Genomic DNA, 43414 nt, shown 5'->3' with positions numbered 1-43414 from the left:
GCCCGCCGGTCCGGCAAGTCTCGGTTTGTGGTCCGGTACCTCCGGGCCAGGGCGCTCGTAGCTCAGCTGGATAGAGCATCGGATTTCGATTCCGAGGGTCGGGAGTTCGAATCTCTCCGAGCGCGCCATTCATCATTCTGAAACTTAAGCACTTCTTACGACCTCGCTATTTTCATTCTGAACGGGGTCCACCCCGTCATTCTGAACGCTTGTCGCTATTTCGTTCGCCAGCCGATGCGCATAGCGCTTCCTGGTAGCCGACAGCATCCGCTTTGCGGTGCGCTTAGCATATCCCTCGTAGCTTTGCTGAGTGCGATGCGTAGACAGCGCGCGGCCTTGCCCGTCTGTCAATTCCGCCTCTTCCAGCTCCGTCAATCCGCCGTGCCGGCAGGCGTCCAGGGTGAAGTAAGGCGGAACTCCCCCGATCTTCTTACGCAGCCGCGTCACGACATGGTTAAGCGAGCTGTAACGCCATGGCTTGGCCGTACCGTCCTTCTGCTTGTGCAGGATCATGGGCAGCCCGAGCCTCGGGAGCTTCGCAAGGATCTCCTCCGCGTCCGCGTAAAAGCGCGTCGCGACGCCTTGACCGTCGATCTCCTCCAGTGGGTGAGGGGCGATGGTACCTGTCTTGTGGTGGGCTACCCGGATGATCGACGGCGCCGACGGCGCGCGGTAGTCAGCCCATGTGATGTATCCGGCAACCACGTTCTCGGGGCGCTGTAGCCATTCAAAGCAGATGACGGCAGTAGCAGCGGCCTCGGGATAGCCGGCCTCCAAGGCGCCTTGCGCGAAGGCGTAGACCTCCTCCCGCGTAACGGCGGCTTTCTTATCCTTAGCCCGCTTCTTAAGCGTCACGCCGTCCCATGGATTCGGCACGTCGGCCGGAAACTCCTCGGGATAGAGGCGATGGACAACCCGCCACGCCTTCCGGCAGAGCCCGATCAGCTTTTCGCCCGTGCGCAGCCGTTGCTTGCCAGCCGCTAGCTTCTTTCCCTTCGCGGTGATGAATTTATCATAGAGCTTGTCCGCAGCTCGCGGGCTGATCGTCTTGACGAGGCGTCCGCCGACACGATCGCCCGATTTGGTGACGACGTTGCAAATCTCGTCCATCGCCCATTCGTAATCTGAGCGCGACCGCTCCGCGACCTTCTCCAGGTAAGCTTTGCTGATCTTGTATTCGCGAAACAGCCAATCGACCGTTCCATATTTCGGCGCCGATATGCCGCTTACCGGCAGGCCCTTTCGCGCTTGGTCCCATTCGTCAAATTGCTCATTGAGCACCTTGGCGCGGCCCTGCATCAGGGCGTAGTCGGTGCCCAGCGGCTCGTTCGATATCGGGCATTTGAGCGCGCGATATTTCGTCGGCACATTGTAGTAATACGCAGTCGCCCCGCTGGCGAGGCGCTTGGGAATAACGTGCCGCGGCAGCTCCACGTTCACAGATCCTCTGCGAGATCGCCTTGCGCGACGCTCGGGGCTATTGCCCTGTCCAGATCGTCCCTCAACCATAGCCGTCTACGCCCTTCCGCCACTCGCGGCTGAGGATACTCTTTGCCAACCCGCTTTAGGAAGTCCTCCGCGGTCCGCTCGCCGCAGTAGCCGGCCGCGAGCTCGGCAGCCATTCGCCTCGGCCAAGCCCCCGCCGGGATTGCTGACGGCTTGCTCATGCCGGCGCCCTATTGCGCGGTTGACGGGGCGGCGCCGTCGCCGTGCAGCGCCGACAACGCCATGGCCTGTTCAAGATTCTCGCAGGGTATCGCCGTTACCTTGTAAGGGGTCGGATCCCCGGTGAAGGATCGCCGCACAAGATCGGTCCCCTTGACGATCCGGAGACCGACTCCGTTCTGGCTCCTGCGGTCCTGCCAGATGCAGACTGCAACATCATGGCTCCGCATCAGTTGCAGAACCGGCGCCAAACTGCCGTCCATCAGGGCTCTGTTGGCGTTCGCAAGCGCGACGAGCTGTTCCAACTTGCCGACCTCGACGGAAATGTTTTCCTTCATTGCTCGCCCCTGTAGTGCGCGTAATATGCCTTTTTCAGATCTTCGATCATGTTGCACGCGTGGAAGACCGCGAAGACCAGTTCGTCCGGATATTGTCCGTTGTCGGACTCGGACATCATCGTCGCGGCGATCTTCGCCATATTGGCGCAGTCGCAAACCTTGTCCTCGATCGCTTGGAATGCCGAGGCAAAGGCTTGGGTGTGCGAGCGCACTATTGCGGCGCCGGTCTCGGTGTTCGGCAGTTGAAGCATTTCAGATCCTCTCACGCCCCGCAGGCGATGGCCGACCAAACAAAGATGGTGAACAGAAAGCAGGAGAGGGCGGCGAACGCCGCCAGCTCCTCAAACAGAGCGCGCAACACGGCGGGCCTCCGCGGCCTGTTCGGCCTGTGCAGCGAGATAGCCCGCGACCTCGCCAGCAAAGATCCTCATGAATAGAGCCTCGGCCGGCTCGAGTTCTTCGCCGCTGCGGAAACCGTAGAGCGCTTGCGCGACGGCGGCCTTGGCCGCGAGCTCGCCCGCACTCAGCGGCGCCGCGCCCGTGACCATGTGGGGGCTCAGGCCGACAAGCTTCGGTAGGATGCGGGTTGCTCTCGGAAGATGATTGCCCCGATTGGCGTGGATTTGCTCGTCGGTCGGGTCGACCTCGAAGCCCACGTCCATTGCAGCAAGTAGCTGGCAATACTTGACGCACAAGGCGATCGTCTTTGCTTCCCGATCGTTTGGGACCGGCTTCGGCATTGCCGGCGGCGGGTTCATGCGGCGCGCGGCAAGTTGAATAACGGGAGGGTTGCTCATGCTGCGACCCTCAGCCAGTCCAGCGTCCAGCCGTAGAGCGTCCCCCAAAGGGGTTCGACCGTCTCGGTGAACCGCGTCAGAAGATCTGACTCCATGTTGCCGATCTCGCCTGCCTCGGCCTTCGTCAGGTGGGAATGGTCGTAGCTGAGCACGCCGCCGACGACGCCGAGCTCGACGGCAAGAATGCCAATCTGCCGCTGTTGCGCGGGGGTGAGGCGATCCCAAGCCTCGACCGGGTTGAAGGACTTGACCTCCTGGAACGTCGGCAGGCGATCGTCAGGGGCCGCGTGGGCGCTGGCGTTCATCATCGCGCGGGCGCTCCCGTCTTGTCGAAAATGGTCGCGTGCGGATCGTGGAATATTGTCGACCGCGAGAGGCCCTTGTAAATTTCGCCGCTCTCAACCACGGAAACGAAATCGGCGGCGGTCTTCTTGTTGTCGTGCTTGATCGCGCTGGCAGCGACAGCAACGCCGCCGAGCAGGCCCTGGAGTATGCCGCCGATCTCCATAAGGAAGCCGAGCGCGATGTCATCAACTCCTCGCCAGTCGGGGGTCTTGCTCTCCGCTCGACGGCCAGCCAGCGCCATATGGGAAACGATCATTCCCAGGTCGGAAGCTCCGGCGTTGAACATCAGGAGCGGCAGGAAGGCTCGCGCATACTCTGCGCCGGTCTTGAGGTCGGCTGAGTAATGGCCGGTCGGCTGCACGTTCCAGTAAGTCTGTGGCGAGCTCCGGGTTCTCTTGGCGAAGAACGGGAGCGCGTCCCTGATCTGGACGGCTTCGGAAACTGGTTTCTTTGCGTTGCGCGTGCGCTTGCTCGGGCGGGCGCGCTTGCGCTTGGCGGCGGGCGCCGTCGTCAGGACGGCAAAATTTGTCGGAGGCGAAATGCTGGCAGAGGCTCGCATGGAAAGGTCTCCCCGTTGGTGACAGGGAGCAACTTAGCGCATTCGCTAAGTGACTGCAATAAGAATTTAGCGAAGCCGCTAAGTCTTCTCGATCGTTTTTAGCAGCGCCTCGGGTAGTTGCGGCCGATACAGAGCCCTATCGATGACGTGGAGGGACTTCAAGGTCGCGTCCGTGATGGGCGGGCGGCCAAGGCGGTTCAACGAGACCTTTCGGGGCCCGGAACCTCGGCTCAGATAGCCGATAAAGTTGTGCTCGGGATCCTCCTGGGATTGCAGGAGACATAGGCGGCCATAGCAGTGGTCCAGCTCGTTCTCGTCCTCGTCGTCGATCGTCACCATGCGGACCAGGTCGCCCGGCGAGAAGGCCGGATAAAGGGTGTCATCCCGGATGAGCAGCCAAGACGCGGTTACGACGTTGGCAAAGCCAAGCTTGGCGTCGACAGAGACGGCGGATTCCGCAAACTTCACAAGTCCGTGATTTTCCAGCCAACCCTCGACGAATACCGGCGTAGCCGGCTCGACGACGACGAGCGAGTGGGAATCGACCTTAAGCGCGGTCGCGATCCGGTCGAGCCATTCGTGGGTGAGGTGGGCCTTGCCTCGCTCAAGGTTGGAAATTGTCACGCTATGGGCGCCGATGAGGTCGGCAAGCTCCTGCTGCGACAAGTTCCGGCTCTTGCGAACCTGAGCGATGCGGTTGCTGGGGAATGACATTTTAGTGAGCTTACTAAATTTTCTGCTGTTTGGAACAGCGAACTGGGCGACCGCCCCTTGAATTTTCTTAGCGTGGTCGCTAAGTTCAAGGCTATGAAACTCCGGACCACTCCGCGCAATTGGCGACTTGAGGGAAAGCTTACTCTGGCGGCAGCCGCGGGGCTGGCCGGCGTCGGAGGCAAGAACCCTGCTCGCACATGGCAGCGGTGGGAGACCGGCGAGCTCGAGCCTCCCGTTCAAGCAATGACTGCGATCGAACGGGAGAGCAAGGGGGCTGTGTCGCTCGCGTCATGGCAGGCCGTTCGGTCGGCCTACCTGCGTCGGCAGTCTAGTGAACCGAATATCCCTTCACCCGGTAGTAGAGCGGACCATGATGCTTCGTCATCACTGCGTCCCACTCCCGAAAAAGTTGAATCGCGCGCGTGCGTTGCTCATTCGGTCGGAGGGCGCGGATAGTGAGTTTCGGGGCCTGCATCACCGGTCTCTCTTTTCTTATCGCAAGGCCGGCCAACGGAACGGGGACTCCGCTGGCCGGCCTGCCTGCCGCCGCGCTGGGGTGGCGCCGGCCGCATTCCTGTTCATCGAATATCTGCCGCAGCTTCCCGCTCCGTCGCCAAACATTGCGGGGAGGCTGCCTCGACGCGTCATCAGTGACGCCTCTTGCTCCAGCACAGAGGAGCACAAGCGATGTCGGAAAAATTCGAAAAGCAGTCGGAAGTCATGACCAGTGAAGTAGCGTTGCGAGAAGCGTCTAACCTGTTGCGGGAGCTGGCCGGGAAAGGTCAGCCGGGCGAAAGCGTCAAAACTGTTCTGCACCGTCTCAGCCGGAAGCTGAGCGGTTGGAATCCGTCAAGGATCAAGGACGTTTGGTACGCCGACAATCGGGTTTGTATTCGGGGGGTGGAGTTGCAGCAGTTGCGGGCCCTTGCACGGCCTGTCGTCGAAACCGTGAGGGACAATGATCTGGACGAACTCCGAAACCGAATTGCCAGACTCGAGCGCATCCTGGAGACAACGGACCCGGCGTTTCATCGCGAAACGATTGCTGCGTATCGGGATCTCGGGCGCGAAATGGGCTGAAGCTCTGGCGCTCTGGATCGATCCGACCCTGGCGCCGTCCTCGGAAACGAAAAATGGAAAATGATCCCCGTCTAGCAGAGCTGGCGGGGACGAATGATCGTATGTCTCAAATTGACAGGCGGTTCTTCGAGCGTTTTCCGCATCGGCGGCACCGTATCCGCATCGGACATCCCGCAGAAGTCGAGGCGGGAAGGATAGCCTACTCTGCCGAACGACAACAAATTCCGCAAGGGTTTTGTCATTACGTAGTCGTGAAGTCTTTCGCGCCCGATATTCGCTTGCGCGCGTCGACGCTCGGCCCTCTCGGAATCGATACAGACGCCGATGAAGTAACGGCGCGATCGATCTTCCAGCGGCTTCTTGAGGAAAACCCCAAGCTGGCAAAGATCGATGCCGGCTTCCGGGAAATGATGCAGCAGCAGAACACCAAGGGGGCGGGCAAGTGACTGCACTCAATCCAAGGGCTATTGCCAAGATGATGGGCGGCGACGTGATCGGCCGCAACAGCGTCAACGTTCCCGGTCCCGGCCATAGCAAGACTGATCGTTCTTTGACAATCACGATCAGCCCGCGGGCACCTGGCGGCTTCGTCGTTTACAGTCACGCCAGCGACGACCCGATGGAATGCCGCGACTACGTCCGGCACGCGCTCGGGCTCGGATCGTGGAAGCAGGAAGGCAAGTATACTGCGCCTTTTGTGGTGGCTGTCGGCGGCAGCGACGACGACCAGGAGCGGCGCAAGGCGTTTGCCCTGAAGATCTGGAGCCAGTCCGTCAATCCCATCGGGACGATCGTTGAACGATACCTGAGAGATGAGCGGGGCCTTAGCCTGCCGATCGAGATTGCCGGCAGCGTTGTTCGTTTTCATGGGCGGCTGCGATACGGCGACCAATCGCTTAACGGCATGGTCTGCCTGATGCGCAACATCATCACGGACGAGCCGGTCGGCATTCATCGTACCTTCCTCGACGGCGAGGGGAAGAAGGTTGACAGGAGAATGCTCGGCATCGCCAAGGGCGCCGCAATCAAGGTCGACGGCAACGACGCTGTCACGGGCCCGCTGACGATCGGTGAAGGCTTCGAGACTGTGCTGGCGGCGCGTCACGCGGGCATGGGCCCGGTTTGGGCCCTGGGATCGGCCGGCGCGATGCAGGCTTTCCCGCTGATTGAACGCGTGACCGAATTGACGTTGCTCCAGGAGCGCGACCCGACCAGCCGGCGCGCGGTCCGGCATTGCACCAAGCGATATTTGGGCGGGCGGAAGCCGGTCAACGTCGTCACGCCGCATCGCGGCCTGAATGACTTCAACGACGTTTGGCTGGAGGCCCAGCGGTGAGCAAGGTCAATCAGCATTTCGAGTTTAAGCAGTTCGTCCCTCCAGAGGGGACCGGGCTGCGCAATGAGGGGGTGACGGAAGATTCCGCCGCCGTCGAATTTGTCTCGCTTCACGGCGAGAACGTCCGCTATTGCCACGATAGCGGCGCGTGGTTCATCTGGGGCGGCAACACCTGGGAGCGGGACCGGACCGGACTTGTATATCAGTGGGCTAGGGAGCTCGCGCGCCAACTCTCTGAGGACATGGCGCTTACTGAAAAATACAAGATCGCCAAGACGACCTTTGCCAACGGTGTCGAGCGGTTCGCCAAGGTGGATCCTGCCGTCGCGGTCAATATCGACTGTTGGGACCATGACCCCATGCTCCTCGGGACTCCGGGCGGGACTGTCGATCTCAAGACGGGGGTTTTGCGTGCGAGCAACCGTAAGGACGGAATTACGAGGTCGACGGCGGTAACGCCTAGCGATCGGGATTGTCCTCAGTGGCTGCAATTCCTCGACGACGCCACGGGCGGCGACCAGGAGCTGATCCGGTTTCTTCAGCAGTGGTGTGGCTACGGCCTGACCGGGCTGACGCGCGAACATGCCCTTGTGTTCGTCTATGGCCCAGGCGGCAACGGCAAGTCCGTATTTATCAATACCGTTATGGCGATCCTGAAGCATTACGCCGCGGTCGCGCCCATGGATACGTTCACGGCCTCGAAGGGCGACAAGCATCCTACGGATATGGCGATGTTGCGCGGCGCTCGTCTTGTCACGGCGTCGGAAACTGAGGAGGGGCGCTCGTGGGCGGAAAGCCGCATCAAGCAGATGACGGGCGGCGATCCCGTATCGGCCCGGTTCATGCGGCAAGACTTCTTCACCTACGTCCCGCAATTCAAACTGACGATTGTCGGCAATCATAAGCCGATCCTGCGCAACATCGACGAGGCGGCTCGGCGCCGGTTTCTGATTGTCCCTTTCGAGAAGAAGCCGACCAAGCCCGATCGTCAGCTAGAGCAAAAGCTGATGTGTGAGGCTTCGGCCATCCTGCAATGGATGGTGCGTGGCTGTCTCGATTGGCAAGAGCACGGCTTGGTTAAGCCGGCGAGCGTCCTTGCGGCAACGCAAGAGTATTTCAGTGACCAAGACCTGTTCGCCCATTGGCTCCAGGAAGATTGCGAGTGCGATCCGGGCAATAACGATCTGTCGGACACTAGCAGCAGCCTGTTCAAATCGTGGAAGGACTTCGCGGTCAGCGCCGGCAACACGCCCGGCACTCAACAATCCTTCAAGGATCAGATGGTTCGGCACGGCTTCAGATTTTATCGAAGCATGAAAGCTCGGGAGTTTTTCGGCGTTCGTTTGAAACCTGCACCCATGGGATTCCAGGGGCGAGATTGAGACTATGACAGGCATGACGACCATGACGGGGTTTTCTATAAAAGGGTGTATCGCGCGCGCACATGAGACGCCTATGGGTGAAAGTGCGTCATGCTCGTCATGCTTGTCATGGCGCCTCACGGGGGCCAGCCAATGAGACAGGCCCGCCCGACCCCAGCCGAAAGCAAAAAAGGATTCTACTGGCGCGGCTACGGAATGGCCGTGCTCCAGATCGACGAGGAGGGTTTGCCCTGGGAACTGCGTGAGTTGCTTATCCAGTTGATGACGAAACGGCACGGCAAATATCGCAACATCAAGGGACCGCATGACCACGAATCCGACGACGGAAAACAGCAACGAAATCAAGCCGGAAGCAGCGCAGAAACAGTCGCCTGAAAAGCGCGGCGGCTTCCCTGTGCTGGTCAACCCTGCCCAAGGGCATTCCGACGATAATTTCCAATGGACAGTCAACAACGAGGACGTGCTTTTGCCTGAGCAGCGAACGACGGCAATTTACCTGAACCGGTGGGGACAGGCGGTGATCCGGCAGGAGCGGGGCTGGGACGAGGAGTCCGATCCGTTCATGACGATTGACCATGCCCACTTGCCGGTGGTGATCCAGCGCCTGCAAGAAATCGCCGCGGCGCCGTTGAACCGGGAGGAGCCTGAACCTGGCGAGGCAACAGGAGGGCTGCGCTAATGGAGGGCGGCGACTATCCGGACAATCCCGGCTTCAAGGCGTCAGGCACGTCCCAGGAGGCTGCCCAGGCGATTGCCGGCCATGCCAAGAAACTACGAGCTCGTGTCCTCGGTGAGATCGCGTCGACGCCTGCTGGCTTGTCTGCTGACGAGGTGGCCGGCCGGCTAAAGGCGTCCATCCTGAGCGTTCGGCCGCGGGTGTCGGAGCTGCATCGGGCCGGCGAGATCCGTAGAAGCGAGGAGCGGGTAAAGAACGCCTCGGGCATGGCTGCGGCCGTGTGGGTGGTGGCGCCGCCGTTGCAGCCTGCTGACGGCGAGGTGACGCCATGACCCATCGCCAGATCGAGGCCATCCCCATTAACGGCTTTGAGCCGGGTGGAGCGGCGGACGGCAAGCCGATATTCGAGTGGATGAATCCGGCTGACCTCCTGGTGGACAGTGACTATCAGCGGGACCTGAGCGAGCGCAGCCTAAAGCTGATCCGGCGCATCGTGTCCAATTGGGATTGGAAGCGGTTCAAGCCTCCCGTTGCGGTCTGGACCGATGTCGGCTTTGAGGTGATTGACGGGCAATGCACGGCAATTGCGGCGGCGACCCATCCCGACATTGTCGAGATACCCGTGATGATGGTCGAGGCCGCGGAGAAGCAGGAGCGCGCGGCTGCATTCATCGGCCACAACCGGGACCGGATCGCGGTGACGCCTGCCCAGCTTCACGTTGCGGCCGTGACTGCGGGCATTGAGGAAGCAAAGGCGGTCGATCGAGTGGCGAGGGCTGCCGGCGTGACGCTGCTGCGCCATCAGGCGGCGGCGGGGCATTACAAGCCCGGTCAGACTATGGCTATCGGCGCGGTTGACTGGATGGTGAAGCAGCGCGGCGAAGAGGGCGCGGCCAAGGTGCTGCACGTCCTGGCCTGCTCCGGCTTGGCGCCGATTACGTCGGTGCAGATGAAGGCGGCGGACTTGCTGCTGAACGATCCCGAATATGCAGGCCAGATGACCAATGAGACGCTGTTGAACGTGATCCGTGCCATGGGGCCGAAGGGACAAGCGGAGGCGGCGATTTTCCGCGCTGCTCATCCGACCGTTCCGCTGTGGAAGGCGCTCGGCATCACCTGGTTTCAGAACCGGCGCAAGGTGCGCAAGCTCGAGGCCGTGCAGACCGTCGACGCTCAAAGGAAACCTTCCGAAGCGGAAGAACACCCGGCCTCGGCCGTGCCTGCTGCTGAACCGGCATTCGTGCCTGATCGGATCCTGATCAAGGCAGCGGACAAGGCGGCAATGGTTGCGGGTGGTGGCGAATGAGCGACCCTCAAGCGAAGCTAATGCACGCCTTGCTTAAGGCGGCGGTGAAGCGCTCGATTATCGTCATGGATGCGATGGGCGATGGCGAAATGCGGTTTCAGAACGTGAGCCAAGTCTGGAATCGTGCCGTCGACGACGCGGCGCTGGCCTATGGCTGGTCGGATACGCGCGTCCGGTTCGTCCCGACAGCGCGGGAGATTGCCCAGGCTGACCAGGTGGCGGAATGGCTGGCGTGGCTCGGCGCCAATCACGGGCGCGACCACGTCAAGCGTCTAACGTCGTGGGCGCATGACGATCCTATCTGGCGGATTGCAGAACGGGAGCGCTGCTCGGAGCGGACTATCCACAATCGGATTGACCGGTCTATCGCGCTGATCCTGGAGCAGTTTGGCGGCCTGGCGGTCGATCTGCCGTCGACGGATGAAAGCAAAGTGCCGGCACATCCCTCAAGCTTTTGTCCGCCGATCGCGCCGCAGTTGGATGAAGGGCGACCGATCGAGCAACACGCCAAGGTGTGGTTGCACGGCAAGGGCTACATGAAAGCCGGCAAGCGGCTGAACAACGGACAGGATAGATTTTTGCATGGCAATTGATCTCGATGCATACACTCCGAAGATGAAGGCGGCCCTGAAGAAGGGCGGTTATGCGTGTGTGTTCATTGCCTCCGTCGACGGCGGCCAGCCCTGCCGGGTTGGATACGCTACCGACCTCGGCGGTGCTGTGCAGCGGCTGCGGCGGACGTCGCCTGTGGCGCTCAGTGTCGAGGATGTGATGTGGGTGCCGGATCGCGGCATTGCGACCATGATTGCCCAGGCGGTCGCTGCGGCCGTGTATCCGCACAAGACAACTGGAGGCTGGGTCGATCTGCCGGCCGATAAAGTCGCGGGGGAAGTCCACCTGACGACGTTCCGGCTTTACCCGAATGCGTCGACGTTGCCGCATAATCAGCTAATCGCGAAGTGGTCCAGGAGCTGAGTTGAAGATGGCACAGGCCCATTTTGTCGACTGCCAAGACTGCGGGCGGCCGTTCGATATCGGTGGCGGCTATATCCTGATGCACGTTTGCCCGGATTGTTTAGCCAAGCCTGCGCGTCCGCCGGCATACGTCGAAAGAAACGGTTTGCTGGTGCCAAATCCAGACGCTGTCGATGGGTGATTTGCCGCGACGCAAGGCCAAACTGCCGTGGTTCCCCGGATAATCTTTTTTGGAGGATACGTCCGGGGAAATTGGGGAAGGCCTTACGTAGATTCGGCACCCGGTGGTATTGTCTGATTTGTCGCTTGGTTCGGCGCCTGTGTCTTGGTCTCATAACTTCGGGGGTGTCCCTCGATCCCTTGAATCCGGGGCCCTTCCGCGCCACCTTGCGCGACCTTGGCGGCTTTGATGAAATCAAATCAGAGTCGTCTCGGCTTAACGGTGCCCAACGTCCGCGGCTTGCGAAACAGCAAGGGGAGGCGCGGACAATTTGAAGGGCGCATTGCGTCTTAAGAGCAGTCGCTAGAGCTGCCTTGGGACTTCACCAAGGAGCAGACTGGGAATGAAACACGTTGCCTCCCCGTTGATTGCGATGCCCGTTTCCTCGATCGAGGCATTGAACAAGGCGTTAGCTGATTTGCCGGCCGTCGTGCCGTTGCAGCGCGCCAAAAGCATTTCCCGACTTCTGGAATCCGCGAACGAGGCGGTATGCTTGGCGCTGCCGTCGACCGAGTGTGGCCCGGCACATTCGGTCGACGAGGTCCGGGCGGCTCGAATTGGTCGCGCTCATCGTGGGCTGGTGTGCGCTTGCCGGCATCGATGGCCGCGAGCCACGACGGCGGCGGCCTGACCAAGCCGGCAAATCAGGGTGCGACAATCTATCCACAATATACCCCTGGGGGGTAGTTGACATGCAGCCGCGTTGCCGCTATTGAGGGTCAATCCATGTTGAATGACGAATTGCGCCTTGGGCCTTCCGCCTGAGGCGTTTTTCGTTTCCGGCCCCAAAATCGGAGCGGCAGCCATGCTCTATCCTGATCCGAGGATGGGGTATGCGAGCCGCAAGCCCCAATCGACAGCGAAGCCGGCGCCGGCCGTCCGCAAGTTCGGGCGTGGCATTGCGTATAGCGATGCGGCTTATTCGGACTACATCGCGAAGGTTCGGGCTGACGACACGGCCAAGAGTCTGGCGGAAGCTGAAAAGCTTTGTTGGCCTGGCCTGCCCAGCTTTCATTCGGTGCTGAGGCGCCGCGGCGAGGATCTGCGGGCTGCTCTCAAAGAGCGCGGGATTACTGGCGGCGTGAGGCTTAGCCGGCGGGTCTACACGGACGAGACGTATGCTCGGGCGGTTGATCTGATCTCGAAGATGAGCTTTGCGCAATATGCGAAGGTTCGGGAGTGCGAGGATCTTCCGAGCCAGCAAGCGATCCACAAGCGAGCTGAACGGGACGCCGCATTTGCAACCAAGCTCTACGCTTCCCGGCCAAAGGTCGAGAGGCCAACCTATCGCTACAGTGAGGAGGCTTACGAGGCGGCAATCGCCAAGATAGGCGAATCCGGATGGGACGCTTATGTCGAGCAGTGCGAGCCCGGCAAGTCTCCGAGCCTTAACGCGATCTACAAGCGAGCTCGCAAGCAGCCGGAGTTCAAGGCGCGGCTGCGCGGCAAGACGCGGGACCGCTTCCGGTTGAAGCGGGAGCTGCGGGCGCTAACCCGAGCTCGTGGGAAGGCTGATCCAGTCGAGCGTCCGGACGGTCAGCTAGGGTTTCTGCTGCTCCAGCATGACGCCTATCGGGTCGCGGACGGGTTTGTCCCTCGCCACTTCGATCGGGCGGACCGTGACGACATCAAGTCGGATATTGTTGCGGCTGTGCTTTCTGGTGAGTTTTCGGTTGATGAAATCGGGGAGAACGCCGGGTGGTTCATATCCGAGCATTCCCGCAACGGCATTTTCACGTCGGGAAAGATTGGTTCGCTTGACGAACCATTCTTTGAGGACGGCAGCGGCGCGCTTATCGATCGCCTGTCGATAGATACGGCCTCTCACTATTGAGGGATGAATGCTTAGGACGGGCGACATAGTCCGCCGCTATGCGGACGGGCCCCTGATGAAGATCGGGGAGATAACGGGCGATGAGGCTTTCTGCGTGTGGTTCGACGCGCGCGGCGTCATTCATTCCCGCGACTTTTTCCTGAGTGGGTTGAGCCCGCTCAACCTGGCGGCGGCAACTCGGAGCTGTTGGCCGGAGACGACGGACATTCCGGAGGAGCTGGCGGCGCAACTCGACGCTGACGCGGCAAGAAAGCGCCGGGAGAAGTCCAGGAAGCCGAAACAGAGCAACAAGATCCGCAGGCGATCGGGCTGCTCGAGCAATCAAAGGGCGAGTTGATGGACCAGTTTACGATCACGGAAACTTATAGCCCTGGTGACGTTTTCTATGCGTGCCCGTTGAACAACGAATACCTGAAGGCAAAGAAACAGGCGGGCGCTGACGTGCAATACGTGGGCTCGACCTCGGACGGCATCAACGACGACGGCAGCTTTACCCATCATAGCACATGGATGGTGAAACAGGGGTGATGGTCCTCGGCAACTGACTAGGAATTGCAATGCCTTCGAGTGATGACGATGCTTGGCATTTGGACAAAAAGGTCCCGATATCTCTGATTGCGGCCATCATCGCGCAAACGATGGGTTTTGCATGGTGGGGCGCGACACAAGCCGAAAAGGTGACTGTCCTCAAGGAGAGGATGGACGCGATTGCGCCAAACTCGGACCGACTAACAAGGGTTGAGGTCAAGGTGGACGGGATCCAGCAATCCGTCGCCAGAATCGAGGGACTTGTCAGGTCCCAAAAGTGAGAGCCGGCTGACCGGCGAAAACTGTCCAATCAAACAGATAGTTTCAGAACAATGACTTTCCAGCCGGGCAACAATGCCAATCCGGGCGGTCGCCCGAAAGACAAGCGTTTCGCGGAAGCTCTGAGGCTCGCGATCATGCGCGAGGTCGACGAGACCGACGAGGCCGGCAAACCGACCGGTGGCAAGACCACGAAATTACGCCAGATCGCGGATAAGCTGGTCGCGGAAGCTCTTAAGGGTGAGAGCTGGGCAATCCAGCAGATTGGCGATCGGATCGACGGCAAGCCGGCGCAAGCCCTTGTTGGCGAGGAGGACGGTCCGCTTACGGTGATCGTGCGCAAATTCTCGGATGGCTGAAATCATCCTCCCGAATAATTGGGAGCCGCGTGACTATCAGCAACCGGTTTGGAACGCGCTCGAAGCCGGTATCAGGCGGGCAATCTGCATTTGGCATCGCCGCGCTGGTAAGGATGACGTCTGCCTGCATTGGGCGGCGATCAGTGCGATGGAGCGGCCGGCGACTTACTGGCACATGTTGCCGGAGTATGCGCAAGGCCGGAAGGCGATTTGGGCGGCAGTCAATCCGCACACCGGGCGGCGCCGGATCGACGAGGCGTTCCCGAAAGAGTTGCGGGCGACCACGAATGAGCAGGAGATGTTCATTCGGTTCAAGAACGGCGCGACCTGGCAGGTTGTCGGCTCGGACCGGTATGACTCCGCGGTCGGATCGCCGCCGGCTGGTGTGACGTTCTCGGAATGGGCGCTGGCTAACCCGGCGGCCTATGCGTACCTGGCGCCGATCCTGCTCGAGAACAACGGGTGGGCGCTGTTCATTACGACCTCTCGCGGTCGAAACCACGCCAAGTCCATGCTGGATATGGCGAGGGCTGAGCCTGACACATGGTTTTCTCAGGTTCTCTCGGTCGACGACACAAAGGCAATTTCGCGGGAAGCTGTCGAGCAACAGCGCAAGGAATATCACGGCATCTATGGCGAGGAGGACGGCGACGCCCTCATTGAGCAAGAATATTGTTGCTCGTTTGATGCTGCGGTGCTCGGTTCGTATTACGGCAAAGAGCTGTCAAAGGCGGAATTGGACGGTCGTATCTGCCGGGTTGATTATGATCCTGAGCGTCCGGTTCATGTTAGCTGGGACCTGGGTGTCTCCGACAATATGTCGCTCTGGTTCTTCCAGGTCGTCCCTGACGGCATAAACGTAATCGACCACTATTCGGCCAACGGTTACGCGATCGGCCATTACGTCGATATCAAGAAACAGAAGGCTTACACCTACGGGGACGATTGGGTCCCGCATGACGCTAAGGTGCGGGATCTCTCGGACCTGGGCGACGAGCGCAAGCTGGCTCGCCAGCGCCTGACGGTCATGATCGACCTGGGGCTTAAGCCAAAGCTTGTCCCGATGCACCGCGTCCATGACGGCATCAACGCTGTCCGGGTGACGCTGCCGAAATGCCGGTTTGACAAGGAAAAGACGGCAAAGGGCCTGCTGTCGCTGCGTGAATATCGGAAAGAATACGACGAGAAAAAGCGGGTTTTCAAAACCACGCCTTTGCACAATTGGGCATCTCACGACGCCGACTCGTTCCGCATTCTATCCATGGCCTGGAGGGGCGAGATCGTTCCGCCGGCTGAGAAGACCCAGGCAGAGATTGAAGCCGCGAAACAGTCGGTCAAAGCGATCGGCAATTACACCATCGACGAGCTGTGGAAGCAGACCAAGCCACGGCGGGAGCGGGTATGAACGATTACATTTTTTGCGATAGCGCGTTTTACGATCTGTTCCGTCAGTCCCTTGGCCGGACGATCTGGGAACGTGAGTTCGCGCGGGCCCGTCGTCGGCTCGCTCGTTTGAAAGCCTCCCGCTGATGAGCGACGACAAGGACGACGGCGACCGAAAGCCGGACGACAAGGTCCGCAAGTGGTTGAAGGTGATTGACGCCTACGACAAGGAATTTCAACCGTGGCATAAGCGCTGCGAAAAGATCATCAAGATTTACACGGAAAAGCGGAAGGTTGAGGGCTCCGAGGTTCGCCGCTTCTCCATGCTGTGGTCGAATATCTCGGTGCTTCAGCCCGCGGTCTATGCGCGCTTGCCTGAGCCGAACGTTGCGCGCCGCTTCAAGGACGATGACCCGATTGCGCGGGTTGCCAGCGAAATTATGGAGCGCTGCGTTCGAAACTCGTTTGACACAAACGATTTTGACGCGGTGATGAAAGCGGTCCGCGATGATTACCTGCTGGTCGGCCGCGGCACGTCCTGGGTTCGTTATGAGAGCTATCTGAAGCCGCTTGTCGACGGCGAGGGGAAGCCTCTGAACAAGCAGGGCCAGCCGCTCGACGAGGAGGTGGAGGACGAGGCCGGCGAGGAAATCGACAGCGAGTGTGTCGAACGCGACTATGTGAATTGGCGCGACTTCGGGCACGCTATCGCGCGGACGTGGCGGGAAGTCCCGACCGTCTGGCGCAAGGTCTATATGGACCGTGAAAGCGGTATCAAGCGTTTCGGTGAGAAGTTCAAGACGGTCAGCCTCGACCACAAGGCCAGCGACGACAGTGAGGGCAAGGGAACGGAGACCGGCGAAGAGGCAAAGGCGACGGTTTACGAAATTTGGGACAAGCCGTCCAAAAAGGTCATTTTTCTGGCGCGGGGCTCCAGGGAGCTCCTGGAGGAAAACGACCCGTATTTGAATTTCCGTGACTTCTTCCCGTGTCCTAAACCGGTCTATGGCACGCTGCAAACCTCGAGCCTGATCCCGGTCCCGGATTATGTGTTCTATCAGGACCAGGTCGAGGAAATCGACGACTTGACGGCGCGCATTGGAGCGCTGACCGACCAGCTTAAGATTGTCGGCCTTTATGCGGCGACGGCGACGGATGGCAGCGAGGCAATTCAGGAAATCGCGCTGGCCGGCGTCGAAAACAAGATGATCCCCGTCCCTAACTGGAATCAGTTCAAGGAAGGCGGCGGCATCGGCGGCATGGTGGAGTGGTGGCCGGTCGACCAGGTGATTAAGGTTCTGGAAGGCTGTTTCAAGGCCCGCAAGGCGCTGATTGACGATGTCTATCAGCTTACCGGCATCTCCGACATTATGCGGGGCGAGGGCGACAAGGAAGAGACGGCGACGGCCCAGGGCATCAAGCAGCATTGGGGTTCGGTCCGCATTCGTGAGCGGCAATCCGCCCTTGCTGACTTCGCCCGCGACAATGCCCGGCTGACAGCTGAGATTATCGCGGAAAAGTTCCAGCCTGAGACGTTGCTGGCAATGAGCAATCTCAAGCTGCCGACGCAAAAGCAACTGGATCAGATCGCGCTTCAAGAGCAGATCGCCGCATTGAAGGCTCGCGCCGCTCAAATTCATCCGCCTGCTCCGATGCCGCCTGGCGCGATGCCGCCCGGCTCGATGTCCCCTCAACCCCAAGGGATCCCCGCATGAGTCATTGCGTCGACTGCAAGTGGCACGCGCCGGCTGGCGTGACTGAGGAAGGCATTGCTTTCGGTCATTGTCACCGCTATCCGCCGATCTCTCTGGAGGAGAACAAAAGCACGCTTCCTCCGGTGGCCTCTAGGGTGGCGTGGTGCGGTGAGTACGTGAAGGCGAAGAAGCCCGCAGCTAGGGCCCGCGCCAAGTGATGATGGCTCCCGGTGCTCCGATGCCTGGCCCGCAGCCTGGCGCCGCACCAATGCCCGCGCCGTCCCCTATGCCTGCGCCTCCCGCGCCTCTGCAGCAGACGGGCCCGGCGCCGGTAACGATTGACGCTGTGGTGGCGCTCTTGCGCGATGACCTTATGCGTAGTTTCCGGATCGACGTCGAAGTGGATTCGATGATTTCGGCCGATCAGGCTGCCGACAAGCAACAGCGGACTGAATTTGTTTCCGCGGTCGGTGGCTACTTCGAAAAATTCGGGCCGATGTTGCAGCAAATGCCTCAGATGGCGCCGCTTGTTGGCGGGATGCTGCAATGGGCTGTTCGCGGCTTCAAGGTTGGCGCCGAGCTCGAAGACCTCATTGAAAAGACCATGGCGAATATCTCGGACACGCTATCGCAACCGCGCCCGCCCCAGGCGGATCCGGGCGAACAGGTCAAGCTCGAGGCTGCCAAGACCAAGGCGGCGGCGGAAGCTAATCGCGCTGTCACTGACGCTCATGTGGCCCAGGTTGAAGGCGCTGCGAAGGTTGAGGCGGCCAAAATCAAGGTTGCCGGGCAGGTGCTGGAGCATCACCACGCTATGGCCGATCGTGCGTCCGAAGTGGCGGCGGCTGCTTTGGCTCCTCAGGAGCAACAGCCGGTTTCGCCTCAGATGATTCCGGGCCAGCAATGAGCAACGACGGCGACCGCGAGCAGACCTTGCGAACGTCGACGGGGGTTGCGCTCGACTACAACGGGGATTGGCTCGCGAAGTTTGACGCGAATGCGGTTCCGGGCAGCGATTACAACGGCCGCTTGTTGGCGTTCATTAATTCCCAGCTCGGGACGTCTTACGACGAAATCAACGGCGCTAAATATGCCTACGCGACAGCGCAGAGCATCGATGGCGCCTTGAGTTTTAACGAACTAGGCACCTCTACGATTGTGGGCGGATAAATGGCATTACTAGCAACTGTCTCGGAATATCAGAGCATTTTGCTCATGGTGGGCGGCCAGCCAATCCAGATCGCGCTTGAGCCGCCGCTTGCGGAACAGGTCGTCGACTTCACTGGCGGCGCGGCATCGACCCAAAACCCCTTCAACGATGCGACCAGTATCATTCGCATCAAGGTCAACGCGCCGTGTTCGCTGCAAGTGGCGACGGCGCCAAGCCCGACGACGTCAATGCAGCCGATGGGAACGAGCGACATCGAATTTAAGGGTGTGGCTGTCGGTCAGCGGCTCAAGGTCGGCTTCGTCTCAAACACGAATTACGCATGACCGAACGACTTTGCCGCGCTTGTGGGGAATGGCACGATCTCGGGCAGCCGTGGCCCCGTGCGTGCTTTGACCACTTCAAAGTCAAGACGAGCGCACGTTCCGAATTGCCGCGCCCCATGGTCATTTCTGACAGCCTGGACGGCATCCAGAGCATGGTTTCCGGCGAGCGCTTCGACAGCAAGGCGGAATTGCGCCGGCACTATCGCGCTAACGGCATGATCGAGGTCGGAAACGATACGATCAAGCCTCGTGACAATGACGACATTCCTACGGCCCCGATTGAGGCCGAAGTTGCCCGAGCGTTCGACAAAGTAAGCTAGTCCGGCAGACTTCAACTGTCTGGGCGCAACCCCCAAGAGAGAATGGCGATTGAGAACGAATCCGCTGTAGCGGAAACGGATGACTTTGACTTGGCTGCGGCGCTGTCGGCTGAGTTCGACAAGGCGGAAGCGAATGAAGCGGCGCCGGCCGAGCTCGTCGACGACGGCAAGGCGGCCCGCGACGACAACCGCGACGACAGGGGGCGGTTTGCTCCGAAGGCGGCAAGGGCGGAAGCCGAGCCCGTCAAGGACGCGGTGAAAGACCCGGTCAAGGACGTCGTCAAGGAAGCCGTCAAAGATCCTGCGGCGGCACTTAAGGCCGATGTCCAGAGCAGCGACGCGGCGCCGATCGACGCGAGCCGGCCGCCTCCTGGCTGGTCTCCCGCGGCGAAAGCGGCCTATGCGGATTTGCCGGCAGACCATCCTATCCGTCTGGCAGTCGCCAAGCGGGAGGTGGAAGTCGACAAGGGGCTTGCGAAGCTCCAGGAATACAAGCCGATCGAGCGTTACGCCGAAATGGCGCGACAGTCCGGCACGACCCTTGATAAGGCGCTGGAAAGCTACATCGGAATTGAGAACACGTTGCGCCAAGATTTTCTTGGCGGCATCAGCCAGATTTGCCAGCGGCAGGGGATCAATCCCCTTCAGTTGGCTAACGCAATCGTCACTCGCTACGGCGGATCACCAGCAAACGGTGAAGCGAGTGAGGCCCAGGCCCATCAAAACGGCCAGCGCGTCGACCTCTCGCCAATCATGCAGGAATTGACTGCACTCAAGACCAGGATTGCCCAGCAAGATCAAATGGGCGTTAAAACGGAAATAGAGAAGTTCGCATCAGACCCGAACCATCTGTTTTTCGATAACGTCAAGTCCGAAATGGGACGTTTGCTAGACCTCGGTTTGGCGGACGGACTGCCCGACGCATACGAAAAAGCTTGCTGGTCAAATCCCGAAATTCGCGCGGTGCTCATCAAGCAGCAGTCGACGCAATCGGACGCGAGCGCAAAGGCGGCGGCGGCAACTCAGGCCCGCGCAGCTTCCAAATCCATCACGGGTTCACCCGTTCCCGGCGCTGTCGGCAGGGGGCCCGAACTGTCACTCGAGGATGAAATCCGCGCTCAATTTGAGGCGGCATCCGTCTAACCTTCAAAGGGATTGAAATATGCCAACCTCCCCGAATCTGGGTGAGATCATCACCACGACTCTGCGAAACCGCACCGGCAAGCCGGCAGACGCGGTCTCGAAGAACAACGCGCTGCTCAACCGCCTTCTGGAAAAGGGCAAGGTGGATACCGCCGATGGCGGCCGTACCATCGTGCAGGAAATTGAATACCAGGAGAACGGCACGTTTAAGCGTTATGCCGGCTACGACCTCCTGAACATCGCGCCCTCCGACGTTCTGACCGCTGCCGAGTTCGACTGGAAACAGGCTGTTGCCGCGATTTCCATCTCGGGCCTCGAGCAGATGCAGAACAGCGGCAAGGAAGTGATGATTAAGCTTCTGGCTGCGCGCATCAAGAACGCTCAGAAGACGCTCCGCAACAACATCGCTCTGGATTGCTACTCGGACGGCACGGCGGACGGCGGCAAGCAGATCGGCGGCCTTCAGGCGGCCGTATCGACTTCCCCGACCTCGGGCACTTACGGCGGCATTCCGCGCGCATCCTGGCCCTTCTGGCAGAACCAGAAGTTCTCGGGCGTGAACGACGGCGGCGGCGCGACCTCGTCGACCAATGTTCAGACCTACATGAACAAGCTTTGGTACAAGACCACCCGCGGCGCGGACCATCCCGACCTGATCGTGGCCGATAACAACTATTACGGCTTCTATCACTCGTCGCTCCAGACCATCCAGCGGATCACCTCCGACAAGATGGCTCAGGCCGGCTTTACCTCGCTGAAGTTCATGAATGCCGACGTCGTCCTGGACGGTGGCTATGGCGGCGGTGCTCCGACCAACTCGATGTATTTCCTCAATACCGAATACATCTACCTGCGTCCTCACGCTCAGCGCAATTTCGTTGAAATCGGCGGCGAGCGCGTCAACCCGAACCAAGATGCTTTGGTGAAGCTGATCGGCTGGATGGGCAACCTGACCACGTCGAACATGTTCCTCCAGGGCGTTCTGACCGCTTAAAGGAGCATCACCAATGACTGTCGCAACTTTCCAGACTGCCATCGACGGCGTCAATCCGTTCGTCGTGGAAGGCCCCGCCGTTCTCGGCTCGGGCGTTATCGTCCCTCAGTATCGCCTCGGTCACGTTGCCTATGGCGATGCGGAAACCGAATGGGTCTACTGCAAGTACACGTCGGTTTCGAACCAGGTTCTTTCGCCGGGCCTGCTGTTCACGGTCGATGACGATTACACCGCTACTCTGCTCACCACGTCCAACAGCCCGCGCGGCTCCAAGGTCATGGTGTGCGGCGTCGGCCTCGGCGTCAACGGCCAGTCCGTCACGACCGTGACCGGCTCTGACTATTACCTCTGGCTTGCTCGCGCCGGCCAGATGCCGGTCAAGTACACGACCGTTGCCACGCTCGGCAACCTGGCGGAAACGACCGCGACCGGCGGTGCGGCCAACTTCCCCAACTCGGCCACTGTCAGCTCGAAGCTGATTGTTGGTCTCTATATCACCAAGGCGGTCGGTGGCACGTTCACCGGTACGACCACGAACGGTTCTCCGATCGTGACCGGCGTTACCGGCCTGACCCCCGAAAGCGGCCCGTCGTGGATTGGTTCGACCCTTTCCGCGACCGGTATTGCGGCATCGCAGACCATCTCGTCCATCCAGTACAACGGGACGCAGATCACCGGCATCACCTTGTCGGCCAACGCGACCGCGTCGGGCACTGTCACGATTACCAACTCGTTGCTGGCTCAGGCCCGCATCCTGTGGCCGTACATCGACAAGACCAACTAAGACCGGCCCGGCTTACCGGGTAGCAAACAACCTGGGGCGGCTTTCGAGCCGTCCCTTTTTTCTTCTCCATCAACAGAGAGAATCTTATGGCCGATCAAGGGCACGGACTGCACGTCGAATTTTACATTGAGAGCGTCAAGCAGGAATTTAAGTCCGAGGAGGCCGGAAGGCCGATTCATGAAGACCGCGAGTTCGTTCGGATCCACATTCCTGGAGACCGCAACTATTCGGCTGAGCGTGAAGCCACGGGCAGCGACAAGCAGCGCTTCGCCCTGGAGTATGCCCGTTTCAAGAACGGGTTGAAGGATCAGGAACAGGCTATCGGGACGCCGCTGATCCAGTGGCCGGCCATGACCCGCAGCATGGCGAAAGACTTCTCGGCGGTGAACGTTCACACGGTCGAGCAGCTCGCAAACCTCTCGGATACGTCCATCCAAGCTTTCGGGCTCGGTGGCCGTGAGTGGGTGACGAAAGCCAAGGCGTTTCTGGAAGTCTCAAACAACAGCGCGGCGGCTCAGAAATACGCGGCCGAAAACGAGGAGTTGAAGCAGCGCATTGCTCTGCTCGAAGCTCAGTTTGCGGAGTTGTCGCAAAAAAAAACGAAAGACAAGGCCGCAGCCTGAGAAACCGACCGAACGCCGTCAACGAAATCACGGAAGCGCTATAAATGTCACTGCTAACCTGTGTCCAAGACGCAATGGTCCTGTGCGGGCTGAACCAGCCTTCCCAGGCCATTTCCAACGTGGACAACACGGTTTTGCAGTTCGTGGCGTTTGCTCAAAAGGAAGCGGACGAAACGTGGTCGGACTTTAACTGGCGGCAGTCGCGCATTGCGGCCCAGCTTAGCGGTGACGGTACGACCACGTTATTCATTCTTCCGGGTGATTTTGAGCGGATCCTGGCCGGTCCGTCGCTGTGGTCGCAACAATATCCCTCGATCCCGTTGCAATGGGTTTCGGACGTTGAGTTGCTGGCGCTTAAGGCCCTTCCGGTTATGCCTGTGCGGCCTGTCTGCCGTCTGATCGGTGGCACGCTCGAGATTTGGCCCGCGCTCGCGTCCGGCGAGGTTGTCAATTTCGAGTTCTATTCGACCAACCCGGTTTGCACAGCGGATGGATTGACCCGCAAGCCGCGATGGACGCTTGATAGTGACTTCGTCCTGTTCCCCGAAACGATCCTGACGCGCGGCATTATCTGGCGCTGGAAGCAATCTAAGGGGCTCGACTATGCGGAAGATTTCCGCAGTTGGGAGACTGAGCGGCAGAAAAAGGCGGCCCATGACGGCGGCGCTCGTGTGGTGCAGATGGCGCGGGCCTTCAACGTTACGCCTTCCTCCGTCTGGCCTGGCGTCGTTACGGTGATTCCGTGAGGCAGGCTCTGCGGGCGAAGTCGCGCGAATCCAGGGGCGCGGTTTCTCGCTCTGCCATGCTGCCGGCGCCAACCGGTGGCTGGTACGTGGGCGCCAATCTTGCGGATGCCCCCGCGGGCACGGCATACATTCTCGACAATGCGTTCCCGCAGCTCGATTACGTTCGTATGCGCGGCGGATCGCTGGCTTATGCCACGGGAATGGCGAGCGCACCTGTAACCACGCTGATCCCGTACAATTCGGCCTCTGCAAGCAAGTTCTTTGCCTGTTGCGCCGGCTCGATTTTCGACATTACGAACCAGGGGGCGGTTGGTGCTGCGGCTGTAACCGGTCTCAGCAACAGCGCAATAGTTGAGTACACTCAATTCACCAACTCCGGCGCCTCGTGGTTGATGGCTGTGAATGGCGTCGACGCAGCGCAGCTCTATAACGGATCGTCCTGGACGACGTCGCCAGCGATTACGGGTCTTTCTGGCGGCAATCTCGCCTTTGTGTGGCCGTTCAAGAATCGCATTTATGGCGTGCAGGCCAATTCGCTCAGCTATTGGTATCTCGCAGTCAATGCGATCGGCGGTGCGGCAACGCAAGTCGATATGTCGGGCATCTTCAAATTTGGCGGCTCGATCGTTGCCGGCACCTCCTGGGCGATCTCGTCCAACAGCGGCCTTTATGAGGTTCTGACGCTGATTACCTCGGAGGGCGAGGTTGCGATTTACGACGGCCTTACCCCAGCCGATACGGCTTGGTCGCTTAAGGGGCTTTACAAGATCTCCAAGCCGCTCGGGCGGCGATGTCTCCTGCGGGCTGGCGGCGATCTCGCCATTATGACGGAAGACGGCATTGTCCCGATGTCTGCCGTCATGTCGCTGGATCAGATCGCGCTTCAGAACAGCGCGATTACCAAACCCATTGCGCCGGCCTGGCGGCAAGCCGTTATCGACCGAACCGGAATCTCCGGGTGGCAGTTGGTGACGTGGCCGCTCGAAAGCATGGCGATTGTCAATCTTCCGAAGGCGACGGCCGGCGACAAAATCCAGTTTATTTCGAACGCCAGAACGGGCGCATGGGCGCGATACGTTGGATGGGATGCCAACTGTTTCGGGGTCTACAATAACAAGCTCTATTATGGCACCTCGGACGGCCGCGTTTTGCAAGGTGAAACTGGCGGGCAAGACGATGGCGCCAACTACACCATGACGGTTTTCCCGTCCTATTCATCCTTGCGCTCTCCAGGCATCCGCAAGTTTGTGAAGATGATCCGAGCTCGCATCCAGTCGGCATTCGGCATCACGCCGCAACTGACGGTCAAAACCGATTTCGACACGACAAAGCCGGCTCAGCCTACCGCCAGCGTTTCGACCCCGACTGGCGCGATTTGGGATAGTGCGTTGTGGGATGCCGGAGTCTGGCCCCCAACCATCTCCGATCAATCGCAGTGGGTGGCGGCCGAAGGATTCGGGACCGTTATTTCGCCGGTGTTCCAGCTCACGCTTTCGTCGTCGACGACGCCGGACGTGCGGCTGACCGCGACCGAAGTTCTGTATGAAAACTGCAATGCGATCGGTTGATTGCGTCCAGGACGATCAACGGGCCCGGTTGTTTGCCGAACGCGAATTGAAAGTCAGCATTGCCGATCCCATGATTGGCCTTGTGGTGGTCGAGAACGGCGTCATTGTTGGCGCAATTATCTTGAACGACTACACGCCGGAACGGAACATCGAAGTAACGGCGGTCGGCCATTGCTGGCCGGTCAAGGTGATCCGTTTCATCTTGCGTTATTGCTTCGCGCGGGTTCGCCGCGTCACTGCGCGGACCTCAGTCAACAACACGGCCGCAATTCGAGCGCTGGAAGCGATGGGCTTCAAGCGAGAGGGCATCATGCGCGAATTTTTTGACGACGGCGACGCTGTCGTTTTTGGGCTTCTCCGGTCAGAACAGAAAGTGGTTCGCCTGAAATGAACACGCCAAAAGCTCCCGATCCTGTCCAGACTGCCAACATGCAGCAGGAGTACAATGTGAATGCTGCAAAGACGCAGCAGGAGCTAAATCAGTATAATCAAAGCAATCCCTATGGGACGACGACCTATGTCCAGACGGGGACCAATGCTGACGGGACGCCGCAGTATACCGTCAACACGGCGTTTTCTGCTCCCCAGCAGAAGCTTTACGAGGGCTACACGGCTAACCAGCAGGGCGCCCAGGACGCGGCAGCCAAGCTGATGGCGAGCGGCCAAGGGGCGTTCTCCGGCAAAGGGCTGGATCTTTCCTATAACGGGACGGCCGCGAAGCTCGATGCGCTCAACAGGTCGCGGCTGGATCCGCAGTGGGCGCAGGCAACAGATCAGCAGGAATCCAAGCTGGCAGCTCAGGGCGTCACGCCGGGGACGCCGGCCTATGACAACGCAATGCGCGTTTTCAACCAGGGCAAAAACGACGCATACAATTCCGCGAACCTTGCGAACTACCAGACGGCAGCGAATACCGCGCTTGCGGAATACAATTCGCCCCTGACCAGCTATCAGGCGCTGATGAGCGGCACGGCGCCGACCAATCCGACCACGGGCAACGTCTCGACGCCGACGACCAACGTTGCCAGCACGAACTATGCAGGCCTGGCGCAGCAGAATTACCAAAACCAGGTTGCGCAGAATAACGCGATGATGGGCGGGATTTTCGGAACGCTCGGCACCATCGGCGGCGCGGCCCTCGGCGGTCCTATGGGCGCGTCTCTCGGTGGCTCTCTCGGCGGCCTGTTCGGTGGCGGCGGGGGTGGGGGCCTGGCCGGTGGCTCTGCATTCAACAATTCCAATATGAGCAGCCCGTTTTACGGCCCGCTGAACTGAGGCGCATAGATGGCACTCGCTGACTACACGATTGACACCTCCGGTTCTCCTCAGGAAGTCCAGCGCCGGCAAGCATATGCTGACGCGCTTCTGAAGCAGGCGGGAGACTCGTCTCCGATCGCCAGCCCTTGGCAGGGCGTCAACCGGCTTGCTCAGGGGTTGATCGGCGGCCTTGAGCGAAGCGGCGCCCGGCAGATGGAGCAGGACGGCCGCTCGAGCTACCAAAAACAGCTTGCGGAAGCTCTCGGGGGCGGCGGCAACATTTCGCCGCAAGCCATGATCGCGCTATCCGGCAATCAGTGGGCGAATCCAACCCAGCTTCAGACCATTTCCAAGGTGGCGGATAACCAGCGACAGGCTGCGCGTGACGCGGTCTCCGATCGGCATTGGGAAGCCTCTTTCGGCCTTCAGAAGCGGGCGGCGGAACGAGCGGACCGTTCGACAAGCGATATTGCGGCCGATCGCGCGGCGGCGGCTCTGGCTTACGGCTTGCAACCCGGCACCCCGGCTTATCAGGCGTTCACCTTGACGGGCGCCCTACCTGACCCGAACAAGAGTCTTCCGAATAGCGTTGCGGAATATCAATTCTATACCGGCACGTTCAAGCCGACGCCTGAGCAGCCGGCGCCGATGGACTATGCGACCTTCTCGACCTCGAAGGCGCGGGCCAGCGCGACGAACATCAGTAACAACGTCGACATGAACAGCGGCCAGACCTACGACAAGCAACTGGCGGAAGGTCTCGGCAAGGCTCATGCCTCGCTGGCGAACGGTGTCGAGGATGCCCAGGCAAGGGCGCGTGACGTGGCTGCGATGCAGGGCGCCATTGACGCAATCCAGAAAAACGGCGGCTCTACGGGCGGCCTGGCGGCGAATGAGCGGCTTGAATTGCAGAAGTCGATCAATGCCGGCTTGTCTGCGATCGGCATTGACAAGCCGTTTGATGAAAAGGACCTCTCCGACAAGGAGTTCCTGACCAAGTTCAATCGCCAGATGGCCGGCGCCCAAGCAAAGGGTGCGGTTGGATCTCGCGTGACAAACTTCGAAATGGCTAACTTCCTGAAGGCAAATCCGGGTCTCGAAATGACGCTGACGGGCAACCAGCGCCTGCTCGGCATCCAGGCCCAGATCGAGCAGCGCAACGTTGCGGTGGGCAACGCGGTTCGTGAGGCAACGGCTCGTGCGATCTCGCAGGGCAAGAAGATTGATCCCGTTACGGTCCAGAAGATTTTGACCGAATACGACGATGCCCACCCGATCAAGGATCCCGTGACCGGGCAAGATTTGACGCAAAGCTATGTGCTCCCGGACTTCCAGAACAGTGGGACCAACTCCGGGCTTGCAGGTCAGCACGAAAAGAACATCGCGCCAATCCGCGTCTATGACCCCGCGACAGGGAAACTCAAGTAATGGCCGATCCGATCCAGATTCAGGCGCCTGACGGCTCGCTGGTCCAATTTCCGGCCGGCACGCCTGATAAGGTGATTGTGTCTGTTATGCAGCAGAATTACCCGGCCGGGAAACCTTCTGTTGCTGCGACCAAGGAAGCTCCGGCGGCGCCGGCAGCTCTTGCGATGTCGATCGATGCGAACGGGCAGCCAACTGGCGTTGATCTGTCGCAGCCGGACGCCGCGCCGAATCTTTCGGCGGGTGAGAAGACAAAGCGCGCGTTTGGCGTCCTTGACGATACCGTGCGCTCGGTTGCCAACGGCATCCCGTTTGCCGATCGCTTCGCGGCCGGTATGGGCGCATTGACCGGCATCGGTGGCGAGTTCGGAGATTATTCCGGCAACCTGGCTAAGCAGCGCGGGGAAGATAAGCGGCTCCAGGAGGCGGCGCCGATCGCGAATGCAGCCGGCAACCTGGTGGGCAGCGCTCTGTTGCCTGTTGGCGTTGTCGGGGCTGCGGCGAAACCGGTCTCGCTCTACGCCAAGTCGTTGGCCGGTCTGTTGACCGGTGGTGCGATCGGCGGCGTCCAGGGCGTCTCGGAATCTCCCGATCTGACGGATTTGGGGGACACGGCAAAGCACGCCGCGAAGGGCGCGGGCGTTGGGGGCGCGCTCGGTGTCTCCATCCCTCTTGCGGCTCGCGGCATTGGCGCCGGGTATGGCGCTGTTGCGGACTATCTCCGCGGCAATGCCGACAACATGTCCCGCGGTGCTTCCAAGATCCTGGCGGACGCGCTCCTGGCCGATGGGCCGCAGGCTGTGCGCTCAAATGTCGGGCGCCTCGGTAATGATGCCATGTTGGCAGATGCAGGCCCGGCTATGCTCGGCAAGGCTCAGGGCGTCACGCTCAACAGCGACGAGGCGCGCTCAATTATGAGCAACGCTCTCACGGGGCGGAATGATGCGACTAACTCCCGGATCATGAGCGACGTTAACCGCGCCCTTGGGCCGGCTGAAGATCCCTTGACGGTTACAAACTCTATTCGCGGCTATCGGTCCGAAGTCGACGCCAAGGCTTACCCGAAGGCCCTCGACGAGGCCCCGTCGGTCGAAATCTCCCCGCTCATGTCCGATTTGACTAGGCGGCTTGAACAGGCCCCGACCGGAAGCATGGAGCATCGTGCGCTCAGCAATCTAAAGAAGATGCTGACCAAAGAGGAGGAGGCGTCAGCGGCTGCGGCGTCTGCAAAGACCTCGACGGCTTCGCCCGCTCCGGCTGTTCCTGTCACGGAAGATCCGACAACGGCGGCGCTGCGGTCTCAGTATGGGGACGCTGTTGCGGATGCCTACGCAAAGCAGCAAGCGAAGACGACGACGCAAGAGCAGCCTCTTAGCCTCCTGCAATTCATCGCGTCCAAGGGCGGACTGCGGCCTGATCCGGAGTTGGAAGCTGTCGGCCTGGCGTTCGGGCATCGCGCCCAGGTGCCCGGTAAGCCCGGTTTCTTCAACGTGGTCGGCAAGGACGGTCAGCGCGTCGACCGGATGCGAGAGGCCGCGGAGGAGGCCGGATATTTCCGGGGATCAAAAAACGGCACCTCGACGCCGGCCGAATTTCTCGACGCGATCGAGGCCGAGTTGCGCGGCCAAAAGCGCTATCCGGAGGGCTTCGAAAACTTCAAGACCAAGCGCGAAAACTCCGCGCGTAGCGAGCGGGAGCAGCACGATTACGACCGGCAAACAATGGGCCTTGAGGATGATCTGAAGGCGGCCGGCTACGACAAGATTGATTCCGACGTCAAGGACCGCGCTATTAATCTGATGCGCGAAAAGGGCTTGTCTCCGGACGAGGCGGTCGACCGCGTGGTGACGCAGCTTGAGCACGAAAGCTCCTTCCCCGGCAATAAGCCGCTTGGGTCGGCGCCGGCACCTGTTGCGGCGGCGGACGGCAAGGTCATTCCTCACGACTCGGCAAGCCTCCTGCACAAGATCAAGGGCGAGCTCGACAACGTCATTGAATACGACGCTCCCGGCCTGGGTGTACCGGCCGGCGCGCTCCAGCGGCAGCAGGGCGCTCTAAAGCTGATGCGCGGCGCGATCAATGATGCGCTGGAAAAGCAGGTTCCTGGCTATCGTGAGGCTAACCGGCAATCTGCGGCGCTGGCGAAGCGAGCGGATGCAGTCGAGGCCGGAACGCAATATCTCGGGTCCGGCAAAACGACCCCGTCCCCTGAACGTTTCGCGATGGAGTTTGACCCTCTATCGCAAGGCGAAAAGATCGCGTTTGCCAAGGGAAGCCGCGGCAACATCGAACGCCTCTTGGGAACAAAGGCAAACGATCTCCAGGCGCTGCGCAGCGAATTGCAGGGCGAGGGCGGTTGGAATACGGCCAAGCTTGCGACCGTTCACGGGCAGGACGCCGCTAACGATCTCATCGCCTCGGTTGAGCGCAATCTGAAGTTCCGGGACACCCATAACAAGGTTGTCGAGAACTCGCAGACTGCGCAACGCACGGCGGCGGCAAAGGCTCTTAAGCCGGACCCGTCGACGGAAACGCCGCTCCTCAATCCGAATATGAGCCTTACCGGCTTGCTGGCGACGGGTGCGAAGAAAACGGCAGGATGGATCGCCAACGGAATGCGGTCCGATCAAACCCGGCATTACGGCGAGGCTGCGCGGGTGCTTTCGGCGCAAGGTGCAGAACGTGACGCCTATTTGCAGGCTTTGATTGATGCGCTCGGCCGGCGCGGGGAGAATGCGGCGGCTGCTCCAGCTATTGGAAACCGTGCGGCGCTCGCGGCGTCTCTGCTCGCGAACGATTATCTGCGTTATCGACTAAACGAGCGATAACGAGGCCGACCGCACAAATTGCAGCGCATATCGTCAACCCGGCCCAAAAGCCGAGTCCGTCAAAGGACCATTTCAACAGCCACTTTAGGCCGGCGATGACGCCGACCAACAAGGCCGTGCAGATCAGGATTCGGGCCATAGTTCCGCGTGGTGAGGAGGCGAATATCTGCCGAAATTACCATGGGAACGGCCCGACTCCTAACCGGCTCAACCCCGGAAACTGACCTAATCCATTGGAATTTTCCGCCAACGGCTCCCTTTTGGGGGCCTTTTTCGTGAGGGGCAATGCCTAGACAAGCAAACGGCTCATACCAGCAGCCGGCCAATACCAGCGCCGTCAGCGGGACCAGCATTTCGAGCTCGGCTTATAACACCCTGATTACCGACATCGGGAGCGAGCTGACGAACTCGCTCGACCGCAACGGCCGCTCTGCCATGGCTGCCGCGTTGCCCATGGGCGGCAACAAGATTACGGGCATCGCGGATCCAACGGTTGCGACGGATGCGGCTTCCAAAAACTACGTTGACACGACTACGGGAGCGTTCTTTTCGACGGGCGACGTTAAGCTGAGCTACAAGACGACGGCCGACACCGGCTGGCTGATGATGAATGACGGGACGATCGGCAATGCCGGTTCTGGCGCGACCGCGGCCGGGGCGACCTATCAGGCGCTGTATACCCTGCTATGGACCAACATTTCCCAGCCGTCCTCGAATGCCTGGTGTGCCGTCACTGGCGGCCTTGGCGTTTCGGCTGCGGCTGATTGGGCCGGTCTGAAAGCTTTGGCGCTTCCAAAGGCCCTCGGTCGGGCCCTGGCGATCAGTGGTGCCGGATCTGGTCTGACCGTGCGCTTGCTGGGCGCGAATGTTGGTGCTGAGAGCGTTTCGCTCGGCACGGGCAATCTTCCGACGTTCACGCCCTCAGGCACGATCAGCAACGGCTCTATTTCAATTTCGCACAACGCCATTGCCGGCAGCTCCACGACGGGCGGCGGCGGGTTCGCTTGCGGCGGGAACTCCGGTGCAAGCATCTCCGCATCACAGGGAACGACAACCTTTAGCGGATCGTCAATCGGTTCGGGTACGGCCTTTAGCATTATGCAGCCCTCCACCTTCCTCAACGTGATGATCAAATACTAATGACCAATATCATCACCTCCCTGCCGCCCACGGTGCAGTTGCCGCCTGGGAGCAGCGGCACGGGCCCAGATACGCTTGGTCCGATCACCTATCAATTTGCCCTGCTGAATTTTTCGCAGACATGGGGCGCCGTTCAAACCTTCCCGGCCGGGACCATTTCGATTGTCGCGAGCGACATTAGCGGGAATTTCTCTATCGGAAATTTTGCCAGCGGCATCGGCGCCAGTTCTTCAACATTCTGGCGCGGTGATGGCTCCTGGGCCGCGGTGAGCGCAAGCGGCATCAGCGGGAACTTTTCAATTAGTAACTTCGCATCTGGGACAGGTGCAAGCTCGTCGACGTTCTGGCGGGGCGATGGGACATGGGCCCCGGCAGGGGGCGCTCCGGGCGGATCAAATACGCAGATTCAATATAACAACAGCGGCGCCCTAGGTGGCATCAGCGGGGCAACAACGGACGGCACGTCGCTGTTTGTCACCACGCAGTCAGTTGGCGACAGCAGCACGAAGGCTGCAAGCACCGCGTTTGTAATCGGACAGGCCGCAGCGGTAAACCCGCTTGGGACGCTAGCGACCGCCGCCGTTGGCACGTCAACTCGGTTCGCTCGCGCGGATCACATTCACCCAGGGCGAGAACTCCTCGCGGCAGACCGAACATACTATGTGCGGACTGACGGAAGCGATTCAAACAACGGCCTCACCAACTCTGCCGGCGGCGCCTTTCTGACGCTCCAGAAGGCTTATAACGTCATTGCTCAGACGCTAGATCTCGGAGGACACAATGTAACGATTAGTGCTGTGTCAGGGACGTTTGCAGAGCTGAGCATATCTAGCGCTTGGAGTGGCGGCGGAAACGTCATACTCGAATTGAATAGCGCTTCGACGATCAGCGCTTCTGCGGGCGCAACTTGTGTTTCGTGCACAGTACCCTTGCCCGGAAATTTCACAATCCAGAACGGTACGTTGACAACTAGTGCCAACACGGGCGCCCTCATTTCTCATAACGGGACCGGCACTATCAACGTTGGTCCTATAACCTTGAACGGTGGAACAAACACCGGCTACGACATGGTGTCGTGCTACGCGAACGCCTACATCCATTTTGTCGGTAACATTACAATGGGTGCATGCTCTGGCTGGCGCGAGATTTTCTACGCGCATATCGGGGGCATCATCGATCTTTATGGATCCTTCGGTCAGACGATGACAATGACCGGCAATATGTCTTGGACCGATGCGTTTTTCTACGCTGACCCTGGTTCGTCGATGCTCATTGTGGCAGGTGCCCGCACCATCAATTTGGGTGGCTTCACGATGACCGGCAAAAAGTACATCACATCTGCTGGCGCGGTAATCAACACCAACGGCGGCGGCACATCATATTTGCCGGGAAGTATTGCTGGCACTGGGGCCGGCGTGTACGTATAAAGGAGCCAATATGTCTGCTCTCTATGACTTGACTAGATGGTACTGGTTTGTCGGCGCAGACCAAAGCAAGGCCTACTCCAGCGAGATCGGGGACTACGTCCCCGTAACTGATAGCAGGTATCAATCTTGGGCCGCACAGAACAATTTTCCCGCCGCGATCGACACTGAAACAAGTCTTGGACAGGTTCTGGCCAAAGGCTATCCCGACGTGCCGCGCCCGCTTCCGACAACGATCCTTGATGGATATCAGCAGAATCAATCCGACGAAGTTTTCCAACATAAGCTTGTGAAACTGCTGTTCACGATGCTCAATCGCATTCAGGTGCTAGAGGGCAAGCAGGCTTTGACGGTGGCGCAAGCCAAGGCATATGTGAAAGGGCTTATGTGATGCGCGCCCTTCTTCGCAAGATCATCATTTGGGCCTTGAACATTCCAGACCAGCCAAGCCAAGCGGCCGACCTTGACAAGCTGGCTGCCGAACTCAAGAAATAGGGAGTCCCGGTTTTTATCCCGGCTGGCGCCCCTCCAGCGGCGGGCTCGGGCTCAAGTTCAACATTCACTTGGGTTGATTGCGGCGCCTGAACGGCAGCACCGTGCCGGCTCGCTGTGATTTTGGGCGTGGAGGTGGATCGGGATCAGGCGTTTCTGGATCGATCCCATAGAGATCCTCAACGGTAACGTTTATCTTTCTCCAGCGTTTTCCGCCTTTGTTATAAACGAGCATAGCCCAGTTTTCTGTAAAACGAGCGTCCTTCCATGGGATGCCTTCACTATTGTCGTCATCGTCACCTTTGGGTTTGGGCACTGGGATCGCAATAGCAGGCTCCTCCCAAATGACGCCCCCGGGTCCAATCGTCGTATACTCACAATAGTTCGGCTCTAAGACCTCATCGAGCATGTAGGCCAACTCGTGGACGTCGGCAGCATAGAATACACCGACCAAATCACGCTCTTCGATGGTGCGAACTAGGTAGGCGGGCATGGCAGCTCCAGCAGAAAAGGCAGTTTCAAGAAAAGACGCAAATCATTCCGCTTGCTATCAAAGCGATGTCGGAAATTTCCGAAAATTGAGGCAGTCTAGCTCCTGTAGCGCAAAATGGGAGGGAAGATGAAGGCTCAGGTTGTTTTTCTTGCGGTACTATCGGCGCAAGCTTGGTTTGTGTGTACCCCAGCGCGCGCTGACACGCTTCGTTGGGTTTGCAAGTATGATGTAATGGCATCGCCAGCAGGGGTGCAGCGAGAAAGTTTTAGGCTCGAGTTTGCCTTAGATAGCTTGACGAAAAAGGCCGTCCTCATCGGCAATGCTGGAATGTCCGACGTAGCCGTGTTCAATGGTGATCAGGCCATTACGTTTGCAGAGACGTTGGGGACAGGCGTAATTCAGACGACTTCGATTAGTCACACGGACGGAAAGTCGGTGCACAGCCGACATTCGATCTTGGGAGGCAGCTTCGTTCCTTCGCAATACTACGGCGCATGCAAGTAGGCACGGGAGCGAAGGTTAGTTGCGACCGCTGTGGATGCCGTTACGAGCCGCGGCATATTCCGGCGCTCTAATCCGCAATTGGATCGGCCACTGCTTAGAGACAACTGACAGGTTTGGAACAAATGTTCACTTTGGGACTTAGGAACTTACCTCTGGCAGGGTGAGTACGTTGAATTATTTCAGTAGCGATAAATTCTCAGGGCCTAAGACGCGGGAAGATCGGCGCTGTAAGTGCGGCGCTCAACCCAAGCTCGTCCATAATATGATGGACTCCTTGCGCGGGCTCACCGTCCGTGTGTTCGAATGCCAGTGCGGCGAACGCACCTGGACCGAGGACAAGGACTAACTCGCCCAATGAGGCTGCTGACCGAGTATTTGGATCGAGCCGTGGCTCTGGAAGGTTTGGCAGCCGGCGAGCCGGATTCGGCATTCAAAAGCCAGCTACTCGACCAGGCTGCTGCTTACAGGAAACTAGCGGCAAAGCGGGCTAAGGATTTCGGTATGCCGCCTCCAAGCCCACCAGAGCAGCCGAAGGGCTACCAGTAGAAGGGCGGCGGTGATCTAGGAACCACAGGCACGCGTCAGAGTTGCTCATGTGCTCCGGCTCCAAGCCCCCTACGTGTCGGAGCGTTCCAACGGCCCCAGTAGCCGCCAAAAGCTGGGGCCGTTCGTTTGCGCCGTGCGATCTAGACGAGCGCAGCCAAAATTGGAGATCCAGGCTCGAAGTCCATGTCCGGGCAGCGTTTCCTTTTCAAACGCAGCAGTAAAAATCCCAGTGGTAAACAGAGCAACCATGCCTGACGAAGGCCCCGGTTCACGCTGGCGACTGTCCCACGAGTCTCAAAAGAGAACGCTGCCGGGCTCGAAATATAGGTCCCGGCAACGCTTCATTCTCGAACTGAGCGCTGAAATCCCAGTCAGCTTAGCTGTAGCAATGGTCATGCCGCAGTTTCTTTGACGAGACGCAAAACGGCCTCAAGCAGTTCCGGGGCTGGCTCGGATGCTGAGGCCGTTCGGCGCAGCCTAAAAAATAGGCGCGCGTTGCCAGACATTCCCGATTGCGGCTAGATTCGCAACGAATAGTTGGACTAGCTGTACATTATCGTGGGTGCGAGGCTGGCGGGGCCCGTTGTTCTCCTGCCAAGAACAACCTTTGCATATAATCGGTCCTGTTTTGTTCACTTGGCGTGTATTTACTACCTTAAGTTTCGACCCTGCCTCAGTTTCGTCAGTTTGCTCTCGGCGCGGACTTCAAGCACCGATTCCGCGGTGAGCGGCCTGGATGTGAGACGGGATATCGGCATTGGTGATAGCCTCACCGCAAAAGCAGCGCGCCCGGCCGTCCTGTTTTTGCGTTGGCAACAGGCAGCCTCTCTCCCACATCCGATACTTCCAGGCGTGGAAGTCGCGATCTCGCCGCCAGATTTGAAACTGGTCCTCGGACAGGGTCGGCGCGAGCCGCGACCATGCACTCTCGAACTGCTTGCGGGCTTGCTCGAAGGATACCGCGCTGCCGGTCAACCGGGCGGTCGTGCCTGGATAAAAGCCCAGAATCCAGCCCCATTGATCGGCGTGGGTGGGCACGCCGGATCGCTTGCCGATCTGCCCGATCCGGACGTCTCCGAAATAGACGTGCCAGCCATTATGATTGTCGGATCTGCGGGTGAGGGTGGTCATATGATACCTCTACGCGCTAGGCCTATCTTCCACGTTGGCTTGTTCGTCTTTGCAAGGTAATTACCCTGGTTGTACTGCCTCGGGGCCGGGGGGATAATGATAACGATTGATTTGAACGCGCGAATTTTATCGGAAGAACATAATGTTTTCGTGGTCCGACCGGGAAAGGGGTACCGACTTTACCGCGAATTTCGAGAAAACAGCAGTCTAATAGCCGAGCTTCCGGGGCTTAAATTAGAAGCCGACGTACCGCTCAATGAACAAAACCTGAGACGGCGGGTCAACCGCTCCAGGGCCTTCCGGGCTTGGTACAGGCGAGGCCAGCCGGCCGATGATCGTCCGTCTGGCAAATTAGGTGATTATGGTGACGGGGGCGGCAATAGTGCGGCGCAGCTGGAGGGACTGGTTCGCACCTATTACGAGAAAATAAAGCGGGGCGATCTCGTCATCGTACCCCCGAGGGCCTATATGGATGAGGTCCTGATCGGGGAGGTACGCTCGTCTGGTTCCAAGTACGAGACCGAGAAGGTGCCTCGCCTGTTTGGCAATGAAGAGCTTCCAGCGCGGAATGTTCGTTGGTTAGCTAGGCTGCCTAAAACCGAGCTTCCTTTTGCAATCTTGGATGCGCTACAAAAGCCGAACGCGGCCTTCATTGTAGAGCGCTCTTTGCGAGGACAATTCTATAAGCTGGCCTACGGCAACTACTCAATCAACGATCTCTATTCGGCTCGCTTCGAGGTGACCAGCGCGGATTTCGACACCTTCGATGACGCCTTGCTTCAAGGCTTTTTCAACTTCGCCGCGGCGAACACGAAGGCGATAGCTGAGGATAGAGAAAATGAAGTCAAGAGTTTTGAGCATGCCGCCTTCATCGATTCAGGCGATTATCTTGCTCAGCTGCAAACAAATATTAACTCGCCCGGATTCATCTCTCTCATTGGGCAGAGAATTACTCCTCTCGTTGCGTCCGTTCTCTTCATCATCGCGATTGACGTAGGACCCGACGCAGTGGCCCAAACCGAGGCGGGCAACATGATCATGACAAACTCGAAAGCTGCGGCCAATGATTCTTGCACGGCAGAAGTGGCCAAGCAGGCATTTCGGCAGATACAGCTTTTAGGTCTCGATGGATGGCCCGCCGCATGCGAGCGAGCAAGAGACGTGGCCAAACGAACTGGCCTCAGAAGTCCGGCAACTGTTAGACGGGATAACTAGCCATGATCGAAGCGATCAAAAAGCTCTTTAGAGAGCATTGGTTGGCTGCGCTCACAGGCCTGGTCGGCCTGCTAATCGGCGGGCTGTCATCAGACTACGCCAGCTTTCGCGCCGCCAACCGTGAGGCCCTCAAGAAGCAGATTGAGGCTAGTGAGAAAGCTGATCATGACATGAACTTGGTGCTTCAGAAATTTGCCGACAAGGCCCTAGGCAAGAGCGCAACGTCGCCCGAGGACTTACAGGCCCTCAAGTCAACTGTTCAAGATTCCTTCGCTGCTGCCGAGAAACTGAGAAATCACTTTCCAGATGCAAGGCATGAAGTGGATGAGTTTGCTGACGCTTTGGTGCGCCTACAAAAATCGGCGGAAAACCTGTCAGGTCCCGCCAACGGTAAGGACTTCGTTGAGTCGGTTTCAAAGTACTATGCATCGAAACAGAACCTTTCGAGCCGAATTGTTGATGCTCAAACAAAGTGGCGACCGATTTAAGACCTCAGACGCGTCGGTAAGTCCGCAACGGCTGGCGGCAGATCCTGTCCTCGCTCGTAAACCAGACTCCAAAGCTCTCGCGCCACAAGATCATCGACACGTGCGATTTTCGATAACACCGCCGTTTTGAATGCACTGTCTAATGGCGGCGAGATGGGGATGATGCGATAGCCGCTGAGGGGAGGGTTCGTCGGCATAGCCATTGACGCATTGAGCCGAATGCAGATCTGTGCGGCGAGTTCATTCGCCTTGAGGGGCCGGAGCCCGGCATCATCCCGCAGGGTTTGAGAAACGATGCGCTCAATGCGGGCGCTATCGAGGCGGATCTCAGGCATAGTCATCTCCACTATCGCATTCTGAACGCGAGAAATTCCCCAATCCCGTCAATGCATGAACGGATCGGGAAAGTTCAGAATGTTCGTTGGAGATGCTCAGGGACTGGGCGGATTTCGATTCCGAGGGTCGGGAGTTCGAATCTCTCCGAGCGCGCCACTCCTCCTTGGCGTTCCAGATATGTTCCAGAACGGCGCTGATGCCGCGCACCGTCGCAAGGGCTTGCTGCGTCGGTCAGGCTGGCGGGATACGGCTGTGCCGGCCGCGTGCCAGCGTGTCGGACGGGGCCTCGTGGAACGTCGCGCGGTATGCTGCGGCAAATTCACCGAGATGATGGAAGCCCTGCGCGCGTGCACACGTGGCGACGGTGGCGCCGCCGCCCTTGAGCAGACGGGCGCGGGTCGCCCACAGCCGCTTGAGGCGAATGTACTGATGCAGGCTCATGCCACGCACCTTGCTGACTGCGCCGCCGAGGGTGCGGATCGAGACGCCGAACTCACCGGCGAGATCGGCGGTATAGATCGGCACGGTCGGATGGGCTGCGACGTAATCGTCGATCCGCTGCACCAGCTTGATCGAACGCTCGCCCTGGACCGAGGCGCTCCGATCCGACATCGAATCGATCCGAAACAGATCGTCGAGCGCGAGCAGCAGGCCTTCCTGCAGATGGGCCGCCGCCTCGGTGGTCTCGAACAGGAGCGGCTGCATTGAGGCGGTTCGCAGGATGTCGAGCAGGAGTTGCCGCGTGTGGAGCAGGGCGGGCCGGTTCGCGACATGAGCCCGCAAATCGTCGGCGTGATCGAACCAGCCCCGGTCTTTGAGCTCGGGGGAGAAGATGATCATTGCATGATGATTGGTCTGGGGCTCGACGAAGTGGCATTCATCGTTGCCGCGGAGCGTCACGAAGAAGCGCGCGTCGAGATCCAGGCCCTTGAAGTTGACCTGGAGGTCGTCGGTCATGGACAGGATCACCATCCCGCCCGGCATCCGATAGGCGGTGTCGAGGATGCGCGCGAACGATCTCATCAGGATGATGCGGCACGCCGGCAGGGAGACGACGGCGCGGGCCGCGGCGAAGTTCGGAATGTCGAGCGGAATGCTTCTGGCGTCCTCCATCGTCTCGATCGGCCGAAACGCATCGACGTCGGCAAAGCCGATCAGTTGAAGAGCGGAGGACGGAGCGAGGGCGTCGAACAACATGGTCTGGCCGGCTGCTGAAATGTGACAATCAAATGAACGTCGATACACCGCCATCAATGGCGAAACATCGCGTTTCAGTAAACCGAATTTCAGGCCGTAGTATTGCGGACATCATGCCATGACGTCCGTCCAGATCGATGTGGCCGTCAACGTTCCCGGCTCATCGGCTGGCCGGAGGCGAGGTCGATGAAATGCAGCCGCGTGCAGGCGGGACAGGCGAAGGATGCAAAGCTCCGTCTCTCCTGCCTCAGCTGCTTCTCAAGATCCGTCTGTACGTTCATGCCCGTCTGGGGGCATCGAAAAACGATCAAGTCCGCCATCACCGTAGAATGACGGTGCGTGCCGATTTCATCCTTGATCTAGATCAGTTTTGGAATCGATCCAGGCTGGTGATGACCGCGCAAGGAATGATCTCGCAAAAGCGAAGGGGCCCCGAGGGCCCCTTCAGATGTCACCAGCGGCGATAGCGTGGGCCATAATAGCGTGGACCGTAACCGTAATAGCGCGGCCCATAATACCGGGGGCCGTAATACGGCCGGGGCCCGTAATACCCATAGTAGTTCGGACGCCAGAAGCAGCGCCCCCAGGCGTCGCAGACCATGCGGACCTGCTCGATGCCGGAGGCCTGCGGCGTCGCAGGCGCGGGCGCGATGGGCATGGCAGACGCCGCCGGCGATGTCGCCAAAGCGCCAAACATGGCGCCGAACAGGGCTGCGGCGACGAGGCCGATCTTGAGATTCATGATGTCTTCCTCCGCTGACGCGATCCAGGATATCGAAGTTGTTCTGATCAATTGTGGCGGAACCGAAATGTAATGCTGATGAACAAATCTTCAGCCGGTCCGCCGCAGGCCTGACCTCGACCCCGCCAGACTATCCCAGGTTCGCGCGAGTGACCAATGCTGCGGCCCGCGCTGCGATGGCCACGCAGGACATCGATGCGGTTCTTGATCCTGCGCAATTCGCCGTCGGGGCTTCGTTCGTAGTCTTGTCGCGTGGCCAGTCCTTCGACCAATTCGGAGAGCCGGCTCACAGGTTGCTTGGAGCTGTGCAATGGACAAGATGAGATTAGACAAGGGCGGCTGGCTGGTCGTGTGCGATGGGCGCAAGGCGCTCATTCTGGAAAACCTCGGCGACGAGATGTTTCCGAACCTTCACACCAGGGAGGTGCACGAGCAGCCCAATCCCATGACCAGCGCGCAAGGGAGCGACGCGCCGGGTCGCCTGCATGCCGCTGCCGGCGGCCTGCGCAGCTCGGCCGAGCAGACCGATTGGCACGATGAGGCCGAGCGCGCCTTCCTGCGCGGCCTTGCCGGCCGGCTCGATGCCGCCGTCAGCTCCGGCGAGACCACGGCCCTGACCATGGTGGCCTCACCGCGCGCGCTCGGGATGATCCGCGCCGATTATTCGGACGTCATGCGCAAGGCGCTGCGGGGCGAGGTCGGCAAGGACCTCGTCAAGCTGCCGGTCTACGAGATCGAGAAGCAATTGCTGCTGTCGGGCGCCGCCAAATAGAGGCGCCCGCAGAGGCCACGCCAGCGCCCCTCAGTAGCAGGGGTGCCGGCGGCGGTCCTGGCCGACATAGGCGGCCGCGCTCTGGTAGCAATGATTGGTCGACGGGCCGTCGTAAAAGGCGAAGGTACCGGGGGTGATGCCGGGGCCGTAATTGTGCAGATAGCTGATCGGGTAGGGCAGCGGATTGGCGTAATGGCGGTGGTGCCGGTGATGTCCCCGCGCCTCCGCGAGGCCAGGGGCTAGGATTGCGGCCGACAGGGCAGCAACCGCGGCTACAAGCGTCAACTTGCTCATCTCGATTCTCCGGAACCCGCACGAGGTCAGCCATCTATAGCCACTTCGCACCTCCAGGGCACCTGTCCGGCGCCCGGAAATCGGGGCTAATCCCTCAGATTCCCGGGTGGGTGTGACAGAATTGCCCGACATGCGGTCGAAGGCTGCCCATTTTTGGCCTTTTCGGGATGCTTAACGAATTCCCCACACAAGTATGACCAAAGACTATTCGGTTAAGAATCCTGTTGCCGGCCTAGGGGCTCATTTCGCGGGTCCTTCGAAGCCGGTTCATTCCTGAAGGCTTTCGCCGTCACGCCGCCATGCGCATCACGCTTCTGAGCCTGCTGTTGCTCTCCATCGCCGCCGCCACGCCGGCGCGGGCCGAACTGCATATCACCCGCGACCACGGCGGCTATGTCGAGGAATACAAGACCAAGTACAAGCGCGTCCGCGAGAAGGGCGAGCGCGTCATCATCGACGGCATCTGCAACTCGGCCTGCACGCTGGTGCTCGGCATGGTGCCGATGAACAAGATCTGCGTGACGCCGCGGGCAAGCCTCGGCTTCCACCAGGCCTATTACGACAAGGCCTTCACCTTCGGCATCAAGGTCACCAGCTCCGAGGGCACGTCCGACCTGATGTCCTACTACCCCGACAAGGTGAAGGACTGGATCCGCCGCAATGGCGGGCTCACCACCGACATGAAGAAGATCAAGAACGGCGTCGAGCTCTGGAAGATCATCGACCCCTGTCCGGAAGAATGGTGAGCGGCTGAACTGAGCCGCCATCGTCCGTCGCAGCGCAGCATCGTCCGCACGAAATTCGCATTGCCGCATAGCCCCCGGTGGGGCAATGAGGGCGGCAATGAACCATAATCAAGAAGCCCTGACCGCCCGCACCGCGCCGATCCTGTTCGTTCTGCTCTGGAGCACCGGATTCATCGGCACCAAATACGTCGTCAACAATGCCGATCCCTTGACCTATCTCGCCATCCGCATGGCGATCGTGGTCGGCCTGATGGCGATCATCGCGGCGATCGCGCGGCCGAAATGGCCTGACAGCACCGGCATCGCGCACAGCGCGGTCGCCGGCATTCTCGTCCACGGCTTCTATCTCGGCGGCACCGCGATCGCGATCGCGCATTCGATCCCGGCCGGGCTCTCCGCGCTGATTCCGGGCCTGCAGCCGATCCTGACCTCGACCATCGCCAACCGCTGGCTCGGCGAGAAGGTGACGCCGGTGCAATGGGCCGGGCTCGTGCTCGGCCTCGGCGGCGTGGTGATGATCCTGCACAACCGTCCCATGACCGGTGAAGCCGGTCTCGGCTGGCTTGCCTCGGTCGTCTCCCTGATCAGCATCACCCTCGGCACGCTCTATCAGCGCCGCTACTGCAACCAGATCGACTGGCGCTCAGGCAATCTCGTGCAATATGTGTCCGTCACCATCTTCTTCGCGATCGGGGCCTTCCTGTTCGAAGACCGCGTGGTGCACTGGACGCGGGAGTTCGTGCTCGCGCTCGGCTGGCTCGCGGTCGCGCTCTCGATCGGATCGATCGGGCTATTGTACTGGCTGATCCGCCACGCTGCGGCGACCTCGGTCGCGAGCCTGTTCTATCTGGTGCCCGCCGTGACCGCGCTGATGGCTTATCTGCTGTTCGGAGAGAAGCTCGACGCGCTGGCGATTGCCGGCATGGGGATGTGCGCGGCCGCCGTGTTCGTCGTCAACCGGCGCTTCTAGGCGGATGGAGCGGGCGACGGGATACATCCCTGACGTGCGCGGCAGGTTCGTGTTAGGCTGAACGCATTTCAGTTTCACATTCATACGGTGATTTCCATGAAGAAGGCGAGGCGCGCGCTGCTCGGCAGATCGTTGAAGCCGGTCCGCATTGCCTGCATCAACTACGCGGAGGAGATGATGAGCGACCGGATGATGGCCAAGCTCACAGCCGCGCTCCAGAAATGCTACGACGAGCATTTCCTCCCCGTCTGGGGCTACCCGGTCGATCTCGA

General features: G+C 59.8%; 54 protein-coding genes and 1 tRNA gene. 41 read left to right on the top strand and 14 right to left on the bottom strand.

The window, feature by feature from the left end:
* Positions 1–51 precede the first annotated feature (51 nt).
* Positions 52–128, top strand: a tRNA-Arg gene (locus tag IC66_RS0132090).
* Between the two features lie 16 nt (positions 129–144).
* On the opposite strand, the gene IC66_RS0132085 is transcribed toward IC66_RS0132090, so the two are convergent.
* From IC66_RS0132085 to IC66_RS42765, 7 genes are all read right to left on the bottom strand, one after another.
* Positions 145–1440, bottom strand: a complete 1296-nt coding sequence (locus IC66_RS0132085) for a hypothetical protein (protein WP_038950409.1) — start codon at positions 1438–1440, stop codon at positions 145–147.
* Between the two features lie 236 nt (positions 1441–1676).
* Positions 1677–2003 (bottom strand): hypothetical protein, encoded by a 327-nt coding sequence (locus tag IC66_RS0132075; protein WP_038950408.1) that lies wholly within the window; start codon positions 2001–2003, stop codon positions 1677–1679.
* The gene (locus IC66_RS0132070; protein WP_038950407.1) at positions 2000–2254 is read right to left on the bottom strand and encodes a hypothetical protein; all 255 of its coding nucleotides are present in this window, start codon (positions 2252–2254) and stop codon (positions 2000–2002) included. The genes IC66_RS0132075 and IC66_RS0132070 overlap by 4 nt, the downstream gene beginning before the upstream one ends.
* Positions 2255–2344: 90 nt before the next feature.
* On the bottom strand, positions 2345–2800 hold the full coding sequence (locus tag IC66_RS0132065) for a hypothetical protein (RefSeq protein WP_157158130.1): 456 nt from the start codon (positions 2798–2800) through the stop codon (positions 2345–2347).
* Complete coding sequence (locus tag IC66_RS0132060; RefSeq protein ID WP_038950405.1) at positions 2797–3108, bottom strand: hypothetical protein; 312 nt, start codon at positions 3106–3108, stop codon at positions 2797–2799. Before IC66_RS0132060 ends, IC66_RS0132065 begins: the two co-directional genes overlap by 4 nt.
* The gene (locus IC66_RS0132055) at positions 3105–3506 is read right to left on the bottom strand and encodes a hypothetical protein (protein ID WP_157158129.1); all 402 of its coding nucleotides are present in this window, start codon (positions 3504–3506) and stop codon (positions 3105–3107) included. Before IC66_RS0132055 ends, IC66_RS0132060 begins: the two co-directional genes overlap by 4 nt.
* A gap of 276 nt (positions 3507–3782) precedes the next feature.
* A complete protein-coding gene (locus IC66_RS42765) occupies positions 3783–4418 on the bottom strand; it encodes a helix-turn-helix domain-containing protein (protein ID WP_193375323.1) in 636 nt (211 codons plus the stop codon).
* 687 nt (positions 4419–5105) lie between these two features.
* Between IC66_RS42765 and IC66_RS0132045 the strand changes: the two genes are divergently transcribed.
* The 34 genes from IC66_RS0132045 to IC66_RS0131875 all read left to right on the top strand — a co-directional run bounded on the left by IC66_RS0132045 (position 5106) and on the right by IC66_RS0131875 (position 33607).
* Positions 5106–5498 (top strand): hypothetical protein, encoded by a 393-nt coding sequence (locus tag IC66_RS0132045; protein ID WP_038950403.1) that lies wholly within the window; start codon positions 5106–5108, stop codon positions 5496–5498.
* Positions 5499–5551: 53 nt separating this feature from the next.
* The gene (locus tag IC66_RS0132040) at positions 5552–5944 is read left to right on the top strand and encodes a hypothetical protein (protein WP_038950402.1); all 393 of its coding nucleotides are present in this window, start codon (positions 5552–5554) and stop codon (positions 5942–5944) included.
* Between the two features lie 29 nt (positions 5945–5973).
* The gene (locus tag IC66_RS0132035; protein ID WP_049806692.1) at positions 5974–6834 is read left to right on the top strand and encodes a DUF7146 domain-containing protein; all 861 of its coding nucleotides are present in this window, start codon (positions 5974–5976) and stop codon (positions 6832–6834) included.
* A complete protein-coding gene (locus tag IC66_RS0132030; RefSeq protein WP_038950400.1) occupies positions 6831–8216 on the top strand; it encodes a phage/plasmid primase, P4 family in 1386 nt (461 codons plus the stop codon). Before IC66_RS0132035 ends, IC66_RS0132030 begins: the two co-directional genes overlap by 4 nt.
* Positions 8217–8348: 132 nt before the next feature.
* A complete protein-coding gene (locus IC66_RS47240; RefSeq protein ID WP_162131349.1) occupies positions 8349–8591 on the top strand; it encodes a hypothetical protein in 243 nt (80 codons plus the stop codon).
* Positions 8521–8895 carry a hypothetical protein gene (locus IC66_RS0132025; RefSeq protein WP_038950399.1) on the top strand — a complete coding sequence of 125 codons (375 nt, stop codon included), beginning with the start codon at positions 8521–8523 and terminating at the stop codon, positions 8893–8895. The genes IC66_RS47240 and IC66_RS0132025 overlap by 71 nt, the downstream gene beginning before the upstream one ends.
* On the top strand, positions 8895–9224 hold the full coding sequence (locus IC66_RS0132020) for a hypothetical protein (protein ID WP_049806691.1): 330 nt from the start codon (positions 8895–8897) through the stop codon (positions 9222–9224). The genes IC66_RS0132025 and IC66_RS0132020 overlap by 1 nt, the downstream gene beginning before the upstream one ends.
* Positions 9221–10198: a DUF6551 family protein gene (locus IC66_RS0132015; protein ID WP_049806690.1), complete on the top strand. Its 978-nt coding sequence runs from the start codon at positions 9221–9223 to the stop codon at positions 10196–10198. The genes IC66_RS0132020 and IC66_RS0132015 overlap by 4 nt, the downstream gene beginning before the upstream one ends.
* Positions 10195–10791, top strand: coding sequence for a DUF6362 family protein (locus tag IC66_RS42760; protein WP_157158127.1), 597 nt, complete (start codon positions 10195–10197; stop codon positions 10789–10791). Before IC66_RS0132015 ends, IC66_RS42760 begins: the two co-directional genes overlap by 4 nt.
* Positions 10781–11173, top strand: a complete 393-nt coding sequence (locus IC66_RS0132005) for a hypothetical protein (protein ID WP_038950394.1) — start codon at positions 10781–10783, stop codon at positions 11171–11173. The genes IC66_RS42760 and IC66_RS0132005 overlap by 11 nt, the downstream gene beginning before the upstream one ends.
* A 563-nt stretch (positions 11174–11736) precedes the next feature.
* Entirely contained in the window at positions 11737–12024 is a 288-nt protein-coding gene (locus IC66_RS46560; protein ID WP_157158126.1) for a hypothetical protein, read from the top strand.
* A gap of 174 nt (positions 12025–12198) precedes the next feature.
* On the top strand, positions 12199–13227 hold the full coding sequence (locus tag IC66_RS0131995) for a hypothetical protein (protein WP_157158125.1): 1029 nt from the start codon (positions 12199–12201) through the stop codon (positions 13225–13227).
* A 55-nt stretch (positions 13228–13282) separates the two neighbouring features.
* Complete coding sequence (locus IC66_RS0131990) at positions 13283–13564, top strand: hypothetical protein (protein ID WP_157158124.1); 282 nt, start codon at positions 13283–13285, stop codon at positions 13562–13564.
* Positions 13564–13755, top strand: a complete 192-nt coding sequence (locus tag IC66_RS0131985) for a hypothetical protein (RefSeq protein ID WP_038950391.1) — start codon at positions 13564–13566, stop codon at positions 13753–13755. Before IC66_RS0131990 ends, IC66_RS0131985 begins: the two co-directional genes overlap by 1 nt.
* Positions 13756–14087: 332 nt before the next feature.
* Positions 14088–14393 carry a DUF5681 domain-containing protein gene (locus IC66_RS0131975; protein ID WP_038950388.1) on the top strand — a complete coding sequence of 102 codons (306 nt, stop codon included), beginning with the start codon at positions 14088–14090 and terminating at the stop codon, positions 14391–14393.
* Positions 14386–15798: a hypothetical protein gene (locus tag IC66_RS0131970; protein WP_038950387.1), complete on the top strand. Its 1413-nt coding sequence runs from the start codon at positions 14386–14388 to the stop codon at positions 15796–15798. Before IC66_RS0131975 ends, IC66_RS0131970 begins: the two co-directional genes overlap by 8 nt.
* Positions 15799–15922: 124 nt before the next feature.
* On the top strand, positions 15923–17491 hold the full coding sequence (locus IC66_RS0131965; protein WP_049806688.1) for a hypothetical protein: 1569 nt from the start codon (positions 15923–15925) through the stop codon (positions 17489–17491).
* A 337-nt stretch (positions 17492–17828) separates the two neighbouring features.
* Complete coding sequence (locus IC66_RS0131960) at positions 17829–18377, top strand: hypothetical protein (protein ID WP_157158122.1); 549 nt, start codon at positions 17829–17831, stop codon at positions 18375–18377.
* On the top strand, positions 18374–18640 hold the full coding sequence (locus IC66_RS0131955; RefSeq protein ID WP_038950384.1) for a hypothetical protein: 267 nt from the start codon (positions 18374–18376) through the stop codon (positions 18638–18640). Before IC66_RS0131960 ends, IC66_RS0131955 begins: the two co-directional genes overlap by 4 nt.
* Positions 18641–18964 (top strand): hypothetical protein, encoded by a 324-nt coding sequence (locus IC66_RS0131950; protein WP_157158121.1) that lies wholly within the window; start codon positions 18641–18643, stop codon positions 18962–18964.
* Positions 18961–19284, top strand: a complete 324-nt coding sequence (locus IC66_RS46555) for a hypothetical protein (protein ID WP_157158120.1) — start codon at positions 18961–18963, stop codon at positions 19282–19284. Before IC66_RS0131950 ends, IC66_RS46555 begins: the two co-directional genes overlap by 4 nt.
* Before the next feature lie 42 nt (positions 19285–19326).
* Entirely contained in the window at positions 19327–20427 is a 1101-nt protein-coding gene (locus tag IC66_RS0131940) for a hypothetical protein (protein ID WP_038950380.1), read from the top strand.
* Positions 20428–20446: 19 nt separating this feature from the next.
* Entirely contained in the window at positions 20447–21421 is a 975-nt protein-coding gene (locus IC66_RS0131935; protein ID WP_038950379.1) for a phage major capsid protein, read from the top strand.
* Between the two features lie 13 nt (positions 21422–21434).
* Positions 21435–22205 carry a hypothetical protein gene (locus IC66_RS0131930; RefSeq protein ID WP_038950377.1) on the top strand — a complete coding sequence of 257 codons (771 nt, stop codon included), beginning with the start codon at positions 21435–21437 and terminating at the stop codon, positions 22203–22205.
* Positions 22206–22291: 86 nt separating this feature from the next.
* Complete coding sequence (locus IC66_RS0131925; RefSeq protein ID WP_038950376.1) at positions 22292–22828, top strand: hypothetical protein; 537 nt, start codon at positions 22292–22294, stop codon at positions 22826–22828.
* Between the two features lie 44 nt (positions 22829–22872).
* Complete coding sequence (locus tag IC66_RS0131920; protein WP_157158119.1) at positions 22873–23574, top strand: hypothetical protein; 702 nt, start codon at positions 22873–22875, stop codon at positions 23572–23574.
* The gene (locus tag IC66_RS0131915) at positions 23571–25142 is read left to right on the top strand and encodes a hypothetical protein (protein WP_157158118.1); all 1572 of its coding nucleotides are present in this window, start codon (positions 23571–23573) and stop codon (positions 25140–25142) included. Before IC66_RS0131920 ends, IC66_RS0131915 begins: the two co-directional genes overlap by 4 nt.
* Positions 25117–25533, top strand: coding sequence for a GNAT family N-acetyltransferase (locus IC66_RS0131910; protein ID WP_157158117.1), 417 nt, complete (start codon positions 25117–25119; stop codon positions 25531–25533). The genes IC66_RS0131915 and IC66_RS0131910 overlap by 26 nt, the downstream gene beginning before the upstream one ends.
* Positions 25530–26417, top strand: coding sequence for a hypothetical protein (locus IC66_RS0131905; protein WP_038950371.1), 888 nt, complete (start codon positions 25530–25532; stop codon positions 26415–26417). Before IC66_RS0131910 ends, IC66_RS0131905 begins: the two co-directional genes overlap by 4 nt.
* Positions 26418–26426: 9 nt before the next feature.
* Positions 26427–27827, top strand: a complete 1401-nt coding sequence (locus IC66_RS0131900; protein WP_157158116.1) for a hypothetical protein — start codon at positions 26427–26429, stop codon at positions 27825–27827.
* Positions 27827–30652, top strand: a complete 2826-nt coding sequence (locus IC66_RS0131895) for a hypothetical protein (protein ID WP_038950369.1) — start codon at positions 27827–27829, stop codon at positions 30650–30652. The genes IC66_RS0131900 and IC66_RS0131895 overlap by 1 nt, the downstream gene beginning before the upstream one ends.
* Before the next feature lie 285 nt (positions 30653–30937).
* Positions 30938–31792, top strand: coding sequence for a hypothetical protein (locus IC66_RS0131890; RefSeq protein WP_038950368.1), 855 nt, complete (start codon positions 30938–30940; stop codon positions 31790–31792).
* Complete coding sequence (locus IC66_RS46550) at positions 31792–33219, top strand: hypothetical protein (protein ID WP_157158115.1); 1428 nt, start codon at positions 31792–31794, stop codon at positions 33217–33219. Before IC66_RS0131890 ends, IC66_RS46550 begins: the two co-directional genes overlap by 1 nt.
* A 10-nt stretch (positions 33220–33229) precedes the next feature.
* Positions 33230–33607 carry a hypothetical protein gene (locus IC66_RS0131875; protein ID WP_038950365.1) on the top strand — a complete coding sequence of 126 codons (378 nt, stop codon included), beginning with the start codon at positions 33230–33232 and terminating at the stop codon, positions 33605–33607.
* A 168-nt stretch (positions 33608–33775) separates the two neighbouring features.
* On the opposite strand, the gene IC66_RS0131865 is transcribed toward IC66_RS0131875, so the two are convergent.
* Complete coding sequence (locus tag IC66_RS0131865; RefSeq protein ID WP_038950364.1) at positions 33776–34201, bottom strand: hypothetical protein; 426 nt, start codon at positions 34199–34201, stop codon at positions 33776–33778.
* A gap of 858 nt (positions 34202–35059) precedes the next feature.
* Between IC66_RS0131865 and IC66_RS0131850 the strand changes: the two genes are divergently transcribed.
* The gene (locus IC66_RS0131850) at positions 35060–35251 is read left to right on the top strand and encodes a hypothetical protein (RefSeq protein WP_038950362.1); all 192 of its coding nucleotides are present in this window, start codon (positions 35060–35062) and stop codon (positions 35249–35251) included.
* A 705-nt stretch (positions 35252–35956) separates the two neighbouring features.
* On the opposite strand, the gene IC66_RS0131845 is transcribed toward IC66_RS0131850, so the two are convergent.
* Positions 35957–36382, bottom strand: a complete 426-nt coding sequence (locus tag IC66_RS0131845; protein WP_038950361.1) for a hypothetical protein — start codon at positions 36380–36382, stop codon at positions 35957–35959.
* Between the two features lie 96 nt (positions 36383–36478).
* Between IC66_RS0131845 and IC66_RS0131840 the strand changes: the two genes are divergently transcribed.
* A complete protein-coding gene (locus tag IC66_RS0131840; protein WP_157158114.1) occupies positions 36479–37597 on the top strand; it encodes a hypothetical protein in 1119 nt (372 codons plus the stop codon).
* A gap of 2 nt (positions 37598–37599) precedes the next feature.
* Entirely contained in the window at positions 37600–38085 is a 486-nt protein-coding gene (locus IC66_RS0131835; RefSeq protein WP_038950359.1) for a hypothetical protein, read from the top strand.
* On the opposite strand, the gene IC66_RS0131830 is transcribed toward IC66_RS0131835, so the two are convergent.
* The 4 genes from IC66_RS0131830 to IC66_RS0131810 form a co-directional block, all read right to left on the bottom strand.
* Positions 38082–38420, bottom strand: a complete 339-nt coding sequence (locus IC66_RS0131830) for a hypothetical protein (RefSeq protein ID WP_157158113.1) — start codon at positions 38418–38420, stop codon at positions 38082–38084. The two genes, IC66_RS0131835 and IC66_RS0131830, sit on opposite strands and share 4 nt — an antisense overlap.
* A gap of 232 nt (positions 38421–38652) precedes the next feature.
* On the bottom strand, positions 38653–39618 hold the full coding sequence (locus tag IC66_RS0131820; RefSeq protein WP_038950356.1) for an AraC family transcriptional regulator: 966 nt from the start codon (positions 39616–39618) through the stop codon (positions 38653–38655).
* Positions 39619–39764: 146 nt separating this feature from the next.
* Positions 39765–39899, bottom strand: a complete 135-nt coding sequence (locus IC66_RS48990) for a hypothetical protein (RefSeq protein ID WP_283806373.1) — start codon at positions 39897–39899, stop codon at positions 39765–39767.
* Positions 39900–40069: 170 nt separating this feature from the next.
* Positions 40070–40360: a hypothetical protein gene (locus IC66_RS0131810; RefSeq protein WP_038950354.1), complete on the bottom strand. Its 291-nt coding sequence runs from the start codon at positions 40358–40360 to the stop codon at positions 40070–40072.
* A 310-nt stretch (positions 40361–40670) separates the two neighbouring features.
* Between IC66_RS0131810 and IC66_RS0131805 the strand changes: the two genes are divergently transcribed.
* A complete protein-coding gene (locus tag IC66_RS0131805) occupies positions 40671–41132 on the top strand; it encodes a host attachment protein (RefSeq protein WP_038950353.1) in 462 nt (153 codons plus the stop codon).
* A 30-nt stretch (positions 41133–41162) separates the two neighbouring features.
* Here the strand turns inward: IC66_RS0131805 and IC66_RS0131800 are convergent, their stop codons facing one another.
* A complete protein-coding gene (locus tag IC66_RS0131800) occupies positions 41163–41426 on the bottom strand; it encodes a hypothetical protein (RefSeq protein WP_028140959.1) in 264 nt (87 codons plus the stop codon).
* A gap of 299 nt (positions 41427–41725) precedes the next feature.
* On the opposite strand from IC66_RS0131800, the gene IC66_RS0131795 reads away from it, so the two are divergent.
* The gene (locus IC66_RS0131795; protein ID WP_028140958.1) at positions 41726–42172 is read left to right on the top strand and encodes a hypothetical protein; all 447 of its coding nucleotides are present in this window, start codon (positions 41726–41728) and stop codon (positions 42170–42172) included.
* 97 nt (positions 42173–42269) lie between these two features.
* Positions 42270–43142: a DMT family transporter gene (locus tag IC66_RS0131790; RefSeq protein WP_038950352.1), complete on the top strand. Its 873-nt coding sequence runs from the start codon at positions 42270–42272 to the stop codon at positions 43140–43142.
* Positions 43143–43414 lie beyond the last annotated feature (272 nt).

The organism is Bradyrhizobium genomosp. III (genome assembly GCF_000261705.1).
In the GTDB taxonomy this organism is placed as follows: Bacteria; Pseudomonadota; Alphaproteobacteria; order Rhizobiales; family Xanthobacteraceae; genus Bradyrhizobium; species Bradyrhizobium ottawaense.
Note: the sequence above shows the minus strand (reverse complement) of the source record. Positions and strands in the feature narration are given on the sequence as shown.

Excerpts from the sequence above, each read along its gene's own strand:
- IC66_RS0132075 (WP_038950408.1), bottom strand. The coding sequence starts at position 2,003 with ATGAAGGAAAACATTTCCGTCGAGGTCGGCAAGTTGGAACAGCTCGTC.
- IC66_RS0132070 (WP_038950407.1), bottom strand. The coding sequence starts at position 2,254 with ATGCTTCAACTGCCGAACACCGAGACCGGCGCCGCAATAGTGCGCTCG.
- IC66_RS0132065 (WP_157158130.1), bottom strand. The coding sequence starts at position 2,800 with ATGAGCAACCCTCCCGTTATTCAACTTGCCGCGCGCCGCATGAACCCG.
- IC66_RS0132060 (WP_038950405.1), bottom strand. The coding sequence starts at position 3,108 with ATGATGAACGCCAGCGCCCACGCGGCCCCTGACGATCGCCTGCCGACG.
- IC66_RS42765 (WP_193375323.1), bottom strand. The coding sequence starts at position 4,418 with ATGTCATTCCCCAGCAACCGCATCGCTCAGGTTCGCAAGAGCCGGAAC.
- IC66_RS0132045 (WP_038950403.1), top strand. The coding sequence starts at position 5,106 with ATGTCGGAAAAATTCGAAAAGCAGTCGGAAGTCATGACCAGTGAAGTA.
- IC66_RS0132040 (WP_038950402.1), top strand. The coding sequence starts at position 5,552 with ATGGAAAATGATCCCCGTCTAGCAGAGCTGGCGGGGACGAATGATCGT.
- IC66_RS0132035 (WP_049806692.1), top strand. The coding sequence starts at position 5,974 with ATGATGGGCGGCGACGTGATCGGCCGCAACAGCGTCAACGTTCCCGGT.
- IC66_RS47240 (WP_162131349.1), top strand. The coding sequence starts at position 8,349 with ATGAGACAGGCCCGCCCGACCCCAGCCGAAAGCAAAAAAGGATTCTAC.
- IC66_RS0132025 (WP_038950399.1), top strand. The coding sequence starts at position 8,521 with ATGACCACGAATCCGACGACGGAAAACAGCAACGAAATCAAGCCGGAA.
- IC66_RS0132020 (WP_049806691.1), top strand. The coding sequence starts at position 8,895 with ATGGAGGGCGGCGACTATCCGGACAATCCCGGCTTCAAGGCGTCAGGC.
- IC66_RS0132015 (WP_049806690.1), top strand. The coding sequence starts at position 9,221 with ATGACCCATCGCCAGATCGAGGCCATCCCCATTAACGGCTTTGAGCCG.
- IC66_RS42760 (WP_157158127.1), top strand. The coding sequence starts at position 10,195 with ATGAGCGACCCTCAAGCGAAGCTAATGCACGCCTTGCTTAAGGCGGCG.
- IC66_RS0132005 (WP_038950394.1), top strand. The coding sequence starts at position 10,781 with ATGGCAATTGATCTCGATGCATACACTCCGAAGATGAAGGCGGCCCTG.
- IC66_RS46560 (WP_157158126.1), top strand. The coding sequence starts at position 11,737 with ATGAAACACGTTGCCTCCCCGTTGATTGCGATGCCCGTTTCCTCGATC.
- IC66_RS0131995 (WP_157158125.1), top strand. The coding sequence starts at position 12,199 with ATGCTCTATCCTGATCCGAGGATGGGGTATGCGAGCCGCAAGCCCCAA.
- IC66_RS0131990 (WP_157158124.1), top strand. The coding sequence starts at position 13,283 with ATGAAGATCGGGGAGATAACGGGCGATGAGGCTTTCTGCGTGTGGTTC.
- IC66_RS0131985 (WP_038950391.1), top strand. The coding sequence starts at position 13,564 with ATGGACCAGTTTACGATCACGGAAACTTATAGCCCTGGTGACGTTTTC.
- IC66_RS0131975 (WP_038950388.1), top strand. The coding sequence starts at position 14,088 with ATGACTTTCCAGCCGGGCAACAATGCCAATCCGGGCGGTCGCCCGAAA.
- IC66_RS0131970 (WP_038950387.1), top strand. The coding sequence starts at position 14,386 with ATGGCTGAAATCATCCTCCCGAATAATTGGGAGCCGCGTGACTATCAG.
- IC66_RS0131965 (WP_049806688.1), top strand. The coding sequence starts at position 15,923 with ATGAGCGACGACAAGGACGACGGCGACCGAAAGCCGGACGACAAGGTC.
- IC66_RS0131955 (WP_038950384.1), top strand. The coding sequence starts at position 18,374 with ATGAGCAACGACGGCGACCGCGAGCAGACCTTGCGAACGTCGACGGGG.
- IC66_RS0131950 (WP_157158121.1), top strand. The coding sequence starts at position 18,641 with ATGGCATTACTAGCAACTGTCTCGGAATATCAGAGCATTTTGCTCATG.
- IC66_RS46555 (WP_157158120.1), top strand. The coding sequence starts at position 18,961 with ATGACCGAACGACTTTGCCGCGCTTGTGGGGAATGGCACGATCTCGGG.
- IC66_RS0131940 (WP_038950380.1), top strand. The coding sequence starts at position 19,327 with ATGGCGATTGAGAACGAATCCGCTGTAGCGGAAACGGATGACTTTGAC.
- IC66_RS0131935 (WP_038950379.1), top strand. The coding sequence starts at position 20,447 with ATGCCAACCTCCCCGAATCTGGGTGAGATCATCACCACGACTCTGCGA.
- IC66_RS0131930 (WP_038950377.1), top strand. The coding sequence starts at position 21,435 with ATGACTGTCGCAACTTTCCAGACTGCCATCGACGGCGTCAATCCGTTC.
- IC66_RS0131925 (WP_038950376.1), top strand. The coding sequence starts at position 22,292 with ATGGCCGATCAAGGGCACGGACTGCACGTCGAATTTTACATTGAGAGC.
- IC66_RS0131920 (WP_157158119.1), top strand. The coding sequence starts at position 22,873 with ATGTCACTGCTAACCTGTGTCCAAGACGCAATGGTCCTGTGCGGGCTG.
- IC66_RS0131910 (WP_157158117.1), top strand. The coding sequence starts at position 25,117 with ATGAAAACTGCAATGCGATCGGTTGATTGCGTCCAGGACGATCAACGG.
- IC66_RS0131905 (WP_038950371.1), top strand. The coding sequence starts at position 25,530 with ATGAACACGCCAAAAGCTCCCGATCCTGTCCAGACTGCCAACATGCAG.
- IC66_RS0131900 (WP_157158116.1), top strand. The coding sequence starts at position 26,427 with ATGGCACTCGCTGACTACACGATTGACACCTCCGGTTCTCCTCAGGAA.
- IC66_RS0131895 (WP_038950369.1), top strand. The coding sequence starts at position 27,827 with ATGGCCGATCCGATCCAGATTCAGGCGCCTGACGGCTCGCTGGTCCAA.
- IC66_RS0131890 (WP_038950368.1), top strand. The coding sequence starts at position 30,938 with ATGCCTAGACAAGCAAACGGCTCATACCAGCAGCCGGCCAATACCAGC.
- IC66_RS46550 (WP_157158115.1), top strand. The coding sequence starts at position 31,792 with ATGACCAATATCATCACCTCCCTGCCGCCCACGGTGCAGTTGCCGCCT.
- IC66_RS0131875 (WP_038950365.1), top strand. The coding sequence starts at position 33,230 with ATGTCTGCTCTCTATGACTTGACTAGATGGTACTGGTTTGTCGGCGCA.
- IC66_RS0131865 (WP_038950364.1), bottom strand. The coding sequence starts at position 34,201 with ATGCCCGCCTACCTAGTTCGCACCATCGAAGAGCGTGATTTGGTCGGT.
- IC66_RS0131850 (WP_038950362.1), top strand. The coding sequence starts at position 35,060 with ATGAGGCTGCTGACCGAGTATTTGGATCGAGCCGTGGCTCTGGAAGGT.
- IC66_RS0131845 (WP_038950361.1), bottom strand. The coding sequence starts at position 36,382 with ATGACCACCCTCACCCGCAGATCCGACAATCATAATGGCTGGCACGTC.
- IC66_RS0131840 (WP_157158114.1), top strand. The coding sequence starts at position 36,479 with ATGATAACGATTGATTTGAACGCGCGAATTTTATCGGAAGAACATAAT.
- IC66_RS0131835 (WP_038950359.1), top strand. The coding sequence starts at position 37,600 with ATGATCGAAGCGATCAAAAAGCTCTTTAGAGAGCATTGGTTGGCTGCG.
- IC66_RS0131830 (WP_157158113.1), bottom strand. The coding sequence starts at position 38,420 with ATGCCTGAGATCCGCCTCGATAGCGCCCGCATTGAGCGCATCGTTTCT.
- IC66_RS0131820 (WP_038950356.1), bottom strand. The coding sequence starts at position 39,618 with ATGTTGTTCGACGCCCTCGCTCCGTCCTCCGCTCTTCAACTGATCGGC.
- IC66_RS48990 (WP_283806373.1), bottom strand. The coding sequence starts at position 39,899 with ATGAACGTACAGACGGATCTTGAGAAGCAGCTGAGGCAGGAGAGACGG.
- IC66_RS0131810 (WP_038950354.1), bottom strand. The coding sequence starts at position 40,360 with ATGAATCTCAAGATCGGCCTCGTCGCCGCAGCCCTGTTCGGCGCCATG.
- IC66_RS0131805 (WP_038950353.1), top strand. The coding sequence starts at position 40,671 with ATGGACAAGATGAGATTAGACAAGGGCGGCTGGCTGGTCGTGTGCGAT.
- IC66_RS0131800 (WP_028140959.1), bottom strand. The coding sequence starts at position 41,426 with ATGAGCAAGTTGACGCTTGTAGCCGCGGTTGCTGCCCTGTCGGCCGCA.
- IC66_RS0131795 (WP_028140958.1), top strand. The coding sequence starts at position 41,726 with ATGCGCATCACGCTTCTGAGCCTGCTGTTGCTCTCCATCGCCGCCGCC.
- IC66_RS0131790 (WP_038950352.1), top strand. The coding sequence starts at position 42,270 with ATGAACCATAATCAAGAAGCCCTGACCGCCCGCACCGCGCCGATCCTG.